The 57,671-nt window shown below is 61.2% G+C and carries 48 protein-coding genes and 1 riboswitch (2 of these 49 cut by a window edge); of the genes, 26 read left to right on the forward strand and 22 right to left on the reverse strand.

Features of this window, described 5'->3' with window-relative positions:
- Positions 1-311 carry the 3' portion of a glutathione-regulated potassium-efflux system oxidoreductase KefF gene (gene kefF, locus QOL81_RS13795; protein ID WP_060422413.1) on the forward strand. It extends 247 nt beyond the left edge of the window, so 311 of the gene's 558 nt are visible here — the last part of the coding sequence; the start codon falls outside the window, past its left edge; the stop codon is at positions 309-311.
- The gene (gene kefC, locus QOL81_RS13800; RefSeq protein WP_169318042.1) at positions 304-2,157 is read left to right on the forward strand and encodes a glutathione-regulated potassium-efflux system protein KefC; all 1,854 of its coding nucleotides are present in this window, start codon (positions 304-306) and stop codon (positions 2,155-2,157) included. Before kefF ends, kefC begins: the two co-directional genes overlap by 8 nt.
- Positions 2,158-2,192: 35 nt before the next feature.
- Here the strand turns inward: kefC and QOL81_RS13805 are convergent, their stop codons facing one another.
- The gene (locus tag QOL81_RS13805; protein WP_015376619.1) at positions 2,193-2,807 is read right to left on the reverse strand and encodes a LysE family translocator; all 615 of its coding nucleotides are present in this window, start codon (positions 2,805-2,807) and stop codon (positions 2,193-2,195) included.
- A gap of 127 nt (positions 2,808-2,934) precedes the next feature.
- On the opposite strand from QOL81_RS13805, the gene QOL81_RS13810 reads away from it, so the two are divergent.
- The 4 genes from QOL81_RS13810 to QOL81_RS13825 all read left to right on the forward strand — a co-directional run bounded on the left by QOL81_RS13810 (position 2,935) and on the right by QOL81_RS13825 (position 6,892).
- Positions 2,935-3,735, forward strand: a complete 801-nt coding sequence (locus QOL81_RS13810; RefSeq protein ID WP_060426347.1) for a threonine/serine exporter family protein — start codon at positions 2,935-2,937, stop codon at positions 3,733-3,735.
- Entirely contained in the window at positions 3,732-4,196 is a 465-nt protein-coding gene (locus tag QOL81_RS13815; protein ID WP_033637072.1) for a threonine/serine exporter, read from the forward strand. The genes QOL81_RS13810 and QOL81_RS13815 overlap by 4 nt, the downstream gene beginning before the upstream one ends.
- A 143-nt stretch (positions 4,197-4,339) precedes the next feature.
- On the forward strand, positions 4,340-4,822 hold the full coding sequence (gene folA, locus QOL81_RS13820; RefSeq protein WP_038873402.1) for a type 3 dihydrofolate reductase: 483 nt from the start codon (positions 4,340-4,342) through the stop codon (positions 4,820-4,822).
- Positions 4,823-5,002: 180 nt separating this feature from the next.
- Positions 5,003-6,892, forward strand: coding sequence for a PhoX family protein (locus QOL81_RS13825; protein ID WP_159317639.1), 1,890 nt, complete (start codon positions 5,003-5,005; stop codon positions 6,890-6,892).
- 47 nt (positions 6,893-6,939) lie between these two features.
- Here the strand turns inward: QOL81_RS13825 and apaH are convergent, their stop codons facing one another.
- The 6 genes from apaH to lptD all read right to left on the reverse strand — a co-directional run bounded on the left by apaH (position 6,940) and on the right by lptD (position 13,701).
- A complete protein-coding gene (gene apaH, locus QOL81_RS13830) occupies positions 6,940-7,791 on the reverse strand; it encodes a bis(5'-nucleosyl)-tetraphosphatase (symmetrical) ApaH (protein WP_070915014.1) in 852 nt (283 codons plus the stop codon).
- Positions 7,792-7,793: 2 nt separating this feature from the next.
- Positions 7,794-8,171 carry a Co2+/Mg2+ efflux facilitator ApaG/CorD gene (gene apaG, locus QOL81_RS13835; RefSeq protein WP_016929119.1) on the reverse strand — a complete coding sequence of 126 codons (378 nt, stop codon included), beginning with the start codon at positions 8,169-8,171 and terminating at the stop codon, positions 7,794-7,796.
- A 12-nt stretch (positions 8,172-8,183) separates the two neighbouring features.
- Entirely contained in the window at positions 8,184-9,002 is an 819-nt protein-coding gene (rsmA, locus tag QOL81_RS13840; protein WP_060422426.1) for a 16S rRNA (adenine(1518)-N(6)/adenine(1519)-N(6))-dimethyltransferase RsmA, read from the reverse strand.
- Positions 8,995-9,987 carry a 4-hydroxythreonine-4-phosphate dehydrogenase PdxA gene (gene pdxA / locus QOL81_RS13845; protein ID WP_033649277.1) on the reverse strand — a complete coding sequence of 331 codons (993 nt, stop codon included), beginning with the start codon at positions 9,985-9,987 and terminating at the stop codon, positions 8,995-8,997. Before pdxA ends, rsmA begins: the two co-directional genes overlap by 8 nt.
- Complete coding sequence (gene surA / locus QOL81_RS13850) at positions 9,974-11,275, reverse strand: peptidylprolyl isomerase SurA (protein WP_048232625.1); 1,302 nt, start codon at positions 11,273-11,275, stop codon at positions 9,974-9,976. The genes pdxA and surA overlap by 14 nt, the downstream gene beginning before the upstream one ends.
- A gap of 65 nt (positions 11,276-11,340) precedes the next feature.
- Positions 11,341-13,701 (reverse strand): LPS assembly protein LptD, encoded by a 2,361-nt coding sequence (gene lptD / locus QOL81_RS13855; protein ID WP_060422429.1) that lies wholly within the window; start codon positions 13,699-13,701, stop codon positions 11,341-11,343.
- A 228-nt stretch (positions 13,702-13,929) separates the two neighbouring features.
- Here lptD and djlA point away from each other — a divergent pair, with 228 nt between their 5' ends.
- The gene (gene djlA / locus QOL81_RS13860) at positions 13,930-14,751 is read left to right on the forward strand and encodes a co-chaperone DjlA (RefSeq protein ID WP_015376627.1); all 822 of its coding nucleotides are present in this window, start codon (positions 13,930-13,932) and stop codon (positions 14,749-14,751) included.
- A 143-nt stretch (positions 14,752-14,894) separates the two neighbouring features.
- Here the strand turns inward: djlA and rluA are convergent, their stop codons facing one another.
- The 3 genes from rluA to QOL81_RS13875 all read right to left on the reverse strand — a co-directional run bounded on the left by rluA (position 14,895) and on the right by QOL81_RS13875 (position 21,123).
- Positions 14,895-15,545 carry a bifunctional tRNA pseudouridine(32) synthase/23S rRNA pseudouridine(746) synthase RluA gene (gene rluA, locus QOL81_RS13865; RefSeq protein ID WP_147839726.1) on the reverse strand — a complete coding sequence of 217 codons (651 nt, stop codon included), beginning with the start codon at positions 15,543-15,545 and terminating at the stop codon, positions 14,895-14,897.
- Positions 15,546-15,602: 57 nt separating this feature from the next.
- A complete protein-coding gene (gene rapA / locus QOL81_RS13870; RefSeq protein ID WP_060422435.1) occupies positions 15,603-18,509 on the reverse strand; it encodes an RNA polymerase-associated protein RapA in 2,907 nt (968 codons plus the stop codon).
- Positions 18,510-18,756: 247 nt separating this feature from the next.
- Positions 18,757-21,123, reverse strand: a complete 2,367-nt coding sequence (locus tag QOL81_RS13875) for a DNA polymerase II (protein WP_283439889.1) — start codon at positions 21,121-21,123, stop codon at positions 18,757-18,759.
- 213 nt (positions 21,124-21,336) lie between these two features.
- Here QOL81_RS13875 and QOL81_RS13880 point away from each other — a divergent pair, with 213 nt between their 5' ends.
- A complete protein-coding gene (locus tag QOL81_RS13880) occupies positions 21,337-22,110 on the forward strand; it encodes a DedA family protein (RefSeq protein ID WP_049198144.1) in 774 nt (257 codons plus the stop codon).
- Positions 22,111-22,139: 29 nt separating this feature from the next.
- Here QOL81_RS13880 and ilvN (QOL81_RS13885) read toward each other — a convergent pair whose 3' ends face one another.
- The 7 genes from ilvN (QOL81_RS13885) to sgrR form a co-directional block, all read right to left on the reverse strand.
- The gene (gene ilvN, locus QOL81_RS13885) at positions 22,140-22,433 is read right to left on the reverse strand and encodes an acetolactate synthase small subunit (protein WP_016929110.1); all 294 of its coding nucleotides are present in this window, start codon (positions 22,431-22,433) and stop codon (positions 22,140-22,142) included.
- A gap of 3 nt (positions 22,434-22,436) precedes the next feature.
- Positions 22,437-24,131 carry an acetolactate synthase large subunit gene (gene ilvB, locus QOL81_RS13890; protein ID WP_070915007.1) on the reverse strand — a complete coding sequence of 565 codons (1,695 nt, stop codon included), beginning with the start codon at positions 24,129-24,131 and terminating at the stop codon, positions 22,437-22,439.
- Positions 24,132-24,242: 111 nt separating this feature from the next.
- A complete protein-coding gene (ivbL, locus tag QOL81_RS13895; protein WP_154747116.1) occupies positions 24,243-24,356 on the reverse strand; it encodes an ilvB operon leader peptide IvbL in 114 nt (37 codons plus the stop codon).
- Between the two features lie 88 nt (positions 24,357-24,444).
- A complete protein-coding gene (gene thiQ, locus QOL81_RS13900) occupies positions 24,445-25,149 on the reverse strand; it encodes a thiamine ABC transporter ATP-binding protein ThiQ (RefSeq protein WP_038873430.1) in 705 nt (234 codons plus the stop codon).
- Positions 25,136-26,743, reverse strand: a complete 1,608-nt coding sequence (gene thiP, locus QOL81_RS13905) for a thiamine/thiamine pyrophosphate ABC transporter permease ThiP (RefSeq protein WP_038873432.1) — start codon at positions 26,741-26,743, stop codon at positions 25,136-25,138. Before thiP ends, thiQ begins: the two co-directional genes overlap by 14 nt.
- Positions 26,719-27,705 carry a thiamine ABC transporter substrate binding subunit gene (gene thiB, locus QOL81_RS13910; RefSeq protein ID WP_060422445.1) on the reverse strand — a complete coding sequence of 329 codons (987 nt, stop codon included), beginning with the start codon at positions 27,703-27,705 and terminating at the stop codon, positions 26,719-26,721. Before thiB ends, thiP begins: the two co-directional genes overlap by 25 nt.
- A 57-nt stretch (positions 27,706-27,762) precedes the next feature.
- A riboswitch (TPP riboswitch) is annotated at positions 27,763-27,881 on the reverse strand.
- Between the two features lie 37 nt (positions 27,882-27,918).
- Positions 27,919-29,580, reverse strand: a complete 1,662-nt coding sequence (gene sgrR / locus QOL81_RS13915) for an HTH-type transcriptional regulator SgrR (RefSeq protein ID WP_197757213.1) — start codon at positions 29,578-29,580, stop codon at positions 27,919-27,921.
- A 90-nt stretch (positions 29,581-29,670) separates the two neighbouring features.
- Here sgrR and sgrT point away from each other — a divergent pair, with 90 nt between their 5' ends.
- The 3 genes from sgrT to QOL81_RS13930 all read left to right on the forward strand — a co-directional run bounded on the left by sgrT (position 29,671) and on the right by QOL81_RS13930 (position 32,812).
- Positions 29,671-29,844 (forward strand): glucose uptake inhibitor SgrT, encoded by a 174-nt coding sequence (gene sgrT / locus QOL81_RS13920; protein ID WP_004932838.1) that lies wholly within the window; start codon positions 29,671-29,673, stop codon positions 29,842-29,844.
- 154 nt (positions 29,845-29,998) lie between these two features.
- Entirely contained in the window at positions 29,999-31,195 is a 1,197-nt protein-coding gene (locus QOL81_RS13925) for an MFS transporter (RefSeq protein ID WP_283439890.1), read from the forward strand.
- A 144-nt stretch (positions 31,196-31,339) separates the two neighbouring features.
- Positions 31,340-32,812, forward strand: a complete 1,473-nt coding sequence (locus QOL81_RS13930; protein ID WP_060422453.1) for a DASS family sodium-coupled anion symporter — start codon at positions 31,340-31,342, stop codon at positions 32,810-32,812.
- A 37-nt stretch (positions 32,813-32,849) separates the two neighbouring features.
- Here QOL81_RS13930 and leuD read toward each other — a convergent pair whose 3' ends face one another.
- The 4 genes from leuD to leuA are packed head-to-tail and all read right to left on the reverse strand — an operon-like array spanning position 32,850 to position 37,532.
- A complete protein-coding gene (gene leuD, locus QOL81_RS13935) occupies positions 32,850-33,452 on the reverse strand; it encodes a 3-isopropylmalate dehydratase small subunit (RefSeq protein WP_060422456.1) in 603 nt (200 codons plus the stop codon).
- A 9-nt stretch (positions 33,453-33,461) separates the two neighbouring features.
- Positions 33,462-34,862 (reverse strand): 3-isopropylmalate dehydratase large subunit, encoded by a 1,401-nt coding sequence (leuC, locus tag QOL81_RS13940; RefSeq protein ID WP_048232639.1) that lies wholly within the window; start codon positions 34,860-34,862, stop codon positions 33,462-33,464.
- 1 nt (position 34,863) lies between these two features.
- Positions 34,864-35,955: a 3-isopropylmalate dehydrogenase gene (gene leuB / locus QOL81_RS13945; RefSeq protein WP_060440781.1), complete on the reverse strand. Its 1,092-nt coding sequence runs from the start codon at positions 35,953-35,955 to the stop codon at positions 34,864-34,866.
- Positions 35,956-35,957: 2 nt separating this feature from the next.
- Positions 35,958-37,532: a 2-isopropylmalate synthase gene (gene leuA, locus QOL81_RS13950; protein WP_004932820.1), complete on the reverse strand. Its 1,575-nt coding sequence runs from the start codon at positions 37,530-37,532 to the stop codon at positions 35,958-35,960.
- 872 nt (positions 37,533-38,404) lie between these two features.
- Here leuA and leuO point away from each other — a divergent pair.
- The 5 genes from leuO (at position 38,405) to cra (ending at position 45,379) form a co-directional block, all read left to right on the forward strand.
- Complete coding sequence (gene leuO / locus QOL81_RS13955; RefSeq protein ID WP_060422459.1) at positions 38,405-39,352, forward strand: transcriptional regulator LeuO; 948 nt, start codon at positions 38,405-38,407, stop codon at positions 39,350-39,352.
- Positions 39,353-39,818: 466 nt separating this feature from the next.
- Positions 39,819-41,627, forward strand: a complete 1,809-nt coding sequence (locus tag QOL81_RS13960) for an AMP-dependent synthetase/ligase (RefSeq protein ID WP_100396046.1) — start codon at positions 39,819-39,821, stop codon at positions 41,625-41,627.
- A 316-nt stretch (positions 41,628-41,943) separates the two neighbouring features.
- Positions 41,944-43,662 (forward strand): acetolactate synthase 3 large subunit, encoded by a 1,719-nt coding sequence (gene ilvI, locus QOL81_RS13965; RefSeq protein WP_043148148.1) that lies wholly within the window; start codon positions 41,944-41,946, stop codon positions 43,660-43,662.
- A 2-nt stretch (positions 43,663-43,664) separates the two neighbouring features.
- On the forward strand, positions 43,665-44,156 hold the full coding sequence (gene ilvN / locus QOL81_RS13970) for an acetolactate synthase small subunit (RefSeq protein WP_004932806.1): 492 nt from the start codon (positions 43,665-43,667) through the stop codon (positions 44,154-44,156).
- Between the two features lie 218 nt (positions 44,157-44,374).
- Complete coding sequence (gene cra / locus QOL81_RS13975) at positions 44,375-45,379, forward strand: catabolite repressor/activator (RefSeq protein ID WP_004932801.1); 1,005 nt, start codon at positions 44,375-44,377, stop codon at positions 45,377-45,379.
- Positions 45,380-45,416: 37 nt separating this feature from the next.
- On the opposite strand, the gene QOL81_RS13980 is transcribed toward cra, so the two are convergent.
- On the reverse strand, positions 45,417-45,857 hold the full coding sequence (locus QOL81_RS13980; RefSeq protein ID WP_060422463.1) for an L-alanine exporter AlaE: 441 nt from the start codon (positions 45,855-45,857) through the stop codon (positions 45,417-45,419).
- Positions 45,858-46,720: 863 nt separating this feature from the next.
- Here QOL81_RS13980 and mraZ point away from each other — a divergent pair.
- The 10 genes in view from mraZ to murG are tightly spaced (at most 42 nt apart) and all read left to right on the forward strand, a layout consistent with a single transcriptional unit that may run on beyond the window.
- Entirely contained in the window at positions 46,721-47,179 is a 459-nt protein-coding gene (gene mraZ / locus QOL81_RS13985; protein WP_025159638.1) for a division/cell wall cluster transcriptional repressor MraZ, read from the forward strand.
- Between the two features lie 2 nt (positions 47,180-47,181).
- Positions 47,182-48,123, forward strand: a complete 942-nt coding sequence (gene rsmH / locus QOL81_RS13990) for a 16S rRNA (cytosine(1402)-N(4))-methyltransferase RsmH (protein WP_049200285.1) — start codon at positions 47,182-47,184, stop codon at positions 48,121-48,123.
- Positions 48,120-48,440 carry a cell division protein FtsL gene (gene ftsL, locus QOL81_RS13995; protein WP_033651674.1) on the forward strand — a complete coding sequence of 107 codons (321 nt, stop codon included), beginning with the start codon at positions 48,120-48,122 and terminating at the stop codon, positions 48,438-48,440. The genes rsmH and ftsL overlap by 4 nt, the downstream gene beginning before the upstream one ends.
- Before the next feature lie 42 nt (positions 48,441-48,482).
- Complete coding sequence (gene ftsI, locus QOL81_RS14000; RefSeq protein ID WP_004932790.1) at positions 48,483-50,246, forward strand: peptidoglycan DD-transpeptidase PBP3; 1,764 nt, start codon at positions 48,483-48,485, stop codon at positions 50,244-50,246.
- Positions 50,233-51,720, forward strand: a complete 1,488-nt coding sequence (gene murE, locus QOL81_RS14005) for a UDP-N-acetylmuramoyl-L-alanyl-D-glutamate--2,6-diaminopimelate ligase (RefSeq protein ID WP_060422468.1) — start codon at positions 50,233-50,235, stop codon at positions 51,718-51,720. Before ftsI ends, murE begins: the two co-directional genes overlap by 14 nt.
- Positions 51,717-53,078: a UDP-N-acetylmuramoyl-tripeptide--D-alanyl-D-alanine ligase gene (murF, locus tag QOL81_RS14010; protein ID WP_060422472.1), complete on the forward strand. Its 1,362-nt coding sequence runs from the start codon at positions 51,717-51,719 to the stop codon at positions 53,076-53,078. Before murE ends, murF begins: the two co-directional genes overlap by 4 nt.
- Complete coding sequence (gene mraY / locus QOL81_RS14015; protein ID WP_004932782.1) at positions 53,072-54,154, forward strand: phospho-N-acetylmuramoyl-pentapeptide-transferase; 1,083 nt, start codon at positions 53,072-53,074, stop codon at positions 54,152-54,154. Before murF ends, mraY begins: the two co-directional genes overlap by 7 nt.
- 2 nt (positions 54,155-54,156) lie before the next feature.
- Entirely contained in the window at positions 54,157-55,476 is a 1,320-nt protein-coding gene (gene murD, locus QOL81_RS14020; protein ID WP_025301569.1) for a UDP-N-acetylmuramoyl-L-alanine--D-glutamate ligase, read from the forward strand.
- Complete coding sequence (gene ftsW, locus QOL81_RS14025; RefSeq protein ID WP_038873480.1) at positions 55,473-56,675, forward strand: cell division protein FtsW; 1,203 nt, start codon at positions 55,473-55,475, stop codon at positions 56,673-56,675. Before murD ends, ftsW begins: the two co-directional genes overlap by 4 nt.
- 3 nt (positions 56,676-56,678) lie before the next feature.
- Positions 56,679-57,671, forward strand: the 5' portion of a protein-coding gene (gene murG / locus QOL81_RS14030; protein ID WP_060422475.1) for an undecaprenyldiphospho-muramoylpentapeptide beta-N-acetylglucosaminyltransferase. 72 nt of this gene lie beyond the right edge of the window; 993 of the gene's 1,065 nt are visible here — the first part of the coding sequence; its start codon is at positions 56,679-56,681; its stop codon lies beyond the right edge, outside the window.

The following is a 57,671-nucleotide window of genomic DNA, read 5'->3' on the forward strand; positions in this document are numbered from 1 at the left end:
AGCACGGCTGGGCCTACGGCCACGACGGCAACGCGCTGGTGGGGAAAGACTGCCTGTGGGCGGTGACCAGCGGCGGCGACGAGCACCACTTCGAGCTGGGCGACTTTCCCAACTTCGCCGCGCTGGCGCAGCCGCTGCAGGCCACGGCGATTTACTGCGGCATGAACTGGCAGCCTTTTTTCGCTCTGCATAACACCTTTACCTGCAACGAACCGGCGCTGCTCGCCGCCGGCGAAGCCTACCGGCAGCGGTTGGTTGACTACCTGATGGAACATGCCGAAGCGGAAACACGGGAGGCCAGCCATGGATAACCACCACATGATGATCGAGGGGCTGATCTACCTCGGCTCCGCCGCGCTGTTTGTGCCGATCGCGGTGCGACTGGGGCTGGGCTCGGTGCTCGGCTACCTGATTGCCGGCTGCATCATTGGCCCCTGGGGGCTGAAGCTGGTGTCGGATGCCGAGTCGATCCTGACCTTCGCCGAGATCGGCGTGGTGCTGATGCTGTTTATCATCGGCCTGGAGCTGGATCCCAAGCGGCTGTGGACGCTGCGCGCCTCGGTGTTCGGCGGCGGCAGCATTCAGATGGTGGGCTGCGGCCTGGCGCTGAGCGCCTTCTGTTACTTCCTGGGCCTCAACTGGAAGGTGGCGCTGTTGATTGGCCTGACGCTGGCGCTCTCATCCACCGCCATCGCCATGCAGGCGATGAGCGAACGCAACCTGACGCCGTCGCCGATCGGCCGCAGCGCATTTGCGGTGCTGCTGTTCCAGGATATCGCGGCGATCCCGCTGGTGGCGATGATCCCGCTGCTGGCCAGCAGCGGCGCCACCACCACGCTGGGCGCTTTCGTGCTGTCGGCGGCCAAGGTGGTGGGCGCGTTGACGATAGTGATACTGCTCGGCCGCTACGTCACCCGCCCGCTGCTGCACTTCGTCGCTCGTTCGGGCATGCGCGAGGTGTTCAGCGCCGTGGCGCTGTTCCTGGTGTTCGGTTTCGGCATCCTGCTGGAGATGGCCGGGCTGTCGATGGCGATGGGGGCATTCCTCGCCGGGGTGCTGTTGGCGAGCTCGGAATACCGCCACGCGCTGGAGAGCGATATTCAGCCGTTCAAGGGGCTGCTGCTGGGGCTGTTCTTTATCGGCGTCGGCATGTCGATCGACTTCGGCACGCTGTTCCATCACCCGCTGCTGATCGCCTCGCTGCTGCTGGGCTTTATGCTGATCAAGGCGGCGCTGCTGTGGCTGATTGGGCCGCTGCTCGGCGTGCCGAAGCGCCAGCGCGGCCTGTTCGCCATTCTGCTGGGGCAGGGCAGTGAATTCGCCTTCGTGATCTTCAGCGCCGCGCAGCTGGCCGGCGTCCTGCCGGTCGAATGGGCCAAGTCGCTGACGCTGGCGGTGGCGCTGTCGATGGCGGCCACGCCGCTGCTGCTGGTGATCGCCGCGCAGCTGGAGAAAAATGCGCCGAAAGAGGAGCGCCCGGCTGACGTTATCGACGACGAGAATGCCAGCGTGATCATCGCCGGCTTCGGCCGTTTCGGTCAGATCGCCGGCCGCTTGCTGTTGGCCAACGGCGTACACACCGTGGTACTGGATCACGATCCGGACCATATCGAGACGCTGCGCAAATTCGACACCAAGGTGTTCTACGGCGACGCCACGCGCGCCGATTTGCTGGAGGCCGCCGGCGCCGCCAACGCCAAGGTGCTGATCAACGCCATCGACGACGTGGAAGACAGCCTGGCGTTAACCGAGCTGGCCAGGCAGCACTTCCCGCATCTGAAGGTGGTGGCGCGAGCGCGCGACGTCGATCACTGGTATCAGCTGCGGCAGCTGGGGGTGGAAAAACCGGAGCGCGAAACCTTTGAAAGCTCACTGCGCATCGGCCGTGAAACGCTTGAGCTGCTGGGGCTGGACGCCTATGAGGCGCGCGAGAAGGCGGATACGTTCCGCCGCTATAACCTGAAGATGCTGGAAGACACGCTGGAGAATTATCAGGACACCGAGTTCCGCATCGCCAGCCTGCAGCGGGCCAAGGAGATGCTCAGCGCGGCCATCGAGCAGGATCAGAATCGGCTGGCGCGGGTGCAGCAGACCGGCTGGCGCGGCAGTATCGACGGCAAGGCGCCGGAGGATGAAGTGGTGGAAGCTAAAGGATAAGAGTAGGGGCGCCAGATCGGCGCCCCTTTTTTTGCTTAGCTCAGTGCGACCTTGATGCCCAAGGCGATCAGCATACCGCCCAGCAGCTTGTCGACGATCTTCTGGGTCTTTTCCAACCCGCGGCGCACCGGCCCGCTCTGGATCAGGAACACCAGCAGCGGCCACCAGATGACCGACAGGCCGAGAATAATCCCCGCGTACCACAGCTTGTCGCCCAGGCCGGAATCGATCTGCAGCACCTGGGTGAATACCGCCAGGAAGAACAGGGTGGCTTTCGGGTTCAGCAGGTTGCACAGGTAGCCTTGCGCAAAGGCGCTCTTCAGGCTGACCTGCTGCTGCGGCAGATTGCTGACGTTCATCTTACCGCCGCCGCGCGACAGCAGCGCCTGGATGCCGATCCACACCAGATACACCGCCCCGGCGTATTTCAGCAGGTTGAACAACCACGGCGTGGTGGTGATCACCACCGCCAGCCCGGCGACGCAGTAGGACATGTGGGTAGCGACGCCGCAGATCACGCCAAAGGCGGTCATCATGGCGGCCAGCCGCGGATAGCGGGCGGCGTTTTTGATCACCAGGAAAAAATCCGGGCCGGGGGAGAGCATGCCGAGGGCGGCAATGCCGGCGACGAACAGCGAAGTTTCAAGCATGGGAGCGTCTCGCGCAAAAGACAGAGTTCTGGCGATAATAACGCCGCTTCCTCTGATGCGCATCAACCCAATGAGGTATTGTTAGGCTCTATGATAATTATTCATCTACCGCCAGCGACGGAGCCCTATGCAGCAGACTAACGCCACAGACATGCCGGAACCGCACCGGCAACAGCGTGAAATAACCCGCCTGTGCATTCAATGCGCGCTGCTGCTGTTGCAGCACGGCGCTGAGAGCACGGTGGTGGAACAGCTGTCGACCCGCCTGGGGCTGGCGCTGGGGATGGACAGCGTGGAAAGCTCGATCTCCGCCAATGCGGTGGTGTTGACCACCCTCAGCCACGGCGCCTGTCTGACCACCACCCGCAAGAACGTCGATCGCGGCATCAATATGCAGGTGGTGACCGAAGTGCAGCATATCGTGATCCTCGCCGAGCACCACCTGGCGGATGCGCACGACGTGGCGCGCCGTTTTGACCGGATCCGGCCGTTGCGCTACCCGCGCTGGCTGGTGGTGCTGATGGTGGGGTTGTCCTGCGGGTGCTTCAGCATGCTCAACGGTGGCGGCGCTGACGCCTTCCTGGTGACCTTTATCGCCAGCGGCACGGCGATGCTGGTGCGCCAAATTCTCACCGCCCGCCATATGAATCCGCTGATCAATTTTTGCCTGACGGCGTTTGTCGCGACGTCGATCTCCGGGCTGCTGCTGCGCCTGCCGGCGTTTAAGGACACCTCGAGCGTGGCGATGGCCGCCAGCGTGCTGTTGCTGGTGCCGGGCTTCCCGCTGATCAACGCGGTGGCCGATATGTTCAAGGGGCACGTCAATACCGGGCTGGCGCGCTGGGCGATGGCCAGCCTGCTGACGCTGGCGACCTGCATCGGGGTGGTGATGGCGATGTCGCTGTGGGATCTGCGGGGGTGGTCATGAGTCTGCTGTGGGCCTTGTTGCAGGAGATGTTGTTGGCGGCGGTGCCGGCGCTGGGCTTCGCCATGGTGTTCAACGTGCCGCTGCGCGCGCTGCGTTATTGCGCGTTGCTTGGGGCCATCGGGCGCGGTTCGCGCATGCTGATGATGCACGGCGGCATGAACATCGAGTGGGCCTCGCTGCTGGCGGCGATCCTGATCGGTATCATCGGTATCTACTGGTCGCGCTGGCTGCTGGCGCACCCGAAGGTGTTCACCGTGGCGGCGGTGATCCCGATGTTCCCCGGCATTTCCGCCTATACCGCGATGATAACTGTGGTAGAGATCTCACATTTGGGCTACAGCGAAGCCTTGATGGAGACCATGATCACCAACTTCCTCAAGGCCAGTTTCATCGTCGGTGCGTTGTCGATCGGCCTGTCGCTGCCGGGTCTGTGGCTGTACCGCAAACGCCCCGGCGTGTGAAATTTCCCGGCGGGAGATCGTTGGTTATTAGATATGCTGATAAGAGCTATCTTATATATTCATCTTGCTTGATTAGCCTATCGACGGCACTCAGGCCTTTACGTATAGTGTCACCAATTTTGCTGCCTACACAGGGTTAAACAATGATTATCAGCCTGATCGCTGCCTTGGCGGCGGATCGCGTTATTGGCATGGAAAACGCCATGCCGTGGCACCTGCCGGCGGACCTTGCGTGGTTTAAACGCAACACGTTGAATAAGCCGGTTATTATGGGCCGCAAGACCTTCGAGTCCATCGGCCGCCCGCTGCCGGGCCGCCACAATATCGTTTTGAGCAGCCGTCCGGGCAGCGAAGCCGGGGTGACCTGGGTGACCTCGATGGATGAAGCGCTGGCCGCCGCCGGCGACGTGGAAGAAGTGATGGTGATCGGCGGTGGGCGTATCTATACCCAGCTGCTGCCGCGCGCCGATCGCCTGTACCTGACGCACATCGACGCCGAGGTCGGCGGCGATACCCACTTCCCGGATTACGAGCCGGACGAGTGGGAAACCACGTTCAGCGAGTTCCACGACGCTGACGATCTGAACTCGCACAGCTACTGCTTCGAGATCCTGCAGCGCCGCTGATTTCAGCGCGTTAGCCAACTCTCCCCGGGGGCGCAAGCAATTGCGCCCCCGGCCTTTTTGCGCCAGTCGTCCGTAACCTTTCCGTCACATTACCTGATTAGTATGAAGCCCAACTCCGAGCGCCCCGGCAACTCTGGTGAATCTTGACCGCGGCGCCATAACTAAAAAGGTAACCACGCTATGACCAAGCAAATTGAGCAATTAGACGCCGACCGCCTGATCGATCCCACTCGCCGCAAACTGCTGCTCGGCAGCGCCGGCGCCGTCGGCCTGGCCGGCTTTCTCGGCGGCGGCATCTGGTCGGTCTCCGCCGAGGCGTTGGCCGAGGATCTGCCGCCGAACAAACTGCTGGGCTTTCAGGGCATCGCCGCCTCTACCGCCGACGAGGTGACCATCGCACCGGGCTACCGTGCGGAGGTGCTGATCTCCTGGGGGGAGCCGCTGGTGGATGGCGCACCGGCCTTCGATCCGCAGGGCAACAACAGCGCCGCCGATCAGGAAAAACAGTTCGGCGACAATAACGACGGCATGAGTTTCTTCCCGATCGACGATCGCCACGGCGTGATGGCCATCAATAACGAATACGTCAACGAGCAATACCTGTTCGCCCACGGCGGCACCAAGGCCACCAGCCTGGAAGAGGTGCGTAAATCCCAGGCGGCGCACGGTGTTTCCATCGTGGCGGTAAAGCGCGTCGGCGACGGCCAGCGTTGGGAAGTAGAGCGCCCGTCGCGCTATAACCGCCGCATCACCGCCAACACCGACATGCAGTTCAGCGGCCCGGCCGCCGGGCATCCGCTGCTGCAGACCGCCGCCGATCCGAGCGGACGCAAGGTGCTGGGCACCTTCGGCAACTGCGCCAACGGCAAGACGCCGTGGGGCACTTACCTGACCTGCGAAGAAAACTTCGATACCTACTTCGGCACCCGTCAGGCCGATTACCCAACCACGCCGGAACAGAAGCGCTACACGTTGAAGGTCAGCGAGCCGGAGCGTAACTGGCCGGACTATGACGAGCGCTTCGACGTGGCGAAGAACCCCAACGAATTTAACCGCCACGGCTGGATCGTGGAGATCGATCCGCTGAATCCGACTTCGACGCCCATCAAGCACACCGCGCTGGGCCGCTTTAAGCATGAAAATGCGGCGGTGACCGTGGCCAAAGATGGCCGCCTGGTGGTGTACATGGGGGACGACGAGCGCGGCGAGCATATCTATAAGTACGTTTCCAAAGGCGTGGTAGATGCCGCCAACCCGGCCAACAATCGCACGCTGCTGGACGAGGGAACGCTGTACGTGGCGCAGTTCGACGGCGACGACGCCGGCAAGCCGCTGAAGGGCAAAGGGCGCTGGATTGCGCTCGAGTTCGGCAAGAACGGCCTGACGCCGGAGAACGGCTTCCGCGATGAGGCCGAAGTGCTGATCTTCGCCCGCAAGGCGGCGCAGCAGGTCGGCGCCACCAAAATGGATCGTCCGGAGTGGATCGCGGTGAACCCGCATGACGGCCGCGCTTACTGCACGCTGACCAACAACAGTAAGCGCGGTGAGGAAGGGATGCCGCTGAACGCCGCCAACCCGCGGCCGAACAATATCTATGGCCAGATCATTCGCTGGGACGAAGGCGGTGACGCCACCGCCGGCACCTTTGCCTGGGACATGTATGCGCTGTGTGGCAACCCGATTGCCCACCCGGAAGGCGTCAACCGCGGCACGCCGAACATCACGGCGGACAACACGTTCAACAGCCCGGACGGGCTGGGCTTCGATCGCGCCGGCCGCCTGTGGATCCTCACCGACGGCAAGTACAGCAACAAGGGGGATTACGTCGGGCAGGGCAACAACCAGATGCTGGTGGGCGATCCGGTCAGCGGCGAAATTCGCCGTTTCATGGTGGGGCCGAAGTCCTGCGAACTGACCGGCATCACCTTCACTCCGGACTACAAGACGATGTTCGTCAACGTGCAGCATCCGGGAGAAGAGGGCGATTCGCACTTCCCGAACAACAGCCCGCGCCCGCGTTCATCGGTATTGATGATCACGCGTGAAGATGGCGGGGTGATTGGGGCGTAAGGCGGTAAAGAGAACCAAGGCGGCCTGGGCCGCCTTTATGTTTGTTTTCAGGACGCGGCCAGTCTGCCGGCGTGGTCAGGCGCTTCGCCACGGTTGGCGGGCTGTGTGAAGTAACGGCGGTCTTCCCAGCGCAGCATCGTCAGATCGCCGCCCCAGCAGCAGCCGGTATCCAGCCCGATCACGCCTTCCGGCGTGCCCTTGCCTTCCAGCGAGGCCCAGTGACCGAAGACGATGGTGTATTCCGGATCCACCAGGCGCGGCAGCTCGAACCACGGCTTCAGCGGCGCCGGCGCGGTGCCCGGCGCATCTTTGCAGATCATGTCGAGCTGGCCGTTGGGGAAGCAGTAGCGCATGCGCGTGAGCGCATTGGTGCTGAAACGCAGGCGCGCCAGGCCGCTCAGTTCCGGCGCCCAGTTGTTCGGCATGTCGCCGTACATGGCGTCGAGAAACAGCGGGTAGCTGTCGCTGCTCAATACCGCTTCCACTTCGCGCGCGCACATTTTCGCGGTGTCGATATCCCACTGCGGGGTGATGCCGGCGTGCGCCATCACCAGCTTTTGCTCATCGTCCACCTGCAGCACCGGTTGGCGACGCAGCCAGTTGATCAGCTCGTCGGCGTCCGGTGCCTCCAGCAGCGGGGTGATGCGATCTTTGGGCTTGTTGCGGCTGATGCCAGCGTAGACCGCCAGCAGGTGCAGATCGTGGTTGCCCAGCACCATGCGCACCGCCGGGCCGAGCGAGCGCACGAAGCGCAGCACGTCCAGCGAGGCGGGGCCGCGCGCCACCAGATCGCCGGTCAGCCACAGCCGATCGCGCTCGGGATCGAAAGCAGCCTGAGCCAGCAGCGACTTCAGTTCATCGTAACAGCCGTGAACGTCGCCGATAAGGTATGTCGACATAATTAATGGATCAGCGTTGGAATGGCTAAGCGAAACACGGGAATAGCGGTGCGGAACGGTTGACCCTGATGGTCCACCATTTCGTAATGGCCTTCCATGGTGCCCAGCGGCGTTTCCAGAATGGCGCCGCTGGTGTACTGAAACTCTCCGCCGGGCGGAATGACAGGCTGTTCGCCGATCACGCCTTCGCCCTGAACTTCGGTTTGGCGGCCGTTGCTGTTGGTGATCAGCCAGTAACGGCCCAGCAGTTGCACGTCGGTCCGCCCCAGATTGCGGATAGTGATGGTATAGGCGAAGACGTAACGCTCTTCTTCAGGGATCGACTGTGATTCCACATAGATGCTCTGAACCTGAATACACACGCGGGGCGAATCAATCATGACAACAACTCCTTATTGCTGCGGCGTCGGATTGGCTGACAGCCAGTTCGCCAGCTTGCAGTACTGCGCCACAGAAATGTTTTCTGCTCTGAGCGAAGGATCGACGCCCAGTTCCGTCAGCTGCTCCGGTGTGAACAGGTCGCCCAGGCTATTGCGGATGGTTTTCCGCCGCTGGTTGAACGCCTGCGTGGTGATGCGGCTCAGCATGCGCACGTCGCCCACCGGGTTCGGCAGCACGCTGTGCGGCACCAGGCGCACCACGGCGGAATCGACCTTCGGCGGCGGCGCGAACGCGGTCGGCGGCACTTCCAGCACCGGAATGACGTTGCAGTAGTACTGCGCCATCACGGTCAAACGCCCGTAGGCCTTGCTGTTCGGGCCGGCCACCAGACGGTTGACCACCTCTTTTTGCAACATAAAGTGCATGTCGCGGATTGCCTGAGTATAGCTGAAAAGGTGGAACATCAGCGGCGTCGAAATATTGTACGGCAGGTTACCAAATACGCGCAGCGGTTGGCCAGCTTCCTCGGCCAGTTCGGCGAAATTCACCGTCATGGCGTCCTGCTGGTGGATGGTCAGCTTGTCTTTCAGCCGCGGGTGGTTCTCCAGCCGGGTGGCCAGATCGCGGTCCAGTTCGATCACCGTCATGCGGTCCATGCGTGCGCCGACCGGCTCGGTCAGGGCGCCGAGGCCGGGGCCGATCTCGACCACCGCTTCGCCCGGCTGCGGGTGAATGGCGGAGACAATGCTATCGATGACAAACTGATCGGTTAAAAAGTTTTGTCCAAAGCGTTTGCGGGCAAAGTGCCCTTGGTGGACTCTGTTATTCATTACAATTAATTATCATTTTAATGGCGAGATTCAGGGCCGTTTGGAAACTGCCGACATCGGCGGTGCCGGTGCCGGCCAGTTCCAGAGCGGTACCGTGGTCGACCGAGGTGCGTATGAAAGGCAAACCGAGGGTGATATTCACCGCGCGGCCGAACCCTTGGTATTTTAGCACCGGCAGCCCCTGATCGTGATACATCGCCAGCACCGCATCGGCATCTTGCAGATATTTGGGCTGGAACAGGGTGTCCGCCGGCAGCGGGCCGACAAGATGGATGCCTTCAGCGCGCAGCGCGTCGAGCGCCGGGATGATGGTGTCTATCTCTTCGTGCCCCATATGGCCGCCTTCCCCGGCGTGGGGATTCAGGCCGCAAACGTAAATGTGCGGCCGGGCGATGCCAAATTTGGTTTTCAGATCGTGGTCGAGGATGCGGATGACTTCGAACAGGCTCTGTTGCGTGATGGCGCCCGGCACCGCCAGCAGCGGCAGGTGGGTGGTCGCCAGCGCCACGCGCAGCTCTTCGGTCGCGAGCATCATCACCACGCGATCGCAGCGGCTGCGATCGGCAAAGAATTCGGTATGGCCGATAAACGGCACGCCGGCGTCGTTGATCACGCCCTTGTTCACCGGGCCGGTGATCAGCGCAGCGAATTCGCCGTTCAGGCAGCCGTCGCAGGCGCGCGCCAGGGTTTCCACCACGTAGGCACTGTTGCCGACGTTGAGCTCCCCGGCGGTGACCGGGTGAGCGAGCGGAACCGGCAGTACGGTCAGCGTGCCGGCGCGTTGCGCTTCGGCCGGTTGCTGCGGCTGGTAGTCGCGCAGCGTCAGCGGCAGGCCCAAACGCTTGGCGCGTTCAAGCAGCAGGGCCGGATCGGCGCACACCACCAGCTCAACAGGCCAATCCTGTTGCGCCAGCGCTGCCACCAAATCCGGCCCTACCCCGGCGGGTTCGCCGGGGGTAATGACGACGCGTTTATTGCTGTGCATCGCTGCCATCGAGGATCTTCACGTAAGCCTGGGCGCGCTGTTCCTGCATCCAGGTCTGCGCTTCTTCGGCGAACTTACGGTTGAACAGCATGCGGTAAGCGCGATCTTTTTGCGCGGCGTCGGTCTTATCCACCTGGCGGGTATCCAGCAGCTGGATCAGGTGCCAACCGAAGGAAGAGTGGACCGGCGCGCTGATTTCACCCTTGCTCAGCTTCAGCAACGCATCGCGGAAGGCCGGATCGTAGATGTCCGGGGAAGCCCAGCCCAGATCGCCGCCCTGCATGGCGGAACCTGGATCCTGCGACAGCTGTTTGGCTTCGTCGGCAAACTTGGCGCGGCCGCTCTTGATCGCTTCCGCAACGGATTGCAGCTTGGCGCGCGCCTGATCGTCGGTCAGCACCACCGAAGGTTTCAGCAGGATGTGACGGGCGTGCACTTCGGTAACCGACACCGACTGGCTCGCGCCGCGGATGTCGTTCACTTTCAGGATGTGGAAGCCGACGCCGGAACGGATTGGGCCGACGACGTCGCCTTTCTTGGCGCTCACCAGACGTTCCGCGAACAGGGTCGGGATCTCTTGCAGCTTGCCCCAGCCCATGTTGCCGCCTTTCAGCGCCTGAGAGTCGGCGGAGTAGGTGATCGCCAGCTTGCCGAAGTCGGCGCCGCTGTTGATCTCACCCACCAGGCGTTTGGCCAGCTCTTCGGCTTTGTCGACCTGCTGCTGAGACGGGTTCTCCGGCAGCGGGATCAGGATGTGGCTGATGTTCATTTCGGTGTCGCTGCCGTTCTGCGCGCCCACCTGTTTGGCCAGCGAGTCCACTTCCTGCGGCAGGATGGTGACGCGGCGGCGCACTTCGTTGTTACGCACTTCGGAGATCAGCATCTCTTTGCGGATCTGCGAACGGTAGGTGTTGTAGTTCAACCCTTCGTACGACAGGCGGCTGCGCAGCTGATCGACGCTCATCTTGTTTTGTGCGGCGATATTGGCGATCGCTTTATCCAGATCGGCGTCGGACACGGTGATGCCCATTTTCTTGGCCATCTGCAGCTGGATGTTATCCATGATCAGGCGTTCGATGATCTGATGGCGCAGCGTCTTGTCGTCCGGCAGCTGTTGGCCGGCCTGCTGGGCGTTGAGCTTCACTGACTGCAACAGACCGTTGACGTCGCTTTCGAGTACCACGCCGTTATCCACGACGGCGGCGACTTTATCCACTTCTTGGGGTGCTGCGAACGCGGCATTGGCGCAAACCACCAATCCGAGAATAAGCGTTCTCCAGTTCTTCATACATTTCCCATTATGTAATCCGCAAATGCGGGTGAAAGTTCTCGTTTTCAAAGTGTTGCAAAGCGTCAGAATGCGCGCTGATACGGCAGAATGCCGGAGCGCAGCATTTCTGCGGAGCCGAGACTATGATCGCTGCTCAGGCCGCGCAGTTCGACGTTGAACGAAACTCTGTTGTCGTAAACGCTGGTATTGTTGCTGTTGTTCCAGTCGGTGATCTTGCGCTCATAGCCCAGGGTCACTGCCCAGCAGCAGGTGTTGTACTTCAGCCCCACCAGCTGATCGGCGGATTGTTTGGCGCGGGTGTCGTAATAATACGCCCCGACCACCGCCCAACGATCGGCGATCGGCCAGCTGCCGGTGATGCCCACCTGCGAGATGCCGTCCTGGAAGGCCGGAACCGTTTTGGTGTTCAACGCCGTCTGGATATATTCCGGCGTGGCGTAACGGTAGTTCAGCTGCACCACGCGCTCGGCATCCTGGCGGTATTCCACCACGCCGTTGCCCAGCGAGACGCTGTTCAGGCGGGTGTCGTACTGCAGGCCGCCGCGCAGGCCCCAACGATCGTCGATTTTCCAATAGGTATCGCCGGCCCAGGCCACGCTGCCGGTATCGTCGTTGTTGTCGTACCCGGTTACCTGGTCGCCGGTGCGCGAACGGCTGAAGTAGTAGATTTGACCCACGGAAGCGTTAAAACGTTCAACCAGCGCGTCATCATAAATGCGGGTGGTCAAACCGGTGGAGACGCGGTTCTGCGAAGCGATGCGATCCAGGCCGCTGTAGGTGCGGTCGCGGAACAGGCCGGAGTAGTCGGTCTGCAGCAGCGTGGTGTCGTAGGTGTAGATGTTGCTCTGGTCGCGGTACGGCACGTACAGGTACTGCACGCGCGGCTCCAGCGTCTGGGTGGCGCCTTCGGCCCAGATCATCGGTCGTTCGAATACCAGCTTGCCGTCAACCTTGAACTGCGGCAGTACGCGGTTGACCGAGTCATCAAGTTCCGGTGCAGCGACGCCTTTACGGCTCTGGTAGTTGGCGGCGAAACCGTCAGGAATATCCTGCTGGTAATGGGTCGCCATCACCTTGGCTTCGGTGTTCAGGCTGGCCCAGCCGTTGGTCAACGGCAGGTTGAGCGTCGGCTCCATATGCAGACGGGTGGCGTCCGGGCTGTATGGGTTGACGCTGGTGAACTTGGCCGCCTGACCGTAGATATGGAAGTCGAACGGGCCGAGGTCGTTCTTGTAGTAGTTCAGATCCAGCTGTGGCTGGACTTTATACGAGTCCGACTGTGAACGATCGGTGTCGTCGTAAATCTGGAACTGTTTGGAGCTCAGCGTGGCGTTCCAGTTCTCGTTGGCATAGCCGAGGCTGAATTTCTGCGTGGCGTAGCCGTCAGTGGTGGAGCCGTACTTGGAGTCCAGGTCGGTGAAGTATTTAGAGTCGCTGACCTTGGTATAGTCGACGTTGAAGCGCCACACCTGATCCATGACGCCGTTGTGGTTCCAGTAGAACAACCAGCGTTTGTTGTCGTCATGATCTTTGCCGTATTCCTTGTCGTCCGGCAGCCAGTCGAACTCCATCAGGCCGAGGCCCGGCTGCACCAGATAACGGAACTCGGTCTGCCACTGCAGGCCGCGCTTGGACATATAGTGCGGCGTGATGGTGGCGTCGTAGTTCGGCGCGATGTTCCAGTAGTACGGCAACATGAACTCGAAGCCGTTGTTGCTGCCGTACTTGGCGTTCGGGATCAGGAAGCCGGAACGGCGCTTGTCGCCGACCGGCAGCTGCAGGTACGGGCTGTAGAACACCGGCACGCCGCCGATGCGGAAGCGGGCGTTCCACACTTCCGCCACCTGTTCTTCGCGATCGTGGATCACTTCGGAGCCGACCACGCTCCAGCTGTCGTCGCCCGGCAGGCAGGAGGTAAAGGTGCCGTTTTCCAGAATGGTGTAACGGTTGGCGCCGCGCATCTTCATCTTGTCGGCGTCGCCGCGCCCCTGGCGGCCTACCATCTGGTAGTCGCCTTCATAGACGTCGGTATCTTTGGTGTTCAGGTTCGACCAGGCCTTCGGGCCTTTCAGTTTGATCTGATTGTCGCTGTAGTGCACGTCGCCGGTGGCGGTGACGGTACGCACCGGCTCCGTCTGGCCGGGTTTTTCCGTCTGGTTCAGCTCAACTTCTTTGGCGGTCAGGGTGCTGTTGCCCTGCTCGACGCGCACGTTGCCGCTGAACAGGGCACTTTTCGGGTAGTCGGCGCGCGAGTCATCGGCATTGATCGTCACCGGTTGGCTGTTCGGATCGCCGCTGACCAAAGGCTTGTCGTAAACGGGAACGCCAAGCATGCATTGCTCGGCCAGATCAGCCAGCGCATGCTGACTGTAGAGTGCCGTCCAAATCATCGTGGCCAGCAGTGTTGGGAAACTTTTTTTCATACGCGGTTTTGGTGTTCCGTCATCAGAGGCGTCATGTCCGGCAAACGGTCAGAGACTATATTACTCATCTGCGTTGCGCTAGTGCTAAATCCAGCCGTTTACTTGCGTCGTCGTTAGGCGCAAAGATAAATGACAGGTATGATAATCCAAATTCTAGGAAAAATCGCCTGCACCCTTTCCTGAAGCGAAGGGGAGTGGGCGGCTTTCGGCATGATAATTGAGGAGTATATGCAGTATTGGGGAAAACTGCTCGGCGTCATCGTCGCCATCTGGTCTGGCGCGGGATTCTGGGGTGTAGTTCTGGGGCTGATTATCGGTCATATGATCGATACGGCGCGCAGCAACAAGCGCAGCCGGGGGTTCTTCACCGACCAGCAAACGCGGCAAACGCTGTTTTTCCGCACCACTTTTCAGGTGATGGGCCACCTGACCAAATCCAAAGGACGCGTTACCGAGGCGGATATCCAGATCGCCAGCCTGTTCATGGATCGCCTGCAGCTGCATGGCGAAGCGCGCACCGCGGCGCAGCAGGCGTTCCGCGAGGGCAAACAGAGTCAGTTCCCGCTGCGTGAGACGCTGCAGCAGTTCCGCAGCATCTGTTTTGGCCGCTTCGATTTGATTCGGATGTTTCTGGAAATTCAGATTCAGGCGGCGTTCGCCGACGGCTCGCTGCACCCGAACGAACGCCAGGTGCTGTACGTCATCGCCGAGGAGCTGGGTATTTCGCGCGCGCAGTTCGACCAGTTCCTCAGCATGATGGAAGGTGGGCGCCAGTTCGGCGGCGGTCAGCAGGGCGGATATTCGCAGGGCGGCTATCAGCAGGCTCAGCGCGGCCCGACGCTCGACGACGCGTGCAAGGTGCTCGGCGTGCGCAGCAGCGACGATGCCGCCACCATCAAACGCGCCTACCGTAAACTGATGAGCGAACACCATCCGGATAAGCTGGTGGCGAAAGGCTTGCCGCCGCAGATGATGGAAATGGCCAAGCAGAAAGCGCAGGAGATTCAGGCGGCGTACGACCTGATCAAACGCGAGAAAGGCTTTAAATAACGATACCCGTCATACTTCGAGCTGCAGGTGTGTTGGCTGCCCGCGCTTACCCCGGTCACGTACTTTTTGTACGCTCCCGGGGCTGCGCTTAGTTGCCGCCTTCCTGCAACTCGAATTATTTAGGGTATCCCTGGGTGATGCGCTTAGAAATCCGGCTCGGCGCGAAAGTGCATCGGCGTCTGGAAGGCGGGGTGGGTGATGCGCAGCTCTTGCGCATGCAGCTGCAGCCGCGGCGCCATCGCCTTGGCCTCCGGCGGGGCGTAGAAACCGTCGCCGAGGATCGGATGCCCCAGCGCCAGCATGTGCACCCGCAGCTGGTGCGAGCGGCCGGTGATCGGCGTTAGCTTCACGCGGGTGCTGCCGTCGGCGTCGCGCGACAGCACCCGATACTCCGTTTGCGCCGCTTTGCCGGTGTCAAAACACACTTTCTGCAGCGGCCGGTTCGGCCAATCGCAGATCAGCGGCAAGTCCACCAACCCTTCGTCATGCTCCATATGCCCCCAAACGCGGGCGATATAGGATTTCTTCGGTTCGCGTTCGCGAAACTGACGCTTCAGCTCACGCTCGGCGGCCTTGTTGAGCGCCACCACGATCACCCCGCTGGTGGCCATGTCCAGCCGGTGCACCGATTCGGCGGCCGGATGATCGGCCTGAATACGGGTCATCAGGCTGTCTTTGTTTTCCGGCGCGCGGCCGGGCACCGACAGCAAGCCGCTGGGCTTGTTGACCACCATGATGTGTTCATCCTGATACAGGATGTGCAGCGGGTCCTGCGGGGGATTGTAGGGTTCCATCTTGGCTCCGCGATAAGGGCCGAACGGGGAGGCGGTTGCCTCCCCGCGTCGCGCCGGTTACTGGTGGGTGACCACCACCAGACGAATGGCGTCCAGGCGCCAGCCGGCTTCATTGAGGTTGGCCAGCACCTGACGGCGGTTGAACTCCAGCGCTTCGACTTCGTCGTCGCGGATGTTCGGGTTGACCGCCTTCAGCGCTTCCAGACGCGCCAGCTCGGCGCTCAGCTTGTCGTCCGCCTCTTGCTTCGCCTGTTCGATAAGCGTGCGCGCCTGCGCTTCCACCAGGCTTTCCGCCTGCTGCAGCATGGCGTGCACGTCTTGCTGCACGGCGTTGACCAGCTTGCTGGAGGTGTGGCGATTGACCGCGTTCAGCTGGCGGTTGAAGCTTTCGAACTCGACCTGCGCCGCCAGGTTGGTGCCCTTGCGGTCCATCAGCATGCGGATCGGCGTCGGCGGCAGGAAGCGGGTCAGCTGCAGGTGCTTCGGCGCCTGGGCTTCTACCACGTAAACCAGCTCAACCAGCAGGGTGCCGACCGGCAACGCTTTGTTTTTCAACAGGGACACTGCGCAGCTGCCGGTGTCGCCGGAGAGGATCAGATCCAGGCCGTTGCGGATGATCGGGTGCTCCCAGCTGACGAACTGCGCGTCTTCGCGCGACAGCGCCCGATCGCGGTCGAAGGTGACGGTGCAGCCGTCCTGCGGCAGGCCCGGGAAGTCCGGCACCAGCATATGATCGGACGGCGTCAGCACGATCAGGTTGTCGCTGCGGTCTTCCTGATTGATGCCGACGATGTCGAACAGGTTGAGCGCGAAGCCCACCAGATTGACGTCGTTATCCTGCTCGGCGATGGCGGCGGCCAGCGCCTGGGCTTTGTCGCCGCCGTTGGAGTGCATCTCCAGCAGGCGGTCGCGGCCCTGTTCCAGCTGCGCTTTCAACTGATCGTGCTGCTGGCGGCAGGCGTGGATGAATTCGTCGAAGCCTTCCTGTTCGGTCGGCGCGGCCAGATAGCCGATCAACTGCTCGTAGCAGCTGTCGTAGATGGTGCGGCCGGTCGGGCAGGTGTGTTCGAAGGCATCCAGCCCCTCGTGGAACCAGCGGCCCAGCACCGCCTGCGCGGTGTGCTCCAGGTAAGGCACCATGATTTGGATATCGTGCATCTGGCCGATACGGTCCAGACGGCCGATACGCTGCTCCAGCAGATCCGGGTTGAACGGCAGATCGAACATCACCAGCTGGCTGGCGAACTGGAAGTTGCGGCCTTCGGAGCCGATCTCGGAACACAGCAGCACCTGCGCGCCTTCCTCTTCGGAGGCGAAGTAGGCGGCGGCGCGGTCGCGCTCGATGATCGACAGCCCTTCGTGGAACACCGCGGCGCGGATCGCTTCACGCTCGCGCAGCACCTGCTCCAGCTGCAGCGCGGTGTCGGCCTTGGCGCAGATCACCAGCACTTTTTCGTTGCGGTTGGCCAGCAGATAGTCCAGCAGCCACTCGACGCGCGGGTCGAAGTTCCACCAGGTGGCGTTTTCGCCTTCGAATTCCTGGTAGATCTGCTCCGGGTACAGCATGTCGCGCGCGCGCGCTTCGACGGACTTCTTGGCGCCCATGATGCCGGAGACTTTGATCGCGGTCTGGTACTGGGTCGGCAACGGCAGCTTGATCTGGTGCAGGTTGCGGTGCGGGAAGCCCTTCACGCCGTTACGGGTGTTGCGGAACAGCACGCGGCTGGTGCCGTGGCGATCCATCAGCATGGAAACCAGCTCCTGACGCGCCTGCTCGGCGTTGTCGCCTTCGCTGTTGGCGGCTTTGAGCAGCGGTTCGATGTCCTGCTCGTCGATCAGCTCGCCCAGCAGGTTCAGCTTGTCATCGGCCAGGCGCTCACCGCTCAGCAGCAGGGTGACGGCGTCGGCCACCGGGCGGTATTTCTGCTGCTCGGCAACGAAATCGCCGTAGTCGTGGAAACGGCTCGGATCGAGCAGGCGCAGGCGCGCGAAGTGGCTCTGTTGGCCCAGCTGCTCCGGTGTGGCGGTCAGCAGCAGCACGCCGGGGATATGCTCGGCCAGCTGTTCGATCACCTGATATTCGCGGCTTGGCGCTTCTTCGCTCCAGGCCAGGTGGTGCGCTTCGTCGACCACCAGCAGATCCCACTGGGCGTCCGCCAGTTCTTCCAGGCGCTGCTTGTTGCGGCGTACGAAGTCCAGCGAGCAGATCACCAGCTGTTCGGTTTCGAACGGGTTGCTGCTGTCGAGCTTGGCTTCGGCGTAGCGGCTGTCGTCGAACAGCGAGAAGTAGAGGTTGAAGCGGCGCATCATCTCCACCAGCCACTGGTGCTGCAGCGTTTCCGGCACCACGATCAGCACGCGCTCGGCGCGGCCCGCCAGCAGCTGCTGGTGGATGATCATGCCGGCTTCGATGGTTTTGCCGAGGCCGACTTCGTCCGCCAGCAGGACGCGCGGCGCATGGCGCTGGCCGACTTCATGGGCGATGTGCAACTGGTGCGGGATCAGGCTGGCGCGCATGCCGCGCAGGCCGGCGAACGGCAGGCGATACTGCTCGCTCTGGTATTTGCGCGCGCGGAAACGCAGCGCGAAACGATCCATGCGGTCGATTTGGCCGGCGAACAGACGATCCTGCGGTTTGCTGAAGGTCAGCTTGCTGTCCAGCAGGACTTCGCGCATCGCCACGCCGCTTTCCTGGGTGTCCTGACGGGTGCCGATATAGGTCAACAGACCGTTTTCCTCTTTCACCTCTTCCACCTGCAGCTGCCATCCCTCGTGGCTGCTGACGGTATCGCCCGGGTTGAACATCACGCGGGTGATCGGCGAATCGTTTCTGGCATAGAGGCGGTTTTCACCGGTGGCGGGGAAAAGCAGGGTAATCATGCGCGCGTCCAGCGCCACGACGGTGCCCAGTCCTAATTCGCTTTCCGTGTCGCTGATCCAGCGTTGACCAAGAGTAAAAGGCATATATTGTCGGCTCGATTCTTTGTAAGTAAGTCTTGTTACCGGGCGGGAAGGGCCGCGGCACCTGTACTGAACGTCTGCTAATCCCGGTTTGTTTTAAATTTGACGGGCAATAGCCGTTCACGCCATGCAGACGTCGCGAGACGGCAGGGCTAAGCGTGGTTCAGTTTTGGGAAGGGCGCTATGGTAATGGAAGGCGGCGCGTTCGTCACCTGCAAAACCGGATGATTTTTCTTAACCTGGCGCAATCTCAAAACAGCCCCATCTGCCCGGTGACCAGCGTGGTGAAATCGTCGTGCAAGAAAGGGAGTATAGCGTCTGCCACCGGTTGCAGCTGGCGTTCGAGGTAATGCTGATAGTCGATGGGCGAATGGCGCGTTTCCAGCGGTTCCGGCCCGGCGACGGTCATCACGTAGCTGATCCAGCCGCCGTTCTGATACTGCAGCGGCCGCCCCTGGCTGCGGTTGTAGTCATCGGCGATGCGCGCGGCGCGGGCGTGCGGCGGCACGTTGCGCTGATAGTCGTCAAGCTTTCTGCGCAGGCGCTTGCGGTACACCAGCTGATCGTCGAAGTTGCCGTTCAGGGTTTTGCCGACGTAGTCGCGCACATAGTCCTGGTAGGGTTGCCGTTTGAAGATGCGCTGATAGAGCTGCTGCTGGAACTGCTGCGCCAGCGGCGTCCAATCGGTGCGCACCGTTTCCAGACCTTTGTACACCATCTCTTCCTCGCCGCCGGCGCGTGCGATCAGGCCGGCGTAGCGCTTCTTGCTGCCCTGTTCGGCGCCGCGAATGGTCGGCATCAGGAAGCGGGAATAGTGGGTTTCGAACTCAAGCTCCAGCGCGTTCTCCAGCCCGAACTGCTGCTGCAGATGCTGCCGCCACCAGGCGTTGACCCGCTGCACCAGCGCCCGGCCGATCTGCGCCGCCTGCTGCTCGTCATGCGGCTGTTTCAGCCACACGAAGGTGGAGTCGGTATCGCCGTAAATCACCTGATAGCCTTCGGCTTCGATCAGCTCGCGGGTTTGGCGCATGATCTCGTGGCCGCGCAGGGTGATCGACGACGCCAGTCGCGGATCGAAGAAGCGGCAGCCGCTCGATCCCAGCACGCCGTACAGCGCGTTCATGATGATCTTCAGCGCCTGTGACAGGGGCTTGTTGTGCTGGCGCTTGGCGGCTTCGCGCCCCTGCCAGATCTGCTCGACGATCGCCGGCAGGCAGTGTTTGCTGCGCGAGAAGCGGGCGTTGCGAAAGCCGGGCACCGAGTCGGCGTCGCTGGGGTGGCGCATGCCTTCCACCAACCCGACCGGATCGATCAGGAAGGTGCGGATGATCGACGGGTATAGGCTTTTATAGTCCAGCACCAGCACCGAATCGTACAGGCCGGGCTGGGAGTCCATCACGAAGCCGCCGGGGCTGTGTTCCTCCGGCTGTTCGCCGAGGTTGGGGGCGACAAAGCCCAGGCGATGCATGCGCGGTATATAGAGGTGGCTGAAGGCCGCCACCGATCCGCCGCTGCGATCGGCCGCCAGCCCGGTGACGGTGGCGCGTTCCAGCAGGAAGTTGAGCAGGTCGGCCTTGGCGAAGATGCGCGTCACCAGCTCGCAGTCCTTCAGGTTGTAGCGGGCCAGCGCCGGCTTGTCTTCGGCGAAGCGTCGGTCGATCTCCGCCATGCGCTGATAAGGGTTGTCGATCGCCTTGCCTTCACCCAACAGCGCCTGCGAAACGTATTCCAGGCTAAAGGAGGGGAAGTTCCAGGTGGCGGATTTCAGCGCTTCGATGCCGTCGATGATCAGGCGGCCGGCGGCGGCGGCGAAAAAGTGGTTCTGTTTGAAGCCGTGCTCGCGCCACTCCAGCAGGTTGCCGCCGCGCCCCAGCCGCAGCGGGATCTGGTAGCGTTCGGCGTGCTTTTGCAGCACCCGCAGATCGAACTGCACCAGGTTCCAGCCGATGATGGCGTCAGGATCGTGGCGCTCCAGCCACGCGTTCAACCGTTCCAGCAACTGGGGGCGGCTGGCGCAGTATTCCAGATCGAAATCCAGCGGCGCATCGCCGCCGTTGGCCGGCCCCAGCATGTAGACCTGGCGCTGGCCGCAGCCTTCCAGCGCGATGGAGTAAAGTTCGCCGTGGGCGGTGGTTTCGATATCCAGCGACACCAGTCTGAGCGTCGGGCGGTAGTCCGGCGCCGGCTTCATCTGGCCATTGAGCAACGGCCCATCGCCGTTGCCCTGGCCGTTGAACCACACCGGCGCGGTGATGAAGCGTTCCATCAGGTAGCGCTCGGGCGGGCGAATGTCGGCCTCGTAGACCGTAACGCCGCCTTCCCGCAGCAGCTTTTCCAGCTTGATGAGCTGACGGTGCTGGCGGCAGTACAGCCCCAGCATCGGGCGGTGATGAAAATCCGTCAGCGCCAGCGGTTTCAGTTCGACTTGCCGCTCTTCGCGCAGCAGCTGTTCCGCGCGCGGCTTTTGTTCGGCGGGGATAAACGCCACCGAGGTTTGCGGCGGTAGACGCAACTGACGCGGGCCCGCGTCGGTCGCCAGCCAAAATTCGACCTCGGTGCCGGCGGGCGTGTCGCGCCAGTGGCGAGTGAGCAGGAAACCCTGTTGCAGTGCTGTCATAACCCCTTCGTCTTCCGCCGGGCGGCGTGCGCGACATTCAGCGAGATGTCGGTTTTGGCGCTAATATAGATAAATTATAGTATGGGTTTTTATACAGTGATTGTCCATTGCCGTGCGGCGTTGCCAAATACGCATACAATTCATCGATTGACTCGTCTGCGGCTGCACTGGAAAATCCTTCGCCCGTTTGGCCGAATAATCCGCAGAGGTGTAATGGAAGCCTATTTACAAGATTTGATCACCCAGTCACTGGCTTTCACCCTGATGGTCGTCCTGCTGGTCGCTTTTCTCGAGTCGCTGGCGCTGGTAGGGCTGCTGCTGCCCGGCACGGTGATGATGGCCAGCATCGGCGCCCTGATCGGCAGCGGCAAGGTGGACTTCTACTACGCCTGGGCGGCGGGGATCGTCGGCTGCCTGCTCGGCGACTGGATCTCCTATTTCGTCGGCCGCGCCTTCAAAGGGCCCTTGCACCGCTGGTCGTTCCTGAAGAAGAACAAAGCGCTGCTCGACAAAACCGAACACGCCTTGCACCAGCACAGCATGGCGACCGTTCTGATCGGCCGCTTCGTTGGCCCGACGCGCCCGCTGGTGCCGATGGTGGCCGGCATGCTCGATCTGCCGCCGTACAAGTTTGCCTTGCCGAACATCATCGGCTGCCTGACCTGGCCGCCGGTCTATTTTTTCCCCGGCATCCTGGCGGGCGTGGCGATCGACATTCCCGCCGGCGCCAACAGCGCGATGTTCAAGTGGCTGCTGCTCGCCGCGGCGCTCACCCTCTGGCTGGCGGTGTGGCTGAGCTGGCGCTGGTGGCGTGAGGGCAAGCGCAACGCCGATCGGCTGAGCCGGTGGCTGACGCCGCTGCGGCTGCGCGTGGTGTGCGCCGTGAGTTGGCTGGCGGCGCTGGCGGTCGGTTATCTGCTGAGCCAGCAGCCGCTGATGCCGGTGTATCGGCACCTGTTGTGGCAGGTGCTGTCTGGGCAATCATAATGGATAGGGGGCGTCAGCCCCCGTTCGCCTTACTGGAAGAACGCTTCCAGCTGTTCAAATACCCGCACGTCTTCGCTGTGGCGCTTCACCTGCAGCACGTCTTCCAGCTTTTCTACCTGGCTTATCATTTGCTCCAGCCGTTGGTCGTCGGCGACCAGTAGCCAAATGCGGCTCTGCTGGCCATCCTTCAGCGGCAGACACAGAATGCCTTCGACGTTGAACGCGCGGCGAGCGAACAGCCCGCAAACGTGCGACATGACGCCGGGATGGTTGCGCACGGCCAGCTCCAGGATCACCTGGGGTTTATCTTGTGGTTGCAGCATGGCTTATTCTCCAATCATGTCGATGTTGGCGGCACCCGGCGGCACCATCGGGAACACTTTTTCGTTGATGTCGATCAGCGCGTGGATCAGGCAGGGGCCCGGGCGTTGGATCGCTTCGGCCAGCGCGGCCTGCGGATCTTCCGCGGCGTTCAAATCGCAGGTGTCCAGCCCGAATCCGGCGGCGATCTTCAGGAAATCGGTGCGCTTCGGATAGGCGGCGGCGAAGATGCGCTGCTGGTAGAACAGGGTTTGCTGCTGGTGCACCAGCCCCAGCGCCTGGTTGTTCATCAAAATGATTTTCACGTCCAGATCGTGTTCGACCGCGGTGGCCATTTCCTGAATGTTCATCATCAGGCTGCCGTCGCCGGAGAAGCACAGCACTTTACGCTCGGGCTCCGCCAGCGCCGCGCCGATCGCCGCCGGCAGACCGAAGCCCATGGTGCCCAGCCCGCCCGACGTCAGCCACTGGCGCGGCCGGCTCAGCGGATAGGCCTGTGCCACCCACATCTGATGCTGGCCCACGTCGGTGGTGATAATGGCGCTGTCGTCCACGCAGCGCGCGGCGGCCAGCACCAGGCCGTAATGGCTCAGCGGATCGTCGGCGTTCGGCATGTTGAACGGGAACTCGCGCTTCAGGTCGTTGACGGTGCTCAGCCACGCGCTGCGCGGCTGCGTGTCGATCTGCGGCAGCAGCTGTTGCAGTACCTGGCCGACGTCGGCATGGATCGCCACGTTGGCCTGTTTGACCTTGCCCAGCTCGGCGCGGTCGATATCCACGTGAATGATGGCGGCGTTAGGGCAGAACTGCTCGGTTTTGCCGATTGCCCGATCGTCGAAGCGCGCGCCCAGCACGATCAGCAGATCGGCCTCCTGCAGAATGAAGTTGGTGCTGCGCGCCGCGTGCATGCCCAGCATGCCCAGCGACAGCGGGTGTTCCACCGGCATCGCCCCCAGCGCCATCAGCGTCATGGTGGTAGGCAGACCGGCGCGTTCGGCCAGTTCCAGCGCCTGCCGATGAGCGTCGGCGCAAATGATGCCGCCGCCCAGGTAGAGGATCGGGCGTTTCGCCTGGTTGATCATCGCGGCGGCCTGCGAAACCAGCGCCGGATCGAAGCTCGGTACGGCGTCCGGCACGGCGATCGGCGGCAGCTCTTCCAGGGTGATGGTGGCGGTCTGCACGTCTTTCGGCACATCGATCCAGACCGGGCCGGGGCGGCCGGACTCGGCGATGCGGAACGCGTCGCCGATCACCTGTGGCAGTTCGCGGATATCGCGTACCAGATGGTTGTGCTTGGTGATCGGAATGGAAATGCCGTAGGTGTCCACCTCCTGGAAGGCGTCGGTGCCGATCATCGAGGAGGGCACCTGACCGGTGATGCACACCAGCGGAATGGAGTCGAGCTTGGCGTCGGCGATGGCGGTGACCAGGTTGGTGGCGCCCGGCCCGCTGGAGGCGATGCACACCGCCGCTTTGCCGTTGGCGCGCGCCATGCCCTGCGCCATAAAGCCCGCGCCCTGTTCGTGGCGCGCCAGCACGTGGTGAATGCGGGTGCTTTGGCTCAGCGCGTCATACAGCGGCAGCGCGGCGCCGCCGGGGATGCCGGCGACGGTGGTGATGCCCTGACGCTCCAGCAGATGAACGATCAATTGTGCGCCGGTGAAGCTGGTGCCCGGCTGAGGCGTGCCCGAAGTTGCCATGTTCCTGTCCTTTCTCAAGGCCGGTGAGCTTTTCTGGGCAGGGTGCTAAAACAAGAAACCCCGCCCGGTTTGCGCCGGCGGGGTTTGGGAATCGATGCGTTGATTCGGACCCTACGGCGCATTGCCGACGACCACCACCACACGCACGACGACCACCGCGGCTGGTAGCGCGGTAACTAGTAGGGTCGAAGTCAGCGAGGATGCGATCACAGGGAACCTTATCATCAGTAAAAAAAGTCAGGTTTTTATAAAAACACAGGCGCAAAATTCGCACAACAGGTTTATTGCCGCAGCATAAAAAACGCGCGTCAGATCACGCTTTACCCGAAATGCCCAGCACGCGCGCTTCGGGCGCGCTGCCGTCCAGCAGGGCCTGCGTCGGGCCGTCGTAGTAGATGCGCCCGTCGACCACCAGCAGCGTGCGCGGCGCGATGCGCGCGGCGTCGTCGAGGTTGTGCGACACCATCAGCAGCGTCAGGTTGCGCTGTTCGCACACCGTCTGCAGCAGTTGCAGCATCTCGTTGCGCAGCGCCGGATCGAGCGCCGAGAAGGGCTCGTCGAGCAACAGGATCGGCCGTTGGCGAATCAAACAGCGCGCCAGCGCGGCGCGCTGACGCTGACCGCCGGAAAGCTGCGACGGCAGGCGCTCCAGGTGCTCCTCCAGACCGACCTGACGGGCGATATGCGCCCGCTGTTGGCGCTGCTGTTCAGTCAGGCGCAGACCGGGATCCAACCCCAGCCCGATGTTCTGCGCCACCGTCAGGTGCGCGAACAGGTTGTTCTCCTGAAACAGCATCGACACCGGCCGTTTGGCCGGCGGCGTGGCGGTGTGGTCTTCGTCGTTCAGCAGCAGCCGGCCGCTGGCCGCCGGCAGAAAACCGGCGATTAAACTCAGCAGGGTGCTTTTACCGGCGCCGCTGGGGCCGAGCACCGCGACGCGCTCGCCCGGCTGGATGCGCAGATCAAAGCGCATCGGCAGGTGTTCGTACAGATAGGTCAGTTTTTCAAGCGTCAGCATGGCGCCCCGGTAAGCGTTCGATCAGGGTAAACAGCAGGAAACACAACAGCAGCAACAGCAGCGCGGTCACCGCCCCGTCGTTGCTGCGGTAGGCGCCAATCTGCTGATACAGGTAAAAAGGCAGGGTACGGAAATGCTCGTTGCCAAACAAGGCGACCACGCCGAAATCGCCGATCGACAGCACGCAGGCGAAGGCCAGCGCCTGCGCCAGCGGGCGGCGCAGCGCGCGCAGTTCGATCAGCCGCAGCCGTTGCCAGCCGTGGATATCCAGCGACAGGCACAGCGGGTTGTAACGTTCGGCGAGGTCGCGCATTGGATTCTCCAACACCTTCAGCGCATAGGGCACCGCCATCAGCGCATTGGTGAGGATCACCAGCGCATAGGGCGACTGCGGCAGCCCGATCGTATCGCTCAGCAGCAGGAAGAAGCCGGTGGCCAGCACGATGCCCGGCATCGCCAGGATCACCATGCCGCTCAGCTCCAGCGCCTGGCCGCCGCGCAGGTGCTGCCGCAGCTTCAGCTCGCGGCTGCTCCACAGCAGCATCATCGTGAGCGCCACGCACAACAGCCCGGCGCCGAGGGCGATGCGCAGCGACGTGAACAGCGCCTGCCACAGCACTGGCTGGCGCAGCACGCTGACGACGGCCTGATTGGCGCCGTCGGCGATCACCGCCAGCAGAGGCGGCAGCAGCAGCAGCAGCGCGGCGGCGATCAGCAGAAAATCGCCGACGCGCCGCCACAGGCTGTCTTCCGGGTTACGCCAGCGCTGGGCGTGGGTATGGCCCACCGGCAGCGCCTGGCTCAGCCGCTGGCTGATCAACACCAGCCCCAGACAACAGCTTAACTGGATCAGTGCCAGCATGGCGGCGCGGCCCAGATCGTAGTCGTAACTCAGCGCCTGATAGATCGCCAGTTCGATGGTGGTGGCCTGCGGCCCGCCGCCCAGCGACAGCACGGTGGCGAAGCTGGCGAAGCACAGCATGAAGATCAACGCGCCGCTCGGCAGGATCTGGCGGCGCAGCGCCGGCCATTCGACGAAGCGGAACTGCTGCCAGCCATTCATGCCCAGCTGGGCGGCCAACTGGCGCTGCTCCACCGGGATATTCTCCAGCGCCTGCAGCAACAGGCGGGTGGCCAGCGGCAGGTTAAAGAACAGGTGCGCCAGCAGAATGCCCTGCAGGCCGTAGGGCGAGAAGCCATACTCGACGCCCAGCCAGCCGCACAGCGTCGCCAGCCAACCCTGGCGCCCATAGACGCTGAGCAGGCCGAACACCGCCACCAGCACCGGCAGCACCAGCGTCATGGCGCACAGCCGCAGCAGCAGCTGCCGGCCGGGGAAGCGGCGGCGATAGAGCGCGCGCGCCAGCAGAACGGCGGGCAGCACCGAAATCAGCGCCGACAGCAGCGCCTGCCAAAAGGTGAAGCGCACCACGTGCCACAGGTAGCTGTCCTGCCACAGGCCGCGCCAGTCGCTGTCCGGCGCGTGACGCCACAGCGAGCCCATCGCCAGCGCGGCGACCAGCAGGATCACGCCGGCGGCCAGCAGCCCCGGCCAGAGCCAGCGGGGGATCAGCGGCTGACGGCGGTTTGCCATGCCCGGATCCAACCGCCGCGTTGTTTGGCCACCTCTTCGGCGCTGTATTGCAACGCGGTATGCGGCACGTTCATCTGCTCAAAGCCGACGGGCAGTGGGGTGTTGATCACCGGGTACATCCAGTTGCCGGTCGGGATGGTGTTCTGGAAGGCCGGCGTCACCATGAACTGCATGAAGCGCTCCGCCAGCTCAGGCTGTTTGGCGGCCTTCAGCTTGCCCGCCACTTCCACCTGCAGGTAGTGCCCTTCGCTGAACGTGGCGGCGGCGTAGAGATCTTTTTTCTCTTCGATCAGGTGATAGGCGGGAGAGGTGGTGTAGCTGAGCACCAGATCGCCTTCGCCTTTCAGGAACAGGCCGTAGGCTTCGCTCCAGCCTTTGGTGACGGTGACGGTCTTCTTCGCCAACTGCTGCCAGGCGGCCGGCGCCTTGTCGCCATACACTTTTTGCATCCACAGCAGCAGGCCGAGGCCCGGCGTGCTGGTGCGCGGATCTTCGTAGATCACTTTCCAGTTGCGATCGCTGCTGACCAGCTCCTGCAGGCTTTTTGGCGGGTTCTTCAGTTTTTCTTTGTTGTAGACGAAGGCGAAGTACCCGTAGTCGTAAGGCACGAAGGTCGCGTCCTGCCAGCCGCCCGGCACCGTCAGTTTGGCGGTGTCGACGTCGCTCGGCGCGAACAGGCCGGTTTGCTGCGCCGCCTGCAACAGGTTGTTGTCCAACCCCAGCACCACGTCGGCGGCGCTGTTCTTGCCTTCCATGCGCAGGCGGTTCAGCAGCGAGACGCCGTCTTCCAGCGCGACGAACTTCAGTTCACAGTCGCACTCGGCTTCGAAGGCTTTTTTTACCGCCGGGCCAGGGCCCCAGTCGGCGGCGAAGGAATCGTAGGTGTAAACCGTCAGCGTCGGCTTGGCGAACACCGGCGCGGCACACAGCAGCAATAAGCAGGGCAGATATGTTTTGACCACGTTGCACTCCTGAAAAATAAGGGGGCAAGGGCATCTGAGGGGGCGAGGCGGCGTCGCCGGTTCGCTGGGCTCAAATCCCTCCGCCGGTATTGACCGGATCAGGTTCGACGGGTGTGCTCTCAGCGGAAAATCGGGCTTATCACGCGGCCCGACTTACCGCACCCCGTTGAGACGGCGCTATTGTAAAGATTAACCGACCCGGGCGAAAGGCGCTTATGCCTCCGGCGGGGCAAACCAGGCGGACTTGAAGTCGAACCAGCCGAGGGTGTTCATCCGCACGCCGCGCATGCTGCGCTGGCCGTGCAGCTGCAGCCAGTGGTGGAACAGCGGATGCAGCTGGTGGTCGCTGACCAGACGCTGGCAGAACTCGGCCAGCGGCAAGCGGTTGGCGCGCCACAGCGCCGCGTCCTGCGCCAGATCTTCGTTCATGCAATGCTGCATCAGCGGCAGTTCGTACAGCGTGGCGAACAGCGAAAACTCCAGCGGCAGATAGAAGTTGGCGCTGCCGAGCCACAGATCGCTGCGCGCGTCGCCCTGGTGCCAGGTGGCGTAATCCACGCTTTGCACGATCAGGCGGATGCCGTGCTGTGCCAGCAGCGGTTCTATCGCCTGGCGGATGGCGTGAAACTCCGAATGTTCATTGAAGTGGGTCATCGTCAGTTCGGTCAGGCCCGCGGGCTTGGGCTGCTGCGCCAGCGTGCGGTTGTGGTGCCAGCGCGGCAGCAGGCCGTACGCCGGCGACCAATAGCGCTGGTAGAGCGGCCCGGCGTGGCTCAGCAGCGAAATGGGGTTGATCAATTCGCACAGCCAACTGCGAATGGCGGGGTCGGCGGCCAGCGGAGAACGCTGATCGAACAGCAGGAAATAGCAACCCTCTTCCAGCCGGCTTTCCAGCTCGCTGTTGCCGGTTTCATCGCCCTGCAGCTGCACGCCGGAGTGCACCAGCTCTTCGGAAAACTCCGGCAGCACCCAGATGTTCACCTCGTCGATCAGCGCCCGGTAGCCAAAATAGTCGTCGAAGGCGTGGATCTTCATCTGGCTGGGAAGGTTGCGCACCACGCGGTAGGGGCCGGTGCCGACCGGATGGCGGGCGAAATCCGGCAGTTCACGCCATTCGCGCGGCAGGATCATGGCCTGCACGCTGCCCAGCAGCCAGGGCAGCCAGTGGTCGGGGCTGCGCAGCTGCACGTCGATAACGAACGGCGTCGGCGAGGTGACGCTCTCGATATGCGAGAACAGCGGTTGCGAGGTCAGTCGCGAAAGGGAAGTGATGACGTCTGCCATCTCCAGCTCGCGGCCGTGATGAAAATGGATCGCCGGGCGCAGGTAAAACCGCCAGTGCAGAGGCGTCAGCGCCTGCCAATGGTGAGACAGATCGGACTCGAGTTCCCCGTTTTCCTCATTTATGCGCGTCAGGCCGTTGAAGATCTGGCGCGCCAAATGGGTCTCCGAACGCCGCAGCGCCGAGCCGGGCAGCAGGTTGTACAGCTGCCGGTAGTAGAGCACCCGCAGGATGTGTTTACCCTGGCGGAAGCTGCGCCCCAGCTGCGACAGCAGCATCTGGCGCACCACGTTTTTGTCGCCCACCAGCTGCACCAACTGATCGATGCGGTCCTGCTCCAGCAGCTCCTCGGCCCGCTGTTGCTGCAGCGCCAGGCCGGTGTAGTGGAACGTGAGCCGTGAACGCTTGCCGCGCCCCGACTCCGCCTGCCAGGTGAGCCAGCCTTCCCGCTGCATGGCGCTCAGCAGGGAGCGCACGTGGCGCCGCGAGCAGCTGAGCACCTCCGCCAGATCCTGCAGCGTGGTGTCAGTGGTTTCACCGTGACAGCGCTGCCACAGGCGGATGAACTGCTGCTGCAATCGGGACGTAGACATAAAAGAGGAACGCTCCTGCCTCAACTCGTCAATTTTTCTTTCCCTATATTACGCCGATAATTTTCATCAATGAAAGGGGAGGGCGTAATCATGAAAGCTTTCTTATCCAGACAGTTCTATCAACGCTATTTCAGCGCGGTGCGCCGCCAGCGCGCCGACTGGCTGAGCGTGGTGCCCGAACAGGCGCGGCTGGCGATGCTGGCGCACCTGACCCAGTGGGATATCAAAGAGATGACCGATAAGCAGTATCGCGAGCACCTGTAAGGGCGGCGGCAACCAATTTCTGAGTAATGGTGCTGTTTCACCAGCCAGTGGGGCGACCCACTGGTTTTTTTATGCGTGGTCATGGCGATATGCTTGCATTTTTCTCGCCGTGACCTAAGGTTCATTCTTCTGCTTTAAGGTCAGGGAAGACGATATGCAACGCCTGAGCCGGTTGTCACTGCGCATCAACCCCATCTTTGCCGCATTCCTGCTGATCGCTTTTCTCTCCGGCATCGCCGGCGCGTTGCTGACGCCGACGCTCAGCCTGTTTTTGACCTCCGAGGTCAAGGTGCGGCCGCTGTGGGTCGGCCTGTTTTACACCGCTAACGCCGTGGCCGGCATCGTGGTCAGCTTCCTGCTGGCCAAACGTTCTGACACCCGCGGCGACCGGCGCAGGCTGATCCTGCTGTGCTGCCTGATGGCGGTCGGCAACTGCCTGCTGTTCGCCTTTAACCGCGATTACCTGACGCTGATCACCGCCGGGGTGTTGATGGCGGCGATCGCCAACACCGCCATGCCGCAGATCTTCGCCCTGGCGCGGGAATACGCCGACAGCGAGGCGCGTGAAGTGGTGATGTTCAGCTCGGTGATGCGCGCCCAGCTTTCGCTGGCCTGGGTGATCGGCCCGCCGCTGTCGTTTGCGTTGGCGCTGAACTACGGCTTTACCGTGATGTTCCTGATCGCCGCCGCCACCTTCGCGGTTTGCGTGCTGCTGGTCGGATTCATGCTGCCTTCGGTGCCGCGCGCGGCGGATGGCGAAGGGTTGCGGGAAGGCGCTTCCGCGCCGATTGCGCCCGCCAGTGCCTGGCGCAATCGCGACGTGCGCTGGCTATTCATTGCCTCAATGCTGATGTGGACCTGCAACACCCTGTACATTATCGACATGCCGCTGTATATCACCGCCGATCTCGGCCTGCCGGAAGGGCTGGCCGGGGTGCTGATGGGCACCGCCGCCGGGCTGGAGATACCGGCAATGCTGCTGGCCGGTTATTACGTCAAACGCTTCGGCAAGCGCAACATGATGCTGCTGGCGGTGGCGGCGGGCGTGCTGTTTTATCTCGGGCTGATAGTGCTGGCGGCCAAGCCGGCCCTGATCGCGCTGCAGCTGCTCAACGCGGTGTTTATCGGCATCGTCGCCGGTATCGGCATGCTCTATTTTCAAGATTTGATGCCGGGCCGACCGGGCGCCGCCACCACGCTGTTCACCAACAGTATTTCGACCGGGGTGATCCTGGCCGGGGTGCTGCAGGGGGCGCTGGTGGAGAACTTCGGTCATGGTTCGGTGTATTGGATGGCGGCGCTGTTGGCGCTGGCAGCGCTCTGGATGAGCGCCAAAGTGCGTGAAGTGTGAGGTCAAACGGCGGCATTCTTGATGCAAGTCATTGAGAAGGCTGAAACGGACGCCCAAGCTGAAGGCATATGGAGCGCGATCGTTGCGCCCACGCCCGTCTCGCTATTGAGACGCCGCCTTGTTGTTTAGAACAGTGGGAACGTTATGGATAAACTCACACCGCTCAAACCGCTTCCTTCCCTGTGCGCCCTCGCCGCCACGCTGATTATCTGGTTCCTCATTCCCGTGCCGGAGGGCGTTGCACCCAACGCCTGGCAGCTGCTGGCGCTGTTTATCGGCACCATCATCGCCATCATCGGCAAGGCGATGCCGATCGGCGCGGTCTCGGTGATTGCCATCGCCCTGGTGGCGGTGACCGGCGTCACCAACCCCGGCAAGCCGGGCGCCGCGCTGGACGACGCGCTCAGCGGCTTTTCCAACCAGCTGATCTGGCTGATCGGTTTTTCGATCATGATCTCCCTCAGCCTGAACAAAACCGGGCTGGGCGCGCGCATCGGCTACTACTTCATTTCGCTGTTCGGCAAAAAAACGCTGGGTATCGCTTATGCGCTGACGCTGGCGGAAACCACGCTGGCGCCGGTGACGCCGAGCAACACCGCACGCGGCGGGGGGATCATTCACCCAATCATGAAGTCGATCGCTGACAGCTTCGGTTCCAAACCCGAGCTCAATACCTCCGGTAAGATCGGTCGCTATCTGTCGCTGGTGAACTACAACATCAACCCGGTCACTTCGGCGATGTTTATCACCGCCACCGCGCCTAACCCGCTGATCGTCAGCCTGATTGCCAAAGGCACTCACGGCAGCTTCGAGCTGTCCTGGTCGATGTGGGCGGTCGCCGCGCTGGTGCCGGGGCTGTGCTCGCTGATCGTGATGCCGTTGGTCATCTATCTGCTGTACCCGCCGGAGGTGAAAAGTACCCCGGACGCGCCGCGCTTCGCGCGCGAAAAACTGCAGGCGCTGGGGCCGGTGACGCTGCCGGAGAAAATCACCCTCGGGGTGTTCGCGCTGCTGCTGGTGCTGTGGGCCGGCATCCCGGCGATGATCTTCGGCCCGGTGCTGGCGGTCAATCCCACCACCGCGGCGCTGATCGGCCTGGCGGTGCTGTTGGCCACCGGCGTGCTGAGCTGGGAGGATGTGCTCAAGCATAAAGGTGCCTGGGACACCGTGGTGTGGTTCTCGGCGCTGGTGATGATGGCCAGCTTCCTCGGCAAGCTGGGGCTGATCGGCTGGCTGTCGCAAACCGTGGGCAACGGCATCGACCATATGGGCATGAGCTGGGTGGGCGGCACGATCTTGCTGACCCTCATCTATTTGTATTCGCACTATTTCTTCGCCAGCACCACCGCGCACGTGACGGCGATGTTCGCCGCCTTCTTCGCCGCCGGCATCGCGCTCGGCGCGCCACCGGCGCTGCTGGGCCTGATCCTGGCGTTCTCTTCCTCGCTGATGATGTCGCTGACGCATTACGGCACCGGCACCGCGCCGATCATCTTCGGCTCCGGCTACGTGACGCTGGGGGAATGGTGGAAAGCGGGGCTGGTGATGAGCGTGGTTAACCTGCTGATTTGGATGTTGATCGGCGGAGCGTGGTGGAAACTGTTGGGCTACTGGTGAGGAAAAAATTCACCCGCCGGGCGGCGGGTGAAGGGGATTAATTCAGAAACGCCGGCTGCTGCGCTTCGTAGCGGGAGATGTCCGCTTCGTGCTGCAGCGTCAGGCCGATGCTGTCCAGCCCGTTGATCATGCAGTGGCGGCGGAAGCTGTCGATTTCGAACGGATAGCTTTTGCCGCCGGCGTTGACCGTCTGGTTCTCCAGATCCACCACGAACTCCGTCCCCTCGTTAGCGCCGACCAGGTTGAACAGCTCATCCACCTGCTGCTCGCTCAGCGTCACCGGCAACAGCTGGTTATTGAACGAGTTGCCGTAGAAGATATCGGCGAAGCTTGGCGCGATCACCACTTTGAAGCCGTAATCGGTCAGCGCCCAGGGCGCGTGTTCGCGCGAGGAACCGCAGCCGAAGTTCTCGCGCGCCAGCAGGATGCTCGCGCCTTTATAGCGCGGTTTATTCAGCACGAACTCCGGGTTCGGCTGTTGGCCGGCGTCGTCGAGGAAGCGCCAATCGTTGAACAGGTGCTGGCCGAAGCCGGTACGGGTCACCTTCTGCAAAAACTGCTTGGGAATAATGGCGTCGGTGTCGACGTTGGCCGCATCCAAAGGCACCACTAAGCCGGTATGTTGAGTAAATTTAGCCACGTTAGCCCCTTAGTGAATATCACGGATGTCGGCGAAGTGACCGGCGACGGCGGCCGCGGCGGCCATCGCCGGGCTGACCAGGTGGGTACGCCCACCGCGGCCCTGACGCCCTTCGAAGTTACGGTTGCTGGTGGATGCGCAGCGCTCGCCCGGATTCAGGCGGTCGTTGTTCATCGCCAGGCACATCGAACAACCCGGCAAACGCCATTCGAAACCGGCTTCGATAAAGATTTTGTCCAACCCTTCGGCTTCCGCCTGGGCCTTCACCGGGCCGGATCCCGGCACCACGATGGCCTGCACGCCGCTGGCGACCTTGCGCCCCTTGGCGATCGCCGCCGCCGCGCGCAGATCTTCGATGCGTGAGTTGGTGCAGGAGCCGATGAACACTTTATCGATCGGCACGTCGGTCAATTTGATACCCGGTTTCAAATCCATGTAGGCCAAGGCTTTTTCCGCAGAGGCGCGTTCGACCGGATCGCTGAACGATTCCGGCGCCGGGATCGCCTGATTGACGGCGATCACCTGGCCGGGGTTGGTGCCCCAGGTGACCTGCGGCGCGATCTCTTCGGCGTGCAGCGTCACCACGGTATCGAATTGGGCGTCGGCATCGGACTTCAGCGTGCGCCAATAGGCGACCGCCTGCTCCCAGTTTTCGCCGGTTGGTGCGAACTGGCGCCCTTTCAGGTAGGCGAAGGTGGTGTCGTCCGGTGCGACCAACCCGGCCTTGGCGCCCATTTCGATCGCCATGTTGCACAGGGTCATGCGGCCTTCCATGCTCAACGCTTCGATTGCCTTGCCGCAGAACTCCACCACGTGGCCGGTGCCGCCGGCGCTGCCGGTTTTGCCGATCACCGCCAGCACGATGTCTTTGGCGGTAATGCCCTCGGCGGCGTCGCCGGTGACTTCAATCTTCATGGTCTTGGCGCGGCCCTGCTTCAGGGTCTGGGTCGCCAGTACGTGTTCCACCTCGGAGGTGCCGATGCCGAACGCCAGCGAGCCGAAAGCGCCGTGGGTGGCGGTGTGCGAGTCGCCGCAGACGATGGTCATGCCCGGCAGCGTCATGCCTTGCTCAGGCCCGATCACGTGTACGATGCCCTGGAACGGGTGATTCAGGTCATACAGCGAAACGCCGAATTCCGCGCAGTTCTTGATCAGCTCCTGCATCTGGATGCGCGCCATTTCGCCGCTGGCGTTGATGTCTTTGGTCTGGGTCGACACGTTGTGATCCATGGTGGCGAAGGTTTTGCCGGGCTGGCGCACCTTGCGGCCCATGGCGCGCAGGCCGTCGAACGCCTGCGGCGAAGTGACTTCGTGCACCAGGTGACGGTCGATATACAGCAACGGCGTTTCGTTCGGCGCTTCGTGCACCACGTGGGCGTCGTACAGCTTCTGGTATAAGGTCTTGGCCATGTTATGCCCCCTGAGCTACAAAGCGAGCGATGATGTCGCCCATTTCATCGGTGCTGACGGCTTTGCCGTCACCGGCCAGATCGGCGGTGCGGTAGCCCTGTTCCAACGCCTGGTTGATGGCGCGCTCCACGGCGTCGGCCGCTTCATCGGCGCCCAGGCTGTAACGCAGCAGCAGGGTGGCGGACAGGATCTGCGCAATCGGGTTGGCGATGCCTTTGCCTGCAATATCCGGCGCGGAACCGCCCGCCGGTTCGTACAGGCCGAAGCCTTGCTCGTTCAGGCTGGCGGACGGCAACATGCCCATCGAGCCGGTGATCATCGCGCATTCGTCGGACAGGATGTCGCCGAACAGGTTGGAGCACAGCAGCACGTCGAACTGGGACGGATCCTTGATCAGCTGCATGGTGGCGTTGTCGATATACATGTGCGACAGCGACACGTCCGGGTAATCCTTGGCGACCTGATTGACCACCTCACGCCACAGGATGGAACTCTGCAGCACGTTGGCCTTGTCGATCGACGTCACCTTGTTACGGCGCTTGCGGGCGGATTCGAAGGCGATGCGCGCGATGCGTTCAATCTCGAAACGGTGATACACCTCGGTATCGAAAGCGCGCTCCTGCATGCCCTGGCCTTCGCGGCCCTTTGGCTGGCCGAAGTAGATGCCGCCGGTCAGTTCGCGCACGCACAGAATGTCGAAGCCGCGGGCGGCGATGTCGGCGCGCAGCGGGCAGAATGCCTCCAGCCCTTGATACAGGCGCGCCGGGCGCAGGTTGCTGAACAGCTTGAAGTGCTTGCGCAGCGGCAACAGCGCGCCGCGTTCCGGCTGCTCGGCCGGCGGCAGGTGTTCCCATTTCGGGCCGCCTACCGATCCGAACAGGATGGCGTCGGCCTGCTCGCAGCCGGCGACGGTCGCCGGCGGCAGCGGGCTGCCGTGGCGATCGATGGCGATGCCGCCGACGTCGTATTCGGCAGTGGTGATGCGAATGTCAAAGCGTTGACGCACCGCGTCCAACACTTTGCGCGCCTGAGCCATTACTTCCGGGCCGATGCCGTCTCCGGGCAAGACGGCAATGTGATAAGTCTTCGTCATGTTCACACCGTTTCCTGATTATTTTGATGTTTGTTTTGCTGCAGGCGCTGCTTTTCTTTTTCTACCTGCTGTGAGCGCCAAATATTGTTCAACACGTGCACCATCGCCTTGGCGGAGGATTCGACGATGTCGGTCGCCAGACCTACGCCGTGGAAGCGGCGGCCGTTGTAAGAGACCACGATATCCACCTGGCCCAGCGCGTCGCGGCCATGGCCCTTGGCGGTCAGCTGGTATTTCACCAGCTCGATCGGGTAGTCGGTGATGCGGTTGATTGCCTGATAAACCGCATCGACCGGGCCATTGCCGGTGGCGGCCTCGGCTTTCTCTTCGCCGCCGCAGATCAGTTTCACCGAAGCGGTGGCCATGATGCTGCTGCCGGACTGCACGCTGAAGTAGCCCAGGCTGAAGTGCTCCGGCTCTTCCTGCTGTTTATTGATGAAGGCCAGCGCCTCCAGGTCATAGTCGAACACCTGGCCCTTTTTGTCGGCCAGCTTCAGGAAGGCGGCGTACAGGGTATCCAGGTTGTAGTCCTGCTCCTGGTAGCCCATCTCTTCCATGCGGTGTTTCACCGCCGCACGGCCGGAGCGGGAAGTCAGGTTCAACTGCACGTCCTTCAGGCCGATCGACTGCGGGGTCATGATTTCGTAGTTTTCGCGGTTCTTCAGCACGCCGTCCTGGTGAATGCCGGAGGAGTGGGCGAAGGCGTTGGAGCCGACGATCGCCTTGTTGGCCGGGATCGGCATGTTGCACAGCTGGCTGACGATCTGGCTGGTGCGGAAAATTTCCTGATGATTGATGTTGGTGTGCACGTTCATGATGTCCTGGCGCACTTTAATCGCCATGATCACCTCTTCCAGCGAACAGTTGCCGGCGCGTTCACCGATGCCGTTCAGGGTGCCTTCCACCTGACGGGCGCCGGCCTGTACCGCGGCGATGGAGTTGCCGACCGCCATGCCCAAATCGTCGTGGCAGTGCACGGAGATGATGGCTTTGTCGATGTTCGGCACGCGGTCATACAAGGTGGTGATGATGCCGCCGAACTGGTTCGGCGTGGTGTAGCCGACGGTGTCCGGGATATTGATGGTGGTGGCACCGGCATTGATGGCGGCTTCGACCACGCGGCACAGATTGTCGATCGGTGTGCGGCCGGCGTCTTCACAGGAGAACTCTACGTCGTCGGTGTAGTTGCGGGCACGTTTGACCGAGCGCACCGCCATCTCCAACACTTCGTCGAACGAGCGTTTCAGCTTCGATTCAATGTGCAGGGTCGAGGTGGCCAGGAACACGTGGATGCGGAACGCTTCGGCGACGCGCAACGCTTCTGCGGCCACGTCGATGTCTTTGTCTACGCAGCGGGCCAGGCCGCAGACGCGGCTGTTCTTGATCTGGCGCGCGATGGTTTGCACCGATTCGAAGTCGCCCGGCGAGGAGACCGGGAAGCCGACCTCCATCACGTCGACGCCCATTCTCTCCAGCGCCAGCGCAATCTGAATCTTCTCTTTTACGCTCAGGCTGGCCTGCAATGCCTGTTCGCCATCACGCAGCGTGGTATCGAAAATAATGACTTGTTGGCTCATCGGTGCATTCCTTATCGTGTTGATTTCACGCTAAGCGGGCAAAAAAAAACCCGCGCAGTAGCGCGGGTTTCTTATGGGTGATCGGCTGAGTCAGCTCCGAACTTCGTCCACAGGCATACCGCGCAAACAAGATGCGTTAAGTAGTAGGCCTAGTAGACGGTGAGTACGGATCATAAGGGTTCAGCTTCTCTTAAATGGGGTGTCTGCCTAATTTGATACGTGATTGCCCTGGCGATGTCAACACCTGATTGAATGCGGGGACAATGCATCGGCGAATCGGCCGAACAGAGGATCATGCGGCAAAAAAGCGACGCCCTAGAGAAAAAACGGGGCCAGTTTGCGTGCTGCTTAGCATAAACGAATCGAATATATACTGCGCTAATTGCTTCTGGATTTCGTTGCGTTAAGATTTGTGATGAAAAAATAAGAGGAATTAATCACGGGGGGCAATAAAATAACATTTTTAATACAAATGATTTAAATTAAATTCATATGATTAATTGATTGTTTTAGTCATAATATAACAAAATAATGCGTTTTTACACAAAGTGAGCGGTGTTTTTAGATGGTTTGATTGCTTATGATGTGTTTCTATAGTTTGTCTCATACTGTGCGGTTAGGTTGTTTAATTGTCTTAATCATTGTTGATACCTAATTATTAGTACCACCCAGGTGGCATTCTTCCCGCTGACGGGAGAAGCTGCTGACATGTATTCCACATACGACTTATATCGTGACGATAACACGAGGTTTTTTATCGGCTGATGGCGGTAATGGCAGGATTTGTCGTGCAAAGATAAGGCAATGCGGCGTTTCATTGTTTGTCGAGCACAAGGATTAGATTATCTACACAGGATTTAGTGGAGTGAAATATGGCTGAATATGATTCAGAAATCGCCATGGTCAAAGAGCCGGCGGACATTCATTTGCGCAGCGTCGATCTTAATTTGCTGACGGTGTTTGACGCCGTGATGCAAATGCAAAATATTACGCGAGCCGCTAATTCGTTAGGGATGTCGCAGCCGGCGGTGAGCAACGCGGTGGCGCGCCTGAAGGTGATGTTCAACGATGAGCTGTTCGTGCGCTGTGGGCGCGGGATCCAGCCCACCATGCGGGCCAGGCAGCTTTTTGGGCCGGTGCGGCAAGCGTTGCAGCTGGTGCAAAATGAGTTGCCGGGCGCCGAGTTCGAACCGCTGACTAGCACGCGAGCATTCTCCCTGTCGCTGTGTAGCCCGCTCGATTTGCGTCTGGGCGCCGGGATAATCAATCACGTCAAACAGATCGCGCCGCAGCTTAACCTGCAAATAAAGTCGTACATCAACAATAATATTGAGCATCAATTGCGTTATCAGGACGTCGAGTTTGTCATCGGCTACAGCCGTTTCGAATCGGCGGAGTTTCGCAGCCTGGCGATGTTCGACGACGAATTAGTGCTGGCGGTTGCGCAGGCGCATCCGAGAATAGGCGAGGAGGTGACGCCGGAGCACATGCTGGCCGAGCAGCACGCTGCGGTTTCCCTGGAGAGTTTTGGATCGTTCAGTAAACCTTTTTATTTAGAGGAGCCGATGCTGCGCGCCGTGACGCAACAGTGCACGGATCTCTACAGCGTGTTGAATATGGTGTCGCAAACGGAAATGGTGGCGATTGCGCCCGCTTGGTTGGTGCGACAGCAGACGGAAGCGTTGAAAATAAAGGCGGTTCCTTTATGTGGCAACGAGAATAAAGCCACCTGCTATCTCTCCTGGCATGAATCCTCCGAGCGGGATAAAGGCCACCAGTGGATGAAATCTGTCCTGATTGAGGCGGGTAACCCAAAGTAAAGCGATAAAGAATGGGAGCCACATAAAGATAATATTCAACTGAGCGTTTTTTTCTCATGATAAAAACTAAGAACTATCTGTGTTTTTATTAAGATGTTTCTTGGTTTTACGGCGATAAAATAACTTATTTTCAGAGTGAGTTTGTTCGTTCAGCAAAAATAATTAATATAAATTAATATTCTGATTTTTACTTTCCGGCTGGTATTTTAAACTAACTCGATGTGGCGGCCCGGATGGGCCGCGTTTTATTGCCATCAGTAAACCTTTTCCTCCCCGTTTTGTCCAACCAATGAAAGTGCGGAAGCCGGACTGAGTTTTGGCTCACACTTCTACGCTGAAATCGCTTTTCCCCCTGTCTGAGACTAGGTAGACTGCGCAGAAAAAAGTAAACACGTGTAAGCTGAGATGAGGGCCGTAAGGCGTCGTTCCGGCTTAACTGTTTGATTCATTTCAGGCTTAGAGCACTATGATCACTAATCTGCTGCAATACCATTTGATCCATCGTATACAGCATCAAATCATCCACCGAGCCGATCGCACAGCTTTTCGCCAATGGTCGCCCAACGGCGAGTTGCAGCTGACCTGGGGAGAGGCCGCCACTCGTATTGACCGCATTGCCGCCGGGCTGCTGGGGCTGGGCGTCGAAGTACAAGAACGCATCGGTATTTTCGCCAATAACACGATGGCCTGGGCGTTGACCGATCTCGCTATCCTTCACCTGCGCGGCATCAGCGTTCCGCTCTATTCCACCAACACGCCGGCACAGGCGGCGTTCGTCACCAACGACGCCGACATCCGTATACTGTTCGTCGGCGAGCAGGCGCAGCTTGACGCCGCCATCGCGCTGCGCGGCGTCTGCCCGCAGCTGCGCCATATTGTTGTCTTCGACGAGGGGGCCGATCTGCGCGGCTGCGAGATCGCACAGCATCTGAGCACCTTCGAGCGCGCTGCCGATCCGGCGGCTTTTGCCGCTCAACGCCAGCAGCGTATTGAAGAGTGCGACCTGCAGGATCTCTTCACCCTGATCTATACCTCGGGCACTACCGGCGAGCCGAAAGGGGTGATGCTGGACTACCGCAACCTGGCGGCGCAGCTCTACCTGCATGATGAAAGGCTGACGGTCGGCGAAGAAGATGTGTCGCTCAGCTTCCTGCCGCTGTCGCACGTTTTTGAGCGGGCCTGGAGCTTCTTTGTGATGCATTCCGGCGCGCAGAACGTTTTCCTGCCGAACACCGACTGGGTGCGGGAAGCGATGGGGCAGGTCCGCCCGACGCTGATGTGTGCGGTGCCGCGTTTCTACGAGAAGATTTTCAGCGCGGTGCACGAAAAAGTGGCGCGCGCCCCTTGGCTGCGCCGTGCGTTGTTCCACTGGGCGATCGTCTGCGGCGAGCGCAAATTCCTGCAGGAGCGCGCCGGCAAACCGTTGGGCAAAGTGTTCGACTTCACCCACCGCTGGGCCGATAAGCTGGTGTTGAGCAAGCTGCGCGGTATCCTCGGCGGCCGGGTGCGCTTTTTGCCGGCGGCGGGCGCCAAGCTGGACGACAATGTGATCCTGTTTTTCCAGGCGATGGGCGTCAACATCAAGTACGGTTACGGCATGACCGAAACCTGTGCGACCGTCTCCTGCTGGGAAGAGGGGCATTTCCGCTTCGGCTCCATCGGTAAACCGCTGCCGGAGGTCGAGGTGCGCATTGGCGAGGAAAATGAAATCCAGGTGCGCGGGCCGATCGTGATGCGCGGCTATTTCAACAAACCTTTGGAAACCGCCGCGACCTTTACCGAGGACGGCTGGCTGAAAACCGGCGACGCCGGGGCGATCGATGAAGAGGGCAACCTGTTCATCACCGAACGCCTGAAAGATTTGATGAAAACCTCCGGCGGCAAATATATCGCGCCGCAGATGCTGGAAGGCACGCTGGCGCAGGATCGCTTTATCGAGCAGGTGGCAATCATCGCCGATGCGCGTAAATTCGTTTCCGCGCTGATCGTGCCGTGCTTTGAGTCGTTGGAAGAGTACGCGAAGTCAGTGAACCTGAAATACCAGGATCGCCTGGAACTGCTGCGCAACGGCGAAATCCTCGAGATGTTCGAAAAGCGCCTGCGCGAGATGCAAAAGGAGCTGGCGCGCTTCGAACAGGTGAAGAAGTTCACGCTGCTGCCGGCGGCCTTTTCGATGGAGCTGGGGGAGTTGACGCCAACGCTGAAGCTGCGCCGTAAAGTGATCCTGCAGCGCTATCAGCGTGAAATCGACTCGATGTACCAGGAACAGGCCTGACGCCGCCGCCGGGCCATGCACCCGGCCAAAAAAGCGGCATATCCTTCACCTGATTTAGTTCTGTAATTTTCCCCCTGTTCGAAACAATGCCTAGCCTGACAACCCCGAGGCTAGCGCATTGTTTTTATAAAGCCGCGATCTCCAGCTGCTTGGCAATAACCCCGCTACCGTTAAGCCATTTTGCCGTTTGCCTGCCCCATATTCTGACGTTATGTTAATTCGATAGCGACAACCCATAAAAACTTTGGGGCATTGCCCCGCAGCAGGCGCTACGTTCCGGCGCCAGAGAAGAATAAGCAAGCCTGGAGGCAAACCCATGGAGATGTTGTCAGGAGCCGAGATGGTCGTCCGATCGTTGATCGATCAGGGCGTTAAGCATGTATTCGGCTACCCCGGCGGGGCGGTGCTCGATATCTACGACGCTCTGCATACGGTAGGAGGGATCGATCATATTCTGGTGCGCCACGAGCAGGGGGCGGTGCACATGGCCGACGGCTACGCGCGCGCCACCGGTGAAGTGGGCGTGGTGCTGGTGACCTCCGGCCCCGGCGCCACCAACGCCATTACCGGCATCGCTACCGCCTATATGGACTCGATCCCGATGGTGGTGCTGTCGGGGCAGGTGCCCAGCTCGCTGATCGGCTACGACGCCTTCCAGGAGTGCGATATGGTGGGGATTTCTCGCCCGGTGGTGAAGCACAGCTTCCTGGTAAAACGCACCGAAGACATCCCGGCGGTGTTGAAGAAGGCGTTCTACCTGGCTTCCAGCGGCCGCCCCGGCCCGGTGGTGATCGATCTGCCGAAAGATATCGTCGGCCCGGCGGTGCGGATGCCTTATGCCTACCCGCAGGACGTGAGCATGCGTTCTTATAACCCGACGGTGCAGGGCCACCGCGGGCAGATCAAACGCGCGTTACAAACCATTCTGGCGGCCAAAAAGCCGGTGATGTACGTCGGCGGCGGCGCGATCAACGCCGGTTGCGAGGCCGAACTGTTGGCGTTGGCGGAGCAGCTGAACCTGCCGGTGACCAGCAGCCTGATGGGATTGGGCGCTTTCCCCGGCACCCATCGCCAGAGCGTCGGCATGCTCGGCATGCACGGCACCTATGAAGCCAACAAAACCATGCACCATGCCGACGTGATCTTCGCCGTCGGTGTGCGCTTCGACGATCGCACCACCAATAACCTCGCTAAATACTGCCCGGACGCCACCGTGCTGCACATCGATATCGATCCGACTTCGATCTCCAAAACGGTGGACGCCGATATTCCGATCGTCGGCGATGCCAGGCAGGTGTTGGTTCAGATGCTGGAGCTGCTGGCGCAGGACGAGAAAGCGCAGGATCACGACGCGCTGCGCGATTGGTGGCAGTCTATCGAGCAGTGGCGTGCCCGCGACTGCCTGGGTTACGACAAGCACAGCGGCACCATCAAGCCGCAGGCGGTGATCGAAACCCTGCATCGACTGACCAAAGGCGACGCCTATGTCACCTCGGACGTGGGCCAGCACCAGATGTTCGCCGCGCTCTATTATCCATTCGACAAACCGCGCCGCTGGATCAACTCCGGCGGCCTCGGCACCATGGGCTTCGGTTTGCCGGCGGCATTGGGCGTCAAGCTGGCGCTGCCTGAGGAAACCGTGGTGTGCGTGACCGGCGATGGCAGCATTCAGATGAACATTCAGGAGCTGTCCACCGCGCTGCAATATAACCTGCCGGTGGTGGTGGTGAACCTCAACAACCGCTATCTGGGCATGGTGAAGCAGTGGCAGGACATGATTTATTCCGGCCGTCACTCGCAGTCCTACATGGATTCTCTGCCGGACTTCGTCAAGTTGGCCGAGGCTTACGGCCATGTCGGTATCGCCATCCGCACGCCGGATGAGCTGGAAAGCAAGCTGGCGCAGGCGCTGGCGGAAAAAGAGCGGCTGGTGTTCGTCGACGTGACCGTCGATGAAACCGAACATGTTTACCCGATGCAGATCCGCGGTGGAAGCATGGACGAAATGTGGCTTAGCAAAACGGAGAGGACCTGATCATGCGCCGTATTTTATCTGTCTTGCTGGAAAACGAATCCGGCGCTTTGTCGCGCGTGGTCGGGCTGTTTTCCCAGCGCGGTTATAACATCGAGAGCCTGACGGTGGCACCGACCGACGATCCGACGCTGTCGCGCATGACTATCCAGACCGTCGGCGACGAGAAAGTGCTGGAGCAGATTGAGAAACAGCTGCACAAGCTGGTGGATGTGCTGCGCGTCAGCGAGCTGGTGCAGGGCGCCCACGTCGAGCGCGAGATCATGCTGGTGAAGCTGCAGGCCAGCGGCTACGGCCGTGAAGAGGTGAAGCGCTGCGCCGACATTTTCCGCGGCCAGATCGTCGATGTGACGGCGACGCTGTACACGGTACAGCTGGCCGGCACCAGCGACAAGCTCGACGCCTTCCTGAGCGCGGTGCGTGAAGTGGCGGAGATCGTGGAAGTGGCCCGTTCCGGCGTGGTTGGCGTGTCGCGCGGCGACAAAATCATGCGCTGAGCGCGGTCTGGCGGCGAATAATCGGGGGCGCGGCGTGGCTGCGCCCTTTGTTTTTCGGTATTTTTTGCCCGATTGCTGGCACCTTTCGGCAAAAGCGGTTGCTAGGCAGTGTTTTCTGCTGTTAGATCGCAGAGGCTGGATTGAATAACCGTACGGGATGTCATGGTTAATCCGAGCACAGCCTTCACTTCTATTTTCAGCGTCATTAAGGGGTTAATGTGAAACTGGATGAAATCGCGCGTCTCGCGGGCGTTTCGCGCACGACGGCCAGTTACGTCATCAACGGCAAGGCGAAGCAGTATCGTGTCAGCGATAAAACCGTCGAGAAAGTGATGGCCGTGGTCAGGGAGCATAACTATCACCCGAATGCCGTCGCGGCGGGGCTGCGCGCCGGGCGTACCCGTTCTATCGGTCTGGTGATCCCGGATCTGGAAAATACCAGCTATACCCGCATCGCCAACTACCTGGAACGCCAGGCGCGCCAGCGTGGTTACCAATTGCTGATCGCCTGTTCCGAAGATCAGCCGGACAACGAAATGCGCTGTATCGAGCACCTGCTGCAGCGCCAGGTGGACGCCATCATCGTCTCCACCGCCTTGCCGCCGGAGCATCCTTTCTATCAACGCTGGGCCAACGATCCGCTGCCGATCATCGCGCTGGACCGCGCGCTGGATCGCGAGCATTTCATCAGCGTCGTCGGGGCCGATCAGGAAGACGCCTTTGCGCTGGCGCAGGAGCTGCGCACCTTCCCGGCTGAATCGGTGCTGTATCTGGGCGCCTTGCCGGAGCTTTCGGTGAGCTTCCTGCGTGAGCAGGGCTTCCGTCAGGCCTGGCAAGAAGATCCCCGCCACGTCGATTATCTGTATGCCAACAGCTATGAACGCGAAGCCGCCGGCGCGCTGTTTGCCGAATGGCTGAAAACGCACCCGATGCCGCAGGCGCTGTTCACCACCTCGTTCTCGCTGTTGCAGGGCGTGATGGACGTGACGCTGAAGCAACGTGGCCGTTTGCCGACCGATCTGGCGATTGCCACCTTTGGCGATCATGAACTGTTGGATTTCCTCGAGTGCCCGGTGCTCGCGGTGGCTCAGCGCCATCGTGACGTAGCCGAACGCGTGCTGGAGCTGGTGTTGGCCAGCCTGGACGAACCGCGTAAACCCAAACCGGGCTTGACGCGTATCCGCCGCAATCTGTTCCGCCGCGGCAGCCTGAGCCGCAAATAGTCCGCTCTACAGGAGCCCGCTTTGCCGGGCTCCTGGTTTAGACGTAGCCCGCCACCCGGAACAGCCGCCGGCAATATTCCAGGAAATAGCCATACACCACGCCCATCGCCATGGAGACCAGCGCATTGCTGGTGACCGCCGCCAGCATTTGTTGGCCGTCGGCGCCTACGCTCCACAAAATGGCGGCATAAACCGGCGACTGGAAGCTGACGTAGGCCAGCAGGTCGGCGAGGTTGCGCAGCACGAACTGGCCGCGCGGACAGCGGCGCGCCGTGCGGATAAACAGATCGCGATAGCGGCCGTAAGGCCAGGCGATCAGGATGTTGACCGGGATCGACAGCAGGCGCGAAGAGAGGGATTGCTGGAAGCTCATGCCGGAGATCAACACTTCTATCGCCATGCCGGCGATAAAGCAGTACACCACCAGTGCGAACGTATCGGCAGCGGCGCTACGCCAGTGAGCTACGGGCGAAAGCATGTGTTACCTCCCTTTAGTTAAGATTCTGTTAAATTATAAATTGTTGGTTGTTAAAACTGCTTTTTTGCTTTTTATATAGTGTACTAATCTGCATTGCTTTTTTTAACTAGATTTATATTTTTATTTTTAACATTTGCTCGGTTTTTGTCCCGCAGAACCGGGAGAGAGGAGAGGGTAGAGAGATTAAAATCGGTAATTTAAAATAAATTCATTAAAAACATATGGTTGCGATTTTTGGCGTCGAATGGGGATTTTTTCCGGCAAAAATTGTGGAAATAAAGGTGTAAGAAAATGAAACCATAATTGTAAACAGGTATTTTGGGAATAATCTTACCAAATTGATTTAAATCGAAATTACTTCTGCTCGTAATATCCGAACCATTTATTTTTATCGCGGCCGCATCACGGCCGTGCAAATTGAAGTAAAATAGCGCCCGGTTTTACGGTGAATAACGATTGAGCGTTATTAACTCAAGGAGTTATGGCCTTATTCCGCGATCGGTTCGCCCAACGCCGAGCCTTGGCGGGCGCGGCTCGCCAGCGGTTACCGCACTGAGATTGCCGAGCTGAAAAATGAGACATGGCTTGCAGAAGGAAGTAATGAGTTAATTAATCGCCAGTTCGTCAGGTTTTTAATCAGATTCTTTCCGCTTAGAAAATTCTCTCCGTTTATCATGGTGTTAATTTTTAATCGTCGAATAATCAGAGTTTCTTTCGCGAGTCAGCTCCCAAAATGACCAGAGAAATATTGCCAAAGCGCTGGCGCTCTGGCTTGACAAGGTTTTCATACCCTCCGTAAACTCCATTGTGTGGGAATTTGTGGGGTAAAGTGGTGAAAACGGTCACTAAGGGGTAGCTCGGGAATGTTCCGTGGAGCGACGATGGTCAACCTCGACAGCAAAGGGCGGCTTGCCGTACCTACCCGATATCGGGAATTGCTCAACGAGGAATCGCAAGGCCAAATGGTCTGTACCATTGACCTCCATCAGCCCTGCCTGCTGCTTTATCCTTTGCCCGAATGGGAAATTATTGAACAAAAATTATCACGTCTGTCGAGCATGAATCCCGCCGAGCGCCGCGTTCAGCGCCTGCTGCTGGGGCATGCCAGTGAGTGTCAGATGGATAGTGCCGGTCGTTTGCTGTTAGCCAATACGCTGCGGCAACACGCCGGGCTCACGAAAGAAGTGATGCTGGTCGGTCAGTTCAACAAGTTTGAACTGTGGGATGAACAGACCTGGTATCAACAAGTCAAGGATGATATTGACGCTGAACAGTCGACTCAGGAACCGTTGTCTGAGCGACTACAGGACTTGTCGCTATAAGCATGTTGGAAAACTATAAACACACCACCGTCCTGCTGGACGAAGCCGTCAACGGCCTCAACATCCGCAGCAACGGCATATATATCGACGGTACTTTTGGTCGCGGTGGCCATTCTCGTCTGATTCTGTCCCAGCTGGGGCCGGAAGGGCGCTTGCTGGCGATTGACCGTGACCCTCAGGCGATTGCAGCCGCCAAATCTATTGAAGATCCTCGTTTTACCATCGTACACGGCCCATTCTCCGAGTTGTCGCACTACGTGCGGGAACGTGAATTGGTGGGCAAGATCGACGGCGTTCTGCTCGATCTGGGCGTTTCTTCGCCGCAGCTTGACGACGCAGAGCGCGGATTCTCCTTTATGCGCGACGGTCCGCTGGACATGCGCATGGATCCTTCCACCGGCCTGTCCGCCGCAGAGTGGCTGATGAAGGCCGAAGCGGACGACATCGCCTGGGTGCTGAAAACCTTTGGCGAAGAGCGTTTCGCCAAGCGCATCGCACGCGCCATCGTGGAAAGAAACCGCGTGGAGCCGATGACGCGCACCAAAGAGTTGGCGGATCTGATTGCCGATGCCAGCCCGTTCCGTGAAAAGCACAAGCATCCGGCGACGCGCAGCTTCCAGGCGATTCGTATCTATATCAACAGCGAGCTGGAAGAGATCGAGCGTGCGCTCGACGGCGCGCTGGAAGTGCTGGCCCCACAGGGCCGTTTGTCGATCATCAGCTTCCACTCGCTGGAAGACCGCATCGTCAAACGCTTTATGCGTCACCATAGCCGCGGCGCCCAGGTGCCGGCGGGCATTCCGTTGACCGAAGAGCAACTGCGCAGCATGGGCGGGCGAACGCTGAAAGCGCTGGGCAAAATGATGCCTTCGGAAGCGGAAGTGGCGGACAACCCGCGTGCGCGCAGCTCGGTGCTGCGTATTGCTGAGAGGATGCCCGCGTGATCGGCAACGAACGCCACGGTTTGGTCGGGGTTATTGGCGGCGACCTGCTGCGCAACGCCAAGATCCCCATGATTTTACTGATTGCGTCACTGGTCTCCGCGATTTTCGTGGTGACCACCGCGCACCGCACCCGCCTGCTGACCGCCGAGCGCGAACAGCTGGTTCTGGAGCGCGATGCGCTGGATATCGAGTGGCGCAACCTGATTTTAGAAGAGAACGCCCTCGGCGATCACAGCCGGGTTGAACGTATCGCGACAGAAAAACTGCAGATGCAACACGTTGATCCATCGCAGGAAAATATCATCGTTAAACAATGAATGGTTTAACCGGAATAATGACACGGAGTAGAAAGGAAACGCATGAAAGCAGCGCGCCCCGGTAAGTTGAGACGCCAGGAAGATCAGGCCAGCTTTGTCAGCTGGCGTTTTGCGTTGCTGTGCGGCTGCATTTTGCTGGCGATGGTTGGCCTGATGCTGCGCGTCGCGTACCTGCAGGTCATCAACCCCGACCGTCTGGTGAAAGAAGGCGACATGCGTTCGCTGCGCGTGCAGGAAGTGCCGACCGCGCGCGGCATGATCAGCGATCGCGCCGGCCGTCCGTTGGCGGTCAGCGTGCCGGTCAATGCGGTGTGGGCGGATCCGAAAGAGCTGAACGAGCGCGGCGGTATCACGCTGGACAGCCGTTGGAAAGCGCTTTCTGATGCGCTGAACATCCCGCTGGACCAACTCTCCAACCGCATCAACGCCAACCCGAAAGGGCGCTTCGTTTATCTGGCGCGCCAGGTGAACCCGGCGATCGGCGACTACATCCACAAGCTCAAGCTGCCGGGGATCTACCTGCGGCAGGAGTCGCGCCGGTACTACCCGGCGGGGCAGGTGACGTCGCACATCATCGGCGTGACCAACATCGACGGACAAGGCATTGAAGGCGTCGAGAAGAGCTTCGACCGCTGGCTGACCGGGCAACCGGGCGAGAGAACGGTGCGTAAGGACCGCTTCGGCCGGGTCATCGAAGATATTTCCTCCGTAGACAGCCAGGCGGCGCACAACCTGGTGCTGAGCGTCGATGAACGCCTGCAGGCGCTGGTGTATCGCGAGCTGAACAACGCGGTGGCGTTCAACAAGGCCGAGTCGGGCACTGCGGTGCTGATCGACGTGAACACCGGCGAAGTGCTGGCGATGGCCAACAGCCCGTCTTACAACCCGAACAACATGGCCGGTACGCCGAAAGAGACCATGCGTAACCGTGCTATCACCGATATTTTTGAACCCGGTTCAACCGTGAAGCCGATGGTGGTGATGACCGCGCTGCAAAACGGCGTGGTGAGAGAAAACAGTGTGTTGAACACCATCCCGTACCGCATTCAGGGCCACGAGATCAAAGATGTGGCGCGGTACTCGGAGCTGTCATTGACCGGGATCTTGCAGAAGTCGAGTAACGTCGGTGTTTCAAAGCTGGCGTTAGCGATGCCGTCCTCAGCGTTAGTAGATACTTACTCTCGTTTTGGGCTGGGAAAAGCGACCAATTTGGGGCTGGTCGGAGAAAGCAGTGGCATATACCCAAAAAAACAACGGTGGTCTGACATAGAGAGGGCCACCTTCTCTTTCGGCTACGGGCTGATGGTAACTCCGTTACAGTTGGCGCGAGTCTATGCAACGATCGGCAGCCTGGGCGTATATCGCCCATTGTCGATCACCAAGGTTGACCCTCCGGTCGCCGGCGAACGCGTTTTCCCTGAACCTCTGGTGCGCACCGTGGTGCACATGATGGAAAGCGTGGCCTTGCCGGGCGGCGGCGGCGTGAAAGCCGCCATCAAGGGATACCGTATCGCCATCAAAACCGGTACCGCGAAAAAAGTGGGCCCGGACGGCAAATACGTCAACCGATACATCGCTTATACCGCCGGCGTCGCGCCGGCAAGTAACCCCCGTTTTGCCCTGGTGGTCGTCATCAACGACCCGCAGGGTGGGAAATACTATGGTGGCGCAATCTCCGCGCCGGTGTTCGGTGCCATCATGGGCGGCGTATTGCGCACCATGAACGTCGAGCCTGACGCGTTGCCTACCGGTGACAAAAGCGAATTAGTGATTAACAAGAAAGAGGGTTCAGGTGGCAGATCGTAATTTGCGCGACTTACTCGCCCCGTGGGTGCCGACGGCACCCGGGCGCGCGCTGCGGGAAATGACATTAGACAGCCGTGTGGCGGCTGCCGGGGATCTGTTTGTCGCCGTTGTCGGCCATCAAACGGATGGACGCCGCTATATTCCGCAGGCCATCGCGCAGGGCGTCTCCGCCGTGATCGCCGAAGCTGACGGTCAGGCCGAAGACGGCGCCATCATTGAAATGCACGGCGTGCCGGTGATCTACCTGAGCCAACTGAACCAGCGCCTTTCCGCGCTGGCCGGGCGTTTTTACCACCAGCCGGGCGAGCGTCTGCGTCTGGTCGGCGTGACCGGTACCAACGGCAAAACCACCACCACCCAACTGCTGGCGCAGTGGAGCCAACTGCTGGGCGAAACCAGCGCGGTGATGGGCACCGTCGGCAACGGCCTGCTGGGCCAGGTGTGCCCGACCGAGAATACCACCGGTTCTGCGGTGGATGTTCAACACGTATTAAACGATTTGGCGGAACAGGGCGCGACCTTCGCCGCCATGGAAGTCTCGTCCCACGGTCTGGTGCAACACCGGGTGGCGGCGCTGCCGTTCGCCGCGGCGGTCTTCACCAACCTGAGCCGCGATCACTTGGATTACCACGGTGACATGGCCAATTACGAGGCGGCCAAATGGTCGCTGTTCGCCGCCCACAGCGTGGGGCAGGCGATCATCAACGCCGACGATGAAGTCGGTCTGCGCTGGCTGAGCAAGCTGCCGGATGCGGTGGCGGTGACGATGCAGGGCAACCTGCAGCCGGGCGGCCACGGCCGCTGGCTGAAAACCACGGCGGTCGATTATCACGACAACGGCGCCACCGTTCGTTTCAGCTCCAGCTGGGGCGATGGCGAGATCGAAAGCCGCCTGATGGGCGCTTTCAACGTCAGCAACCTGCTGCTGGCCTTGGCGACGCTGCTGTCGCTGGGCTATCCGCTGGAGGCGCTGGTGGAAACCGGCAGCCGCCTGCAGCCGGTCTGTGGCCGCATGGAAGTGTTTAACGCGCCGGGCAAACCGACGGTAGTGGTGGATTACGCCCACACGCCGGATGCGCTGGAGAAAGCGTTGGAAGCCGCGCGCCTGCACTGCCAGGGGCAGCTGTGGTGCGTGTTCGGCTGCGGCGGCGATCGCGACAAGGGCAAGCGTCCGCTGATGGGCGGCATCGCCGAGCAGTTCGCCGATCGCGTGGTGATCACCGATGACAACCCGCGTACCGAAGAGCCGCGCGCGATTATCAACGATATCCTGACCGGATTGCTGGACGCCGGACAGGCGTTGGTGATCCACGGCCGCGCCGAAGCGGTGACCAGCGCCATCATGCAGGCGCAGGAACAGGATGTGGTGTTGGTGGCAGGCAAAGGCCACGAAGATTATCAGCTGGTGGGCAACCGCCGCCTGGATTACTCCGACCGCACGACGGTCGCCCGACTGCTGGGGGTGCTGGCATGATCCCTGTCTCTCTTCAGACACTGGCTGAGGTATTGAGCGCTGAATTGATCGGCGCCGATTGCCAAATTGTCGAGGTGACGACAGACACCCGCAAGGTGACCGCCGGTTGCCTGTTTGTGGCGCTGAAAGGCGAGCGTTTCGACGCTCACGACTTTGCGGCGGATGCCGTAGCCGCGGGTGCCGGGGCGCTGCTGGTCAGTAAGCGCTTATTGGTGGACGCGCCGCAGCTGGTGGTGCAAGACACCCGTCTGGCGCTGGGGCAGCTTGGCGCCTGGGTGCGTCAGCAGGTGCCGGCGCGCGTGGTGGCGCTGACCGGTTCCTCGGGCAAGACCTCGGTGAAAGAAATGACCGCCGCCATTCTGCGCGAATGCGGCGAAGTGCTGTATACCGCCGGCAACTTCAATAACGACATCGGCGTGCCGCTGACGCTGTTACGTCTGGAGCCGCAGCATGATTTTGCCGTGATAGAGCTGGGCGCTAACCATATTGGCGAAATCGCTTACACCACCGCATTGACGCGTCCGCAGACCGCTTTGGTGAACAACCTGGCGGCTGCGCACCTGGAAGGCTTCGGCTCGCTGGCCGGCGTCGCCCAGGCGAAAGGTGAAATCTTTACCGGCCTGCCGGCCGACGGCGTGGCGATCATCAACGCCGATAACAACGACTGGCCGCACTGGCAGAGCATGCTGGGCGGCAAAACCGTCTGGCGCTTCTCGCCGCAGGCGGCCGAAGGCGTGGACTTCTTCGCGGATAACGTGCGGGTGAACGGTGCAGGCACGCAATTCACGCTGCACAGCCCGTTCGGCACCGCCGAGATCGCGCTGCCGCTGCCGGGGCGCCACAACGTGGCCAATGCGCTGGCGGCGACCGCGCTGGCGACGTCGGTGGGTGCCACCCTCGAAGCGGTGCGTCAGGGGCTGAAACAGCTGCAGGCGGTGCCGGGGCGTCTGTTCCCGGTGGCGCTGGCCGAAGGCAAGCTGCTGCTGGACGACAGCTATAACGCCAACGTCGGGTCGATGACCGCAGCGGCGCAGGTGCTGGCAGAGATGCCGGGCTACCGCGTGATGGTGGTCGGCGATATGGCCGAGCTGGGTGCGGAAGCGGAAGAGTGCCACCGTCAGGTGGGCGAAGCCGCCCGTCTGGCCGGCGTCGACAAGGTGATCAGCGTCGGCGGTTTGAGCCGCGTGCTGAGCGAGGCGTCCGGCAACGGCGAACATTATCAAGACAAGACAGCAGTGATCGCGCGCGTGGCGGAATTACTGTCGGAACATGCGGTCATTACCGTGTTAATCAAAGGTTCACGTAGTGCCGCAATGGAGCAGGTAGTACGCGCGTTACAGGAGAAAGCACCATGTTAGTTTGGCTGGCCGAGCATTTGGTCAAGTATTACTCAGGCTTCAACGTCTTTTCTTATCTGACGTTCCGAGCCATTGTCAGCCTGCTGACCGCACTGTTCCTGTCGCTGTGGATGGGCCCGCGGGTGATCAAGCGCCTGCAAGAAATGTCCTTCGGCCAGGTGGTGCGTAACGACGGCCCCGAGTCGCACTTCAGCAAGCGCGGCACGCCGACCATGGGCGGCATCATGATCCTGACCTCCATCACCATTTCGGTGCTGATGTGGGCTTACCCGTCCAACCCGTATGTCTGGTGCGTGCTGTTCGTGCTGGTGGGTTACGGCATCGTCGGCTTCGTCGACGACTACCGCAAGGTGGTGCGTAAGGACACCAAAGGGCTGATCGCCCGCTGGAAGTATTTCTGGCAGTCGGTGATTGCGCTGATTGTCGCATTCGCCATGTACGCCGTAGGAAAAGACACGCCAGCCACCGAGCTGGTTGTGCCGTTCTTTAAGGACGTGATGCCGCAGCTGGGCCTGCTGTACATCCTGCTGGCCTATTTCGTGATCGTCGGCACCAGCAACGCGGTCAACCTGACCGACGGCCTGGACGGCCTGGCTATCATGCCGACGGTATTCGTGGCGGCCGGCTTCGCGCTGGTGGCCTGGGCGACCGGTAACATGAACTTCGCCAACTACCTGCATATTCCGTATCTGCGTCATGCCGGTGAGTTGGTGATCGTGTGTACCGCCATCGTCGGCGCCGGCCTCGGGTTCCTGTGGTTCAACACTTACCCGGCCCAGGTGTTTATGGGCGACGTCGGTTCGTTGGCGCTGGGCGGCGCGCTGGGCACCATCGCGGTGCTGCTGCGTCAGGAGTTCTTGTTGGTGATCATGGGCGGCGTATTCGTGGTAGAGACGCTGTCGGTGATCCTGCAGGTGGGATCGTTCAAGCTGCGCGGGCAACGCATTTTCCGCATGGCGCCGATTCACCACCACTATGAATTGAAAGGCTGGCCTGAGCCGCGCGTTATCGTGCGCTTCTGGATCATTTCGCTGATGCTGGTGCTGATTGGCCTGGCAACGCTGAAGGTGCGTTAATCATGGCAGACTATCAGGGTAGAAAAGTCGTCATCATCGGGTTGGGCCTCACCGGCCTGTCCTGCGTCGATTTCTTCATGGCGCGCGGCGTGACGCCGCGCGTGATGGATACCCGTATCGCGCCGCCAGGCTTGGACAAACTGCCTGAGAGCGTGGAGCGTCATCTGGGCGATCTGAATCAGGACTGGCTGCTGGCGGCGGATCTGATCGTTGCCAGCCCGGGCGTCGCGCTGGCGACCCCGGCATTGAGCGCTGCGGCGGATGCCGGCGTGGAAATCGTCGGCGACGTCGAACTGTTCTGCCGTGAAGCGCAGGCGCCGATCGTGGCGATCACCGGCTCCAACGGCAAAAGCACCGTCACCACCCTGGTGGGCGAGATGGCGAAAGCCGCCGGTTGGGCGGTGGGCGTGGGCGGCAATATCGGCCTGCCGGCGCTGAGCCTGCTGCGTCAGGAATGCCAGCTTTACGTGCTGGAGCTGTCCAGCTTCCAGCTGGAAACGACGTATAGCCTGCGGGCGGCGGCGGCGACCATCCTGAACGTGACCGAAGATCATATGGATCGCTATCCGTTCGGCCTGCAGCAGTATCGCGGCGCCAAGCTGCGCGTGTATGAAAACGCCGCCGTGTGCGTGGTGAACGCAGACGATGCACTGACCATGCCGGTGCGCGGCGCCGACGAGCGCTGCGTCAGCTTCGGTGCGGACGTCGGCGATTATCACCTGAACCGCCAGCAGGGGGAAACCTGGCTGCGGGTGCGCGGTGAGAAAGTGCTGAATACGCGCGAGATGAAACTGACCGGCCGCCACAACTACACCAACGCCCTGGCGGCGTTGGCGTTGGCGGATGCGGTCAATATCCCGCGCGCGTCCAGCCTGAAGGCGCTGACCACCTTCACCGGCCTGGCGCACCGCTTCCAGCTGGCCTGGGAGCACAACGGCGTGCGTTGGATCAACGATTCCAAAGCCACCAACGTCGGCAGCACCGAAGCGGCGCTGAACGGCCTGCAGGTAGACGGCACGCTGCATCTGCTGCTGGGCGGCGACGGCAAGTCCGCCGATTTCTCGCCGCTGGCGCGCTACCTGCAGGGCGACAACGTGCGTCTGTACTGCTTTGGCCGCGACGGCGCCCAGCTGGCACAGCTGCGGCCGGAGGTGGCGACGCTGACTGAGACCATGGAGCAGGCGATGCGCACCATCGCCGGCCGCGTACAGCCTGGCGACATGGTATTGCTGTCGCCGGCCTGCGCCAGCCTCGATCAGTTCCGTAATTTTGAAGTGCGCGGCGATGAGTTCGCCCGCCTGGCGCAGGAGCTTGGCGGATGAAACTACGCTTGCCGAACTTCGGGCTGACAGAACGACTGAAAGACTGGGTGACCGGCGCGCGCGACAACGACGCGGTCAACATGGTGCTGTACGATCGCACCCTGCTGTGGCTGACCTTCGGGTTGGCGATCATCGGCTTCGTGATGGTGACCTCGGCGTCGATGCCGATCGGCCAACGCCTGGCGGACGATCCGTTCCTGTTCGCCAAACGCGACGCGCTGTACCTCGGCCTGGCGTTCGGCCTGTCGCTGGTGACGCTGCGCGTCCCGATGGAGATTTGGCAGCGCTACAGCAACGTGATGCTGCTGATGTCGATCGTGATGCTGCTGATCGTGCTGGTGGTGGGGAGTTCGGTGAACGGGGCCTCGCGCTGGATCGCGCTTGGCCCGCTGCGCATTCAGCCGGCGGAGCTGTCCAAGCTGTCGCTGTTCTGCTACCTGGCGAGCTATCTGGTGCGCAAGGTGGAAGAGGTACGCAGCAACTTCTGGGGCTTCTGCAAGCCGATGGGCGTGATGGTGGTGCTGGCAGTGCTGCTGCTGGCGCAGCCGGACCTCGGTACCGTGGTGGTGCTGTTCATCACCACGCTGGCGATGCTGTTCCTGGCCGGCGCGAAAATGTGGCAGTTCCTGGCGATCATCGGCTCCGGCGTGTTCGCCGTGGTGCTGCTGATCATCGCGGAACCGTACCGTATGCGCCGCGTGACGTCGTTCTGGAACCCGTGGGCCGATCCGTTCGGCAGCGGCTACCAGCTGACCCAGTCGCTGATGGCGTTCGGCCGCGGCGAGTTCTGGGGACAGGGGCTCGGCAACTCGGTGCAGAAACTGGAGTATTTGCCGGAAGCACACACCGACTTCATCTTCTCCATTTTGGGTGAAGAACTGGGCTATATCGGTGTGGTTTTAGCCCTGTTAATGGTATTCTTCGTCGCTTTTCGCGCGATGTCCATCGGGCGCCGCGCGCTGGAGATCGACCAACGCTTCTCCGGCTTCCTGGCCTGCGCGATCGGCGTATGGTTCAGCTTCCAGGCGCTGGTTAACGTCGGCGCCGCCGCGGGCATGCTGCCGACCAAAGGTCTGACGCTGCCGCTGATCAGTTACGGCGGTTCGAGCTTGCTGATTATGTCGACGGCCATCGTGCTGTTGCTGCGAATTGATTATGAAACGCGCCTGACCAAGGCTCAGGCGTTTGTGAAGAGGTAAGGGATGAGCGGGAAACCTAAGCGTTTAATGGTGATGGCAGGCGGTACCGGCGGGCACGTGTTCCCGGGGCTGGCGGTCGCGCATCATCTGATGGCGCAGGGCTGGCAGGTGCGCTGGCTCGGAACCGCAGACCGAATGGAAGCCGATCTGGTGCCGAAGCACGGGATCGAGATTGATTTTATCCGCATCTCCGGCCTGCGCGGCAAAGGCCTGAAGGCCCAGCTGACTGCGCCGCTGCGGATCTGGCAGGCGGTGCGCCAGGCGAAAGCCATCATGCGCAGCTATCAGCCGGACGTGGTGCTGGGGATGGGCGGTTACGTGTCCGGCCCCGGCGGCCTGGCGGCCTGGCAGTGCGGCATCCCGGTGGTGCTGCACGAGCAGAACGGCATCGCCGGCTTGACCAACCGCTGGCTGGCGCGCATCGCCGCCAAAGTGATGCAGGCCTTCCCCGGCGCGTTCCCGAACGCCGAGGTGGTGGGCAACCCGGTACGTACCGACGTGTTGGCGCTGCCGTTGCCGGCGGAGCGGTTGCAGGGGCGCGAAGGCCCGATCCGCGTGCTGGTGATTGGCGGAAGTCAGGGCGCGCGCGTGCTGAATCAGACAGTTCCTGAAGTCGCGGCGCGTTTGGGCGATAGAATTACGCTCTGGCATCAGGTTGGCAAGGGCGCGCTGGAAACGGTGCTGAGCGACTACGAAAGGGTAGGGCAGACGCAGCACAAGGTGACCGAGTTCATCGACGACATGGCCGCCGCCTACGCTTGGGCCGACGTGGTGGTCTGCCGCTCCGGCGCGTTGACCGTCAGCGAAATCGCGGCAGCGGGGCTGCCGGCGATCTTCGTGCCATTCATGCACAAGGACCGTCAGCAGTACTGGAACGCGCGTCCGCTGGAAGAAGCCGGCGCGGCGAAGATTATCGAACAGCCGCAGTTCAACGCCGATGTGGTGGCTGAACTGCTGGCGAGCTGGGATCGCAAGACGCTGCTGGCCATGGCCGAG

This window comes from Serratia sp. CC22-02, assembly GCF_900182895.1.
GTDB classification, from domain to species: Bacteria; Pseudomonadota; Gammaproteobacteria; order Enterobacterales; family Enterobacteriaceae; genus Serratia; species Serratia nevei.

What these genes read in the sequence shown, in the direction of transcription:
- kefC (WP_169318042.1), top strand. Translation starts at nt 304, where the DNA reads ATGGATAACCACCACATGATGATCGAGGGGCTGATCTACCTCGGCTCC.
- QOL81_RS13805 (WP_015376619.1), bottom strand. Translation starts at nt 2,807, where the DNA reads ATGCTTGAAACTTCGCTGTTCGTCGCCGGCATTGCCGCCCTCGGCATG.
- QOL81_RS13810 (WP_060426347.1), top strand. Translation starts at nt 2,935, where the DNA reads ATGCAGCAGACTAACGCCACAGACATGCCGGAACCGCACCGGCAACAG.
- QOL81_RS13815 (WP_033637072.1), top strand. Translation starts at nt 3,732, where the DNA reads ATGAGTCTGCTGTGGGCCTTGTTGCAGGAGATGTTGTTGGCGGCGGTG.
- folA (WP_038873402.1), top strand. Translation starts at nt 4,340, where the DNA reads ATGATTATCAGCCTGATCGCTGCCTTGGCGGCGGATCGCGTTATTGGC.
- QOL81_RS13825 (WP_159317639.1), top strand. Translation starts at nt 5,003, where the DNA reads ATGACCAAGCAAATTGAGCAATTAGACGCCGACCGCCTGATCGATCCC.
- apaH (WP_070915014.1), bottom strand. Translation starts at nt 7,791, where the DNA reads ATGTCGACATACCTTATCGGCGACGTTCACGGCTGTTACGATGAACTG.
- apaG (WP_016929119.1), bottom strand. Translation starts at nt 8,171, where the DNA reads ATGATTGATTCGCCCCGCGTGTGTATTCAGGTTCAGAGCATCTATGTG.
- rsmA (WP_060422426.1), bottom strand. Translation starts at nt 9,002, where the DNA reads ATGAATAACAGAGTCCACCAAGGGCACTTTGCCCGCAAACGCTTTGGA.
- pdxA (WP_033649277.1), bottom strand. Translation starts at nt 9,987, where the DNA reads ATGCACAGCAATAAACGCGTCGTCATTACCCCCGGCGAACCCGCCGGG.
- surA (WP_048232625.1), bottom strand. Translation starts at nt 11,275, where the DNA reads ATGAAGAACTGGAGAACGCTTATTCTCGGATTGGTGGTTTGCGCCAAT.
- lptD (WP_060422429.1), bottom strand. Translation starts at nt 13,701, where the DNA reads ATGAAAAAAAGTTTCCCAACACTGCTGGCCACGATGATTTGGACGGCA.
- djlA (WP_015376627.1), top strand. Translation starts at nt 13,930, where the DNA reads ATGCAGTATTGGGGAAAACTGCTCGGCGTCATCGTCGCCATCTGGTCT.
- rluA (WP_147839726.1), bottom strand. Translation starts at nt 15,545, where the DNA reads ATGGAACCCTACAATCCCCCGCAGGACCCGCTGCACATCCTGTATCAG.
- rapA (WP_060422435.1), bottom strand. Translation starts at nt 18,509, where the DNA reads ATGCCTTTTACTCTTGGTCAACGCTGGATCAGCGACACGGAAAGCGAA.
- QOL81_RS13875 (WP_283439889.1), bottom strand. Translation starts at nt 21,123, where the DNA reads ATGACAGCACTGCAACAGGGTTTCCTGCTCACTCGCCACTGGCGCGAC.
- QOL81_RS13880 (WP_049198144.1), top strand. Translation starts at nt 21,337, where the DNA reads ATGGAAGCCTATTTACAAGATTTGATCACCCAGTCACTGGCTTTCACC.
- ilvN (WP_016929110.1), bottom strand. Translation starts at nt 22,433, where the DNA reads ATGCTGCAACCACAAGATAAACCCCAGGTGATCCTGGAGCTGGCCGTG.
- ilvB (WP_070915007.1), bottom strand. Translation starts at nt 24,131, where the DNA reads ATGGCAACTTCGGGCACGCCTCAGCCGGGCACCAGCTTCACCGGCGCA.
- ivbL (WP_154747116.1), bottom strand. Translation starts at nt 24,356, where the DNA reads ATGATAAGGTTCCCTGTGATCGCATCCTCGCTGACTTCGACCCTACTA.
- thiQ (WP_038873430.1), bottom strand. Translation starts at nt 25,149, where the DNA reads ATGCTGACGCTTGAAAAACTGACCTATCTGTACGAACACCTGCCGATG.
- thiP (WP_038873432.1), bottom strand. Translation starts at nt 26,743, where the DNA reads ATGGCAAACCGCCGTCAGCCGCTGATCCCCCGCTGGCTCTGGCCGGGG.
- sgrR (WP_197757213.1), bottom strand. Translation starts at nt 29,580, where the DNA reads ATGTCTACGTCCCGATTGCAGCAGCAGTTCATCCGCCTGTGGCAGCGC.
- sgrT (WP_004932838.1), top strand. Translation starts at nt 29,671, where the DNA reads ATGAAAGCTTTCTTATCCAGACAGTTCTATCAACGCTATTTCAGCGCG.
- QOL81_RS13925 (WP_283439890.1), top strand. Translation starts at nt 29,999, where the DNA reads ATGCAACGCCTGAGCCGGTTGTCACTGCGCATCAACCCCATCTTTGCC.
- QOL81_RS13930 (WP_060422453.1), top strand. Translation starts at nt 31,340, where the DNA reads ATGGATAAACTCACACCGCTCAAACCGCTTCCTTCCCTGTGCGCCCTC.
- leuC (WP_048232639.1), bottom strand. Translation starts at nt 34,862, where the DNA reads ATGGCCAAGACCTTATACCAGAAGCTGTACGACGCCCACGTGGTGCAC.
- leuB (WP_060440781.1), bottom strand. Translation starts at nt 35,955, where the DNA reads ATGACGAAGACTTATCACATTGCCGTCTTGCCCGGAGACGGCATCGGC.
- leuA (WP_004932820.1), bottom strand. Translation starts at nt 37,532, where the DNA reads ATGAGCCAACAAGTCATTATTTTCGATACCACGCTGCGTGATGGCGAA.
- leuO (WP_060422459.1), top strand. Translation starts at nt 38,405, where the DNA reads ATGGCTGAATATGATTCAGAAATCGCCATGGTCAAAGAGCCGGCGGAC.
- QOL81_RS13960 (WP_100396046.1), top strand. Translation starts at nt 39,819, where the DNA reads ATGATCACTAATCTGCTGCAATACCATTTGATCCATCGTATACAGCAT.
- ilvI (WP_043148148.1), top strand. Translation starts at nt 41,944, where the DNA reads ATGGAGATGTTGTCAGGAGCCGAGATGGTCGTCCGATCGTTGATCGAT.
- ilvN (WP_004932806.1), top strand. Translation starts at nt 43,665, where the DNA reads ATGCGCCGTATTTTATCTGTCTTGCTGGAAAACGAATCCGGCGCTTTG.
- QOL81_RS13980 (WP_060422463.1), bottom strand. Translation starts at nt 45,857, where the DNA reads ATGCTTTCGCCCGTAGCTCACTGGCGTAGCGCCGCTGCCGATACGTTC.
- mraZ (WP_025159638.1), top strand. Translation starts at nt 46,721, where the DNA reads ATGTTCCGTGGAGCGACGATGGTCAACCTCGACAGCAAAGGGCGGCTT.
- rsmH (WP_049200285.1), top strand. Translation starts at nt 47,182, where the DNA reads ATGTTGGAAAACTATAAACACACCACCGTCCTGCTGGACGAAGCCGTC.
- ftsI (WP_004932790.1), top strand. Translation starts at nt 48,483, where the DNA reads ATGAAAGCAGCGCGCCCCGGTAAGTTGAGACGCCAGGAAGATCAGGCC.
- murF (WP_060422472.1), top strand. Translation starts at nt 51,717, where the DNA reads ATGATCCCTGTCTCTCTTCAGACACTGGCTGAGGTATTGAGCGCTGAA.
- mraY (WP_004932782.1), top strand. Translation starts at nt 53,072, where the DNA reads ATGTTAGTTTGGCTGGCCGAGCATTTGGTCAAGTATTACTCAGGCTTC.
- murD (WP_025301569.1), top strand. Translation starts at nt 54,157, where the DNA reads ATGGCAGACTATCAGGGTAGAAAAGTCGTCATCATCGGGTTGGGCCTC.
- ftsW (WP_038873480.1), top strand. Translation starts at nt 55,473, where the DNA reads ATGAAACTACGCTTGCCGAACTTCGGGCTGACAGAACGACTGAAAGAC.